Below are 56,543 nucleotides of genomic sequence, written 5' to 3' on the forward strand. Positions count from 1 at the left end.
GCCAATGATCGATGGCGAAGCTGAGCATCGCGAGGGAACGCGAGCCATTGCCCGGCTGAAAACTGTAAATGCCATACAGCAGATCATCCAGATTCGCACCTGGCGCCAGATGCAGCGACGTGTTCTGGACAATATTCGGCCTGTCATCAAAAACGAATCCACCACCAAGCCCCGGCACGAAGATCCATGCCGACAGCACCGCGATGAGCAGCGCAGCAAGAACAAGTCGAGCCCTCGAAACAGATATGTGCATTCTCAATCCGGAAGAGCAGCGGACAGGCAGCCCACCAAAGCAAAGCAGAGCAGTCGCTTGAAAAACGAAGAGCGCCTTTCGGCGCTCTTCGCTAAAACACTTTCAAACCAGCGACTTACGGAGCCTGCAGTGCACAGGTACCGCTGCCGACATCGCACTTGGTGTTCTGCTTGATGGTGGCATTGCCCTTGGTCGGGGCATTGAAGGTCACCGAAGCGCCGGAGTTGTAATCACTGGTGGTCGGGGCGGTCACGGTGCCATCGCAGGCCTTGCCGGTGAGGTTAGCAATGGTACGACCATCGGCCAGATTGGCGACAGCCGCGCCCATGTAAGCCTTGGCTTCAGCCAGGCAGGCGCCGTTGGCCGAACGCTGGGTGTAGTTGCGGTACTGCGGCAGCGCGATGGCGGCCAGGATGGCGATGATCGCCACGACGATCATCAGTTCGATGAGGGTAAAGCCCTGCTGCTTCTTCATAAGTACATCCCCTAGAGGTGTGAATTGTGAACATGGTTGCAGGCGAATGCCCGCCCCGCATGGGGTTACAAAGCAGGTTGCGTGCCAACTAGCCCAGCACCCCCTACTCCCCGCGGCAATGATGGCAGCATCCTGAAATAAGTGAAGCCCCCCGGCATCAATTTCGAGACTGGCACTCCAACATGACGAAAAACGTCACAATGTGACGCAACCCTCCACCCTTTAGCCAGCGCCCTGTCCCGGCCAAGTGTGACCCAACGCGTCAAAGGCCGGATGAGGGCGTGCCGGAAGCCAAGCGAACCGCTACCATGCAGACCATTGTTCCGGGTGGGGATGCCCGGACGGGGAGAAGAAATGGCCGTTACCCGAAGTGCAGCAAGCAAAGAGTCGGCGGGTCGCAACACCAGCCAGATGCAGCCGTTTGTCTGGGAGGGGACCGACAAGCGCGGCACCAAGATGAAGGGCGAGCAGGACGCCAAGAACGCCAACCTGCTCAAGGCCGAGCTTCGCCGCCTGGGGATCACCCCCACCGTGGTGAAGCCCAAGCCCAAACCGCTGTTCGGCGCCACCGGCAAGCCCATCAAGCCCAAGGACATCGCCTTCTTCAGCCGCCAGATGGCGACCATGATGAAGTCCGGCGTGCCCATCGTGACGGCGCTGGAGATCATCGGCAGCGGGCACAAGAACCCCCGCATGGCCAAGATGGTGGGGCAGATCCGCGCTGACCTGGAAGGCGGCTCCTCGCTGTACGAGGCCATCAGTAGGCACCCCGTGCAGTTCGATGAGCTGTACCGCAACCTGGTCCGCGCCGGCGAAGGCGCGGGCGTTCTGGAGACCGTGCTCGAAACCATCGCCAACTATCAGGAGAACCTCGAGTCCCTGAAGGGCAAGATCAAGAAGGCGCTGTTCTATCCCGCCATGACCATCGCGGTCGCGCTGCTGGTGAGCTCGATCCTGCTGATCTGGGTGGTTCCGCAGTTCGAGGAGGTGTTTGCCGGCTTCGGCGCGGACCTGCCTGCCTTCACCAAGATGATCGTTGCAGCCTCCAAGCTAATGGTCAGCTGGTGGTGGCTGATACTGTTCATCATTGCAGGTTCGATCATCGGTTTCATGTTTGCCTACAAGCGATCCATACCAATGCAGCACGCAATGGACAGGCTTGTATTGAAGGTCCCGGTCATCGGCCAGATCCTGCATAACAGCGCCATTGCGCGTTTTGCCCGCACAACGGCGGTCACGTTCAAGGCCGGCGTGCCCCTGGTGGAAGCTCTCAGCATCGTCGCCGGCGCCACCGGCAGCAGTGTCTATGAACAGGCGGTGCTGCGGATGCGCGACGATGTTGCCGTGGGCTATCCGGTCAACATGGCCATGAAGCAGGTCAACCTGTTCCCGCACATGGTGGTGCAGATGACCGCCATCGGCGAGGAAGCAGGCGCCCTGGACTCGATGCTGTTCAAGGTGGCCGAATACTTCGAGCAGGAAGTGAACAACGCCGTCGACGCGCTGAGCAGCCTGATCGAACCCATGATCATGGTGTTCATCGGCGTGGTGGTGGGCGGCATGGTCATCGGCATGTACCTGCCGATCTTCAAGCTGGCCTCGATTGTTGGATAACTGACAGATGGCATTTCTCGACCAGCATCCCGGCCTCGGCTACCCCGCCGCGGTCGGCCTGGGACTGCTGATCGGCAGCTTCCTCAATGTGGTGATCCTGCGCCTGCCCAAGCGGCTGGAGTGGCAGTGGCGGCGCGACGCGCGCGAGATTCTCGAGCAGCCGGACATCTACGAGCCGCCGCCGCCGGGAATCGTGGTCGAGCCATCGCACTGCCCGCATTGCAAGCACAAGCTGAGTTGGTACGAGAACATCCCGCTGTTCAGCTGGCTGGTCCAGCGCGGCAAGTGCCGCCACTGCCAGGCCCCCATTTCGCTGCAGTATCCGCTGGTGGAGCTGGTCACGGCGCTGCTGGTGCTGGCTAGCGTCTGGCAGTTCGGCTTCGGCTGGCAGGGCTTCGGCGCGATCGTGCTGAGCTGCTTCCTGGTAGCACTGTCCGGCATCGACTTGCGCACGCAACTGCTTCCGGACCAGCTCACCCTGCCCCTGATGTGGCTCGGCCTGATCGGCAGCATGGACAACCTGTACATGCCCGCCAAGCCCGCGCTGATCGGTGCCGCGGTGGGTTACCTGTCACTCTGGACGGTGTGGTGGCTGTTCAAGCAGCTCACCGGCAAGGAAGGCATGGGCCACGGCGACTTCAAGCTGTTGGCGGCGCTGGGCGCCTGGTGCGGCGTGAAGGGCATCCTGCCGATCATCCTGCTGTCCTCGCTGGTGGGCGCCATCATCGGTTCGATCTGGCTGTATTCCAAGGGCCGTGACAAGGCCACGCCGATTCCGTTTGGCCCCTACCTGGCCATCGCCGGCTGGCTGGTCTTCATGTGGGGCGACCAGTTGATTGGCGGTTACCTGCGACTGTCCGGCCTGCAGCAGTAAGACCACTGTCCATGCGGATGCGGGGACGAAGCCGCGAGGCCACCCCGCTCAACCGAGCCCGTCTGCAATGAGCAATTTCACCATTGGCCTCACCGGCGGGATTGCCTCAGGCAAGAGCGAGGTCAGCCGGCGCTTCGAAGCACTGGGCATCGTCGTCGCCGATGCCGACGTGGCCGCGCGCGAAGTCGTGGCCCCCGGCAACCCCGCCCTGGCACGGATCGTCGGACGTTTCGGCGTCGATATCGTCCAGGCCGACGGCACCCTGGACCGCGCCCTGCTCCGCCAGCGTGTATTTGCCAACGACGATGAGCGGCGTGCGCTCGAAGCCATCACCCACCCCGCCATCCGCCGGCGCATGATGGACATCTGCACTGCCGCACCGGGGCCCTATGTGATCGCTGCCATCCCGTTGCTGACGGAGGTCGGAGGCCGTGCCGCCTATCCGTGGCTGGACCGCATCCTCGTCGTGGACACCCCCGTCGCGCTCCAGCATGCGCGGCTGTTGCGACGTGACAACATCAACGCCGAACTGGCGGATCGCATGATCCAGGCACAGGCCACGCGCGAACAGCGCCTGGCGCTGGCCGATGACGTCATCGTCAATGATGGGCATCCCGATGCGCTGCAGGCGCAGGTCGAGGCGCTGGACCAGCGCTACCGCGATCTAGCCAGCAAACGGTAACGGCCAACCCGCGCCTGATCAGGCGGCGGAGAAACGCAACGTGGCGATCACGCCGCGTTCGCTACCCGGACGGATATCCACCCGCCAACCGTACAACGCGCACAGGCGACTGACGATCGACAGGCCGATGCCCCCACCCTGCGAATGACCGGCATGGGTGCCACGATAACCGCGCTGGAACAGGCTCGCCGCATCCTCCTCGCTCAACCCCGGCCCCGAGTCGATCACCTCCACCGCATCGGCCGCCACCCGTACCAGCACCTGCCCGTCCTGGGTGTACTTCACTGCGTTGCCGATCAGGTTGCCCAGCGCGACCGACAGCGCCGATTCCGGCGCATCGACCACCAGCTCGCGCTCCCCTTCCAGCGCCAGCACCAGCGGTTTGCCACCCAGCTGCGCGCGATGCGCATCCAGCAACTGCTCGGCCACCTTGGCCACATTGCTGTTGCCATGGCCACGCTCGTTGCGTGACAGCAGCAACAGCGAACCGATCAGGTCGGTGCATTGCTGTTCGGCCCGCTGGATGCGCTGCAGGCGTTGCAGCACCTTTTCATCAAGCCCCGGGCGCGCGAGCAGCAACTCGGTTGCACCGCGGATGACCGCCAAAGGGGTACGCAACTCATGGCTGACGTCGGCGTTGAACTCACGGTCGCGCTGGACCACTTCGGTCAATCGCGCCGAATAATCATCCAGGGCCTCGGCCAACTGGCCGACTTCGTCGTCCGGGAAGCGCGGCGCCAACGGCTCGGGATGCTTGTTGTCCCCCCGGTAGGCACGCAGGCGGGCCGCCAGATCCGACACCGGGCGCATGACGCGCGAGGCGGACCACCACCCAAGGACCCACGAAAGCAGGCTGAAGACGATCACCGAAAGAAACAGCGCGCGCTTGAGCTGCTGCTCACCGCGCATCGCCTGTCCCATGTCATAGGCGATGAAAAACCAGGCATCGGGGGTCTTGCGCACACCCACCTTGTAGTAGAACGGCTTGCCGTCGGCATCCTCACCACTGAAGTTATGGATGCCGTCGCGCAGATGCTCCCATTCGGGATACTCCCGACGCAGGGCTTCGAGCCGGTCGGGCTTGTCGGGGCGGATGAGGATGGCGCGAATCTGCTGCACCGGCGCCATCACGTCCTTGCCACCACTGCGGACGTAGCTTTCCCAGGATGCGTCGAGATTGGTGTTCATCACGTCCTCGACCAACTGGTTTTCCACGCGCATCCGCGCCCAGTTCGTCGCAAACGCGAACAGCGTGGTCAGGCAGAAGCCCAACAACACGAATGAAAGGATGATGCGGCTACGCAGGCGGCGGCGATAACGCCCCCGCTTGCGTGTCGGCCCAGGCGCAACGTCCTCAGACATCGGCAACGGCGATGCGGTATCCAATGCCATGGCGGGTCTGGATCATCGGTGCGGCGAACGGCTTGTCCACCACCGCGCGCAGCCCGTGGATATGCACGCGCAGGGAATCCGAATCCGGCAACTCCTCACCCCATACCCGGGTTTCCAGTTCCTGGCGGGTGACCACGGCAGGCGAGGCTTCCATCAATGCCTGCAGGATCTTCAACGCGGTGGGGTTGAGCTGCAGCAGCTTGCCCTGGCGGCGCACTTCCAGCGTGTCCAGGTTGTATTCCAGGTCGCCCACTTCCAGCACGCGCGTGTGCGCGCCCTTGCCACGCCGCGACAAGGCGTTGAGGCGGACTTCGACTTCCTGCAGCGCGAACGGCTTGATCAGGTAGTCATCGGCACCGGAGTCGAACCCGGCCAGCTTGTTGTCCAACGAGTCGCGTGCGGTCAGCATCAGCACCGGCGTCTGCTTGCGCGCGTCGTTGCGCAGCTTGCGGCAGACCTCGATGCCGTCCATGCCCGGCAGGTTGAGATCGAGCACGATCGCGTCGAAATCATGCACCACGGCCAGATGCAGGCCGGTGACGCCATCGGCCGCGAAATCCACCGTATGACCGCGATCTTCCAGGTAGTCACCCAGATTCGCCGCGATGTCGCTGTTATCTTCGATTACGAGAATGCGCACGTGTGCGGGTACCTTTGTCTTGAAAGCACAGGGAGCTTTCCCCGGCAGGAAATGGATTACATCACAGCAAGTATTAACTTCTCACAATGATGGCTTGCTGCCGGTAACAGCCCCCTCCAGACATGCCGGCTTTAGTTGCCTACCTTGACGTCCTTTCCGCCCTGCAGGGATTCCACCGCGCGCCGTGAATCATTCCTGATGCGCTCGCGCTGCGCGACGGTAACGCACTGGGTGGTCGCCATCGTGGAGCCCAGCGTCTTTTCACGCCGGCAGATCTGACGGCTGTCCTCGCGCGCCTTGGCCAGGACGGTGTTGACGAGCTCGTGGTCGCCCAGCACCTGGGCGCGGGCATCGGAAGGCAGCAGGTCGAGGCTTCCCTCACCCACGACCGCAGCGATGCGATCCAGTGCGGCCAGTACCCGTTCCCGATCCGGGGCTGAAATCTCGCTGTATACCTCCCCCGCCTGCAGCTCCTGCCGCACCTTCGCCTGCTGCACCTGGAAGGGCTGCGCCGATTGCAGGGCGGGCTCCTGCTTGGCCGCGGATGCAACGGCGGGCAACGCAAACAGCACCATCAAGATCACGTTCTTCAGCATGTTCATCCTCTCCTTGGTCGCAACACTCTATCGCCGTAGCAACCCCACAACAACAGGAGAAAATACCCAATAAAAACAAGGCCCTGGCGAAAACCGCCAGGGCCTGAAAAATTCCCGATCACCGGACCCACTGAGGAGGGCTGGGTACAGTGGAAGCAGGCTAGAACCAAGCGGATTAAAGGGTTGTTAAAACCATGCAAACAAATTGCAGGTGCCCGTCAGCGCTTGAGATTTGCGACGTAATCGATCATCCGCCCGGCGACATCACCGCCGGAAACCGACTCGATGCCCTCCAGCCCGGGGGTCGAATTGACCTCCAGCACCAGCGGCCCGCGCCTGGAACGGATCAGGTCCACGCCCGCGATGCCGAGCCCCAGCGCCCTGGCCGAGCGCACCGCCACCTGCTGCTCGGCCTTGCTGGCCTGCACCGGCTCGGCGGTGCCACCGGCGTGCAGGTTGGAGCGGAAGTCGCCCTCCTGGGCCTGGCGGCGCATGGTCGCCACGACCTGGTCGCCGACCACCAGGCAGCGCAGGTCCGCGCCCTGCGCTTCGGCGATGAACTCCTGCATCAGGAAGTTGGCATACAGCCCGCGCAGGGCCTCGACCGTGCCCTTGGAGGCGCTGAGCTTCTCGGTGAGGATCACGCCGCGGCCCTGGGTGCCCTCGCTGAGCTTCACCACGTGCGGCGGCGGCCCCAGCATCGACAGCAGGTCGTCGGTATCGTCCGGGTTGTCGCCGAACACCGTCACCGGCATGTCGATGCCCTTGGCGGCCAGCAGCTGATGCGCGCGCAGCTTGTCACGCGCGCGCAGGATGGCGTCGGACGGGTTCGGGGTGCGTGCCCCCATCATCTCGAACTGGCGCAGCACCGCCGTGCCATAGCGGGTGATGGAGGCACCGATGCGCGGGATCACCGCATCGAAGCCTGACAGCGGCTTGCCCTTGTAATGCATGTCGAAGCCGCCGGCGGTGATGCGCATGTAGCAGCGCAGCGGGTCAAGGATGCGGACGGTGTGCCCACGCGCACGCGCAGCCTCGACCAGTCGACGGGTCGAATAGAGTTTGGTGTTGCGGGAGAGGATGGCCAGTTTCATCGCAGGGCCTGCATGGAAGGCGTGGCACTTCCCACCCGCCCTTGCGTGATGCCTCAGGCCCATTGCGGCGCCTGGAAAATGGAGCGGGTGAAGGGAATCGAACCCTCGTCGTAAGCTTGGGAAGCTTCTGCTCTACCATTGAGCTACACCCGCGCGGCGTGGCAAGTCTATGCGCCCCTGCCCTCGCAGCGCAACGGTCAATGCGACACGGGCAGGCCGGCTGGCAAAACAAAGGCGGTGCCGCCGGGGCGGCACCGCCTTCCATTCACGGCATCCGTGGATCAGAAGCTGCCGCTGAAGCTGGCGAACACGGTCATGTCACGTGCCGACTTCTGCAGCGTGGTGGTGCTCATGCCGATGTTGCTGTTCAGGCCCCACAGGTTGACCCGGGCACCCAGCACGACGGTGGCGTAATCACGATCAAACGCCAGGCCCGGCACCTTGTAGGTGCCCACGTCGGCCATCGTCTGCAGCCACGCGCTGGCCTGCTTGCCCTTCTCGAACTCGTGGTCGTAGGTAGCCTGCACGTACGGGCGGAAGTTGCCGCCGTCGTAGCGCGCCTGCCAGCCGATGCGGCCGACGGTCGAGTCGGCGTCCTGATCGCCATAGCCCAGCGCGGTGGCGCTGGCGTTGCTTTCGGTGTAACCGTCGAGCTTGACCTTCTGCCAGATCACCGCCGCGACCGGGCCATGACGGAAGCCGCCTTCCTGGCCGAAGTCATAGCCGGCGTTGACCGCTGCCGTCAGGTTGCTGCCGTCCGGCGAGCCCTTGTGCTCACGGGTGGCCGGGCCGAGCTGGACCTTGCGGGTCACGTCGTAGCCCAACCAGCTGTAGCTGAGCTGGCCGTTCACCCAGACCTTGTCGCCGTACCAGCCGGCGAACAGGCCCAGCGTGGTGTCGTCCTGGGTGAAGTCGCCCTTGCTGTTGCCGAAATCGGCGTCCATCCGGCCAAAGCCGGCGAAGCCGCCGAGGACGATGCCGTCGCGGGCCCAGTCGACGCCGAACAGGCCGGCCGGTGCCATGCCGTCATACAGGTCGGCGTGTGCATACCGCTGCATGTCGCCACGCAGGTTGCCCCACCAGCTCAGGCCATCGGCCGGGCGACCGGCCAGGTGCGCGCCGACCTGGTCGGCACGGGCACGACCGGTGGTCTGCGCCGAGTGGGTCAGCACCTGCTGCAGGCGCGGGGCTTCGATCACCGAGATGGCGTACTGGCCCATGATCTGGTGGGCGGCGGTGCTCGGATGCACGCCGTCGGCGAACACGTAGGTGTTGGCCGCGTTCGGGGCGACCGTGGTCAGCGGGCTGCAGGTCAGCGACGAGACGGACGTGCAGGCCATGCCCGAGACGTTGGTGAACCCGTAGGTGCCCGGGTCGGCGACGATTTCCTGCAGGATGCTGAAGGTATCCACCGGGATCACCTGCAGGCCGGCCTGCTTGAGCCCACCGAACAGGGCATCGTTGTAGGCCTTGGCCAGCGCGGTGCCCTGTGCCATGCCGACCGGACCGCCCGCGCGGGAGGCCGGGGTGAGTCCGATGTCCGGCAGGTTCATCACCATCACGTACTGTGCGCCGGCGGCCTTGAGCGTGCCGACGATGCCGACTTCGTCAGCGACGGCGGCCCCGATGATGGCCTGCGCCTGGGCCGGGGCATCCTGGACGGCGAACAGGTCATTGGCACCGCCCCACACGCTGTACAGGGCGTTCGGATCGGCCTTGCCACCGTTGGCGGCCAGGTAACGGGTCATCTGGCTCTTGAGCGAGGCCACCGGCAGCGCCGGCGTACCCGGGGCCAGGGTGACGCTGCTGTCCACGCCGACGCGCGCGCCACCGATGGCGTAGTTGTCGCCGGTCTGGCCATTGCCGTTGGGGCTGGCATCGGTGCCGAAGTGGTCTGCCACGTAATCCGACCAGACCCAGCCCGGGTTGGTGGTGAAGCGGCCGACGACCGCCGCACTCGGATCCAGTTGCACCAGCACCGGCCGGAAATTGCCGGTATCGGTCAGGCTGTCACCGAAGAACACCGTCTTGGAGAACGGGGACTGCGCCATGGCCGGTGCAGCGGCCAAGGCAATGGCGACGGCGATGGCCGAGCGCAGCGGGCGGGAGAAGAGGTTCATGGAATGCTCCGTACTGGGGGTAAGCGGCGCATACGCTGCCGCACGTTGTTAGTTTTTCATTCCCTCGTAACAGTCTCACGCTGCGCTGCCGCATGCGGCTGGGCTTTTGCGACGGCTCTGGCGAAAATGGCCGCATGAACATCCAGCTCAATGGCCAGGCCCGCCCCCTTTCCCACCCCCTCACCGTGCTCGAACTGCTGGCCGATGAAGGCCTGGCCGAGCGCCGGGTCGCCGTCGAGGTCAACGGCCAGATCGTGCCGCGCAGCCGGCATGGCGAGCACCTCGTGCAGGACGGCGACCTGGTCGAGATCGTTCACGCACTGGGTGGTGGCTGAGCCAGCCGCCCACGGCCAGGGGCGGCCTCGGCCGCGAAGCCGACGACCGCGGGGCCGCCGCCTTCGGGCGGTTCCGCATGCGGCACTCCGCGAGGCCCGGCCATCAGCGGTTTCGCGGCCAAGGCCGCTCCTGCCGGGGCTGATGGGTGATAATTCGGCAATGAACGCAAATGCTCCCTCCGATTCGCTGGTCATCGCCGGCAAGACGTATTCCTCCCGGCTGCTGACCGGCACCGGCAAGTTCAAGGATCTGGAAGAAACCCGCCTGGCCACCGAAGCCGCTGGCGCCCAGATCGTCACCGTGGCCATCCGCCGCACCAACATCGGCCAGAACCCGGGCGAGCCCAACCTGCTCGACGTGCTGCCGCCGGACCGCTACGCCATCCTGCCCAACACCGCCGGCTGCTACACCGCCGAAGATGCCGTGCGTACCTGCCGCCTGGCGCGTGAGCTGCTCGACGGCCACAACCTGACCAAGCTGGAAGTGCTGGGCGACCAGAAGACCCTGTACCCGGACGTGATGGCCACCCTCAAGGCGGCCGAGCAACTGGTCAAGGACGGCTTCGACGTCATGGTCTACACCTCCGACGACCCGATCCTGGCCAAGCGACTGGAGGAGATCGGCTGCGCCGCGGTGATGCCGCTGGCCGCGCCGATCGGCTCGGGCCTGGGCATCCAGAACAAGTACAACCTGATCGAGATCATCGAGAACGCCAAGGTGCCGATCATCGTCGATGCCGGCGTCGGCACCGCGTCCGATGCGGCCATCGCGATGGAACTGGGCTGCGACGGCGTGCTGATGAACACCGCCATTGCCGGCGCCCGCAACCCGGTGCTGATGGCCAGCGCCATGCGCAAGGCCGTGGAAGCCGGCCGCGAGGCCTTCCTGGCCGGGCGCATCCCGCGCAAGCGCTATGCCAGTGCCTCCTCGCCGGTGGAAGGGTTGATCGCCTGATGACCAATCCCTTTGACAGCGCGGGCTCCAAGGCACCGCCCAAGCCCTTCACCGTGACCGAAGGCCGCCGCGAAGTACGCAGCTTCGTGCTGCGCCAGGGCCGCTTCACCCCGGCCCAGCAGCGCGCGTTCGACGAGCGCTGGCCGCGTTTCGGCATCGACTTCAACGGCGAACCGCGTGATCTGGACGCCACTTTCGGCCGCGTCGCGCCCAAGGTGCTGGAAATCGGCTTCGGCAACGGTGCCGCGCTGCGTTACGCCGCGCAGTTCGACCCGTCCAAGGACTACATAGGCATCGAGGTGCACGCCCCCGGCGTGGGCCGCCTGCTCAACGCACTGGCCGACGACGGCGCCGACCACGTCAAGCTCTACCACCACGACGCGGTGGAAGTGCTGGAGAAGGAAATCGCCGACGGCGCGCTGGACGAAATCCGCATCTACTTCCCGGACCCGTGGCACAAGAAGCGCCACAACAAGCGCCGCCTCGTGCAGCCGGCCTTCGCCGCGCTGCTGGTGCGCAAGCTGCGCCCGGGTGGCCTGCTGCACTGTGCCACCGACTGGGCCGACTACGCCGAGCAGATGTGGGACGTGCTCGACGCCACCGAAGGCCTGGCCAACCGCGCCGGCCCGCGCGGCAGCGTGCCGCGCCCGGACTGGCGCCCGCAGACCCACTTCGAGACCCGTGGCCAGAAGCTCGGCCATGGCGTCTGGGATCTGCTCTACGACCGCGCCTGACCGGGACTGCTGAAGGAACCGCCGCCGCATGGATACCGCGCTGACGCTGACGACCGACATGAAGCTCGTGCTCGGGCTGGTCGGCTTCACGATGGCGATGTTCCTGTTCGAGCGCATCCGCGCCGACGTGGTCGCGCTGGTGGTGATGGTGGTGCTCGGCGTGACCGGGTTGATCGCACCGGAAGAAATCTTCGGCGGTTTCTCCGGTAACGCGGTGATGAGCATCATCGCCACCACCATCCTCGGCGCCGGGCTGGACCGTACCGGCGCGTTGAACCGGCTGGCCGGCTGGCTGCTGCGGCGCTCGCACGGCGTCGAGAAACGCCTGCTGCTGCTGACCACCGCCACCGCCGGCTTGAACTCCTCGTTCATGCAGAACCCCTCGGTGATGGCGTTGTACCTGCCGGTGGCCTCGCGGCTGGCATCGCGCACGACGCTGACCCTCAAGCGCCTGCTGTTGCCGATATCCGCCGCCATCGTGATGGGCGGCGCGCTGACCATGGTCGGCAACTCGCCGCTGATCCTGCTCAACGACCTGTTGATGTCGGCCAACAACAACCTGCCCTCCGGCACCGCGACGATCGAGCCCTTGCGGATGTTCGCGCCGCTGCCGATCGGCGTGGCGCTGGTGATCGCCTCGCTGGCCTATTTCCACTTCTATGGCAGCTGCAAGCTCCGGGAGGAGGAAGGCAGCGAAGGCGACGATGCACAGGCGCCGGCCCGCACCGAGAGCTACTTCGCCAAGGCCTACGGCATCGAGGGCGACGTGTTCGAGTTGCTGGTCACCGCCGAGAGCCCGCTGGTCGGCATGACCGTCAGCGATGCCGAGAACCTGTTCGATGCACCGTTGCTGCTGGCCCTGAAGACCGGTGACGACACCCGCCTGGCACCACCGGCGGACATGCGCATCTGGGTGGGCAGCGTGATCGGCGCGATGGGGCCGCGGCAGCAGGTATCGGATTTCGCGCAGAACCAGTTCCTGCGCATGTCCTCGCGCCTGAAGCAGCTGGGCGACCTGTTCAACCCGGCGCGTGCCGGCATCTCCGAGGCCGTGGTGCCACCGACCTCGCGGGTGATCGGCAAGACCGCCGGCGAGCTGCGCCTGCGCAAGGAGCGTGGCATCAGCCTGCTGGCGATCAACCGCGACAAGCAGGTGATCCGCGAGGACGTGCGCAACACGCCGTTGCGCGCCGGTGACATGCTGGTCTTCCACAGCATCTGGCAGGACCTCGCCACTGCCGCGGGCAGCCGTGACTTCGTGGTGGTCACCGACTACCCCAAGGGCGAGCAGCGTCCGCACAAGTTCAAGATCGCCATGGCGATCTTCGCCATCACCATCATCATCGCGTTGACCTCGCACCTGCCGGTGGCGTTGACCCTGCTCATGGGCGTGGCTGGCATGCTGCTGACCGGCGTGTTGCGCATGGACGAGGCCTACGCGGCGATCAACTGGAAGACCATCTTCATGATGGCCGGGCTGATCCCGCTGGGCTGGGCGATGGACAGCAGCGGCGCGGCGGCCTGGATCGCCGGCCACACCATCGACAAGCTGCCCAGCGGCATCCCGGTCTGGGCGCTGGAACTGGCGCTGGCCCTGCTGACCACCGCGTTCTCGCTGGTGATCAGCCATGTCGGCGCCACCATCGTCATGGTGCCCATCGCGGTGAACCTGGCGCTGGCGGCCGGCGGCAATCCCACCGCGTTCGCGCTGATCGTGGCGTTGTCGGCGTCCAACAACCTGATGACCGCCTCCAACCCGGTGATCTCGATGGCGATGGGCCCGGCCAAGTACACCCCGCGCGAGATGTGGCGCGTCGGCGGGCCGCTGTCGTTGCTCTACACGATCATCGTGGTGGTGATGATCAACCTGATGTTCTGAAGCTGCGCGCGGCCGTCCAGGCGCTCCTGGCGGCGAAGCAACCGAATGGCTCCGTCCGTAGGAGCGCGGCTGGCGCAGCACGTGCCATCGTCAATCACGATGCGGAACGTGCATTCCTGCCTGCAGGCCATCAATTCAATACGTGTGTGACAAGCGCCGACGGACCTGGCGACTTACGCCACTCCTACGCACCGGCCAACAGCACCCGTCCGTCACGCACTTCAACGGGGACCGCGCGCAGCGAATCGCCCTTGCACGGGCCGGCCACGCAGATGCCGCCTTCCAGTTCGAACGAAGCACCGTGCACGGCGCACACCAGGTGTCCCTCGCGGCTCTTGAGGAACTGCCCCGGCGCCCAGTCCAGCGCGCGACCGGCATGCGGACAGACGTTCAACCAGGCACGTACCTGCGCGCCATCGCGGTACAGCACCAGGGTTTCGGCATCCTCTTGCAGGGTGGCGGTCACCGCGTGGAAGCCGCCATCGGGCAGGTCATCGAGTTTTGCCAATTCAGTTTCGGGCGAGGATACGGAAGACATCTGGAACACCGGCGCGATTCGAACCGCGATTGTCGCACGCAGCCATCCGGACCATGACCAAGCTGACCGGAACCATTGTCCTGATGACATATTCAGGCAAGAATTAACGACAACTTCACGCATTGCCCCGCATCGCCGCCGATACTCGCCGGCAGCCAAACGGTCACACCCCTTTCATGCGCATCCGTTACGTCCAGTTCTCCAAGCTCCGCAACCTGTTCGAGCCGCGCAAGCCGCGCAACCCGCTCGTACGGATTGCACTCGGCCTGCTGGGCCTTGCCATCCTGGCGGTGCTGGTCGTGGCCGGCGTGTTTGTCGGTGCCGCGATGATCCTCGGCGGAATCGCCTGGAAGCTGTTGGCAGCACGCAAGCGCCGCAACGCCGGCAAGGCTGACCCATCGGTGGTCGACGCCGAATACCGCGTGGTGCGCAAGGCCGCACTGCCGCACAGCACCGGCGCCTGAGTTCCCGGCCCCCGCTGCAGCGCTTGGCCGGGCACAACTCCGCTAGACTTTCGCGTCGTTTCACCTGGACGCGAACCATGACTGATCTGATCCCCACCCCGACCCTGCCCCGTGTACCGGTGGCCGGCGGCAGTACGTTCCCGGTGCACCGCATCTATTGCGTGGGCCGCAACTTCGCCGACCATGCGCGCGAGATGGGGGCCACGCCCGCCGCACCGAGCGACCGCGGGCAGCCGATGTTCTTCATGAAGCCGGCCGATGCCATCGTCATCGGCGATGCCGAAGTGCCCTATCCGCCCGCCACCGCCGACCTGCACCACGAGGTGGAGCTGGTCGTGGCGCTGGGCAGGGATGCACCGGCCGGCGTGCTGCCGGTCGACGCCGCGCTGGCGCTGGTGGCCGCCTATGGCGTGGGCCTGGACCTGACCCGTCGTGACCTGCAGGCCGCGGCCAAGGCCAAGGGCGGGCCCTGGGACATCGCCAAGGGGTTCGATCATTCGGCGCCGGTCAGCACGCTGGTGCCGGCCGACCAGGTGGGCCCGCTGGAAGCGGTGCGCCTGTCGCTGGAGATCAACGGCCAGGTGCGCCAGCAATCCACCCTGGACCAGATGATCTGGAACGTTCCTGAGATCCTGCACGAGCTGTCCAAGCTGTACGCACTGCGTGCAGGCGACCTGGTGTTCATGGGTACGCCGGCCGGCGTGGCGGCACTGCACAAGGGCGACCGCTTCGATGCACGGCTGGGCGACATCGCCCGCTGCCAGGGCGTGATCGCCTGACGACATCCGATGGAGTAGGCTGCGCCAGCTCCCCCATCCGTACGAACAGGAGAACTTCATGGGAATGATTAGCGAGTTCAAGGAATTCGCCATGCGCGGCAACGTCATCGACCTGGCGGTCGGTGTCGTGATCGGCGGCGCGTTCGGCAAGATCGTCACCTCGCTGGTGGACAAGGTGATCATGCCGCCGATCGGCTGGCTGATCGGCAACGTCGACTTCTCGGCGCTGGCCTGGACCCTGGCCCCCGCCAAGATCGGTGCCGACGGCAAGGAGATCCCGGCGGTGGTGATCGGCTACGGTGATTTCATCAACACCCTGATCCAGTTCATCATCGTCGCCTTCGCCATCTTCATGCTGGTCAAGGTGGTCAACCGGCTCTCGCGCAAGAAGGAAGAGGCCCCGGCGGCACCGGCCGAGCCGTCCGAGGAAGTGCTGTTGCTGCGCGAGATCCGCGACAGCCTCAACAAGCGCTGAGGCGCCCCGGGGCGTTGATGCAACGGCCGGAAGGACTTCCTTCCGGCCGTTTTCGTCTGCGCCGATCAGAAGGTCAGCATCGCCGAGAACTGGGGGCTGACGAACGACGCGCTGTTGCGCCCACCTGGCAGCGACAGCTCGGCTCCGAGCAGGAAGCCCACCCGATCGCTGTGGATGTACTCGATGGCCGGTGCCGCGCTGAAACTGCGGCTGCGCGGGTCGGCGCGACGCTGCCCCTGGACGCAGCGCCCCTGCGCAGGGGCATGGCACCCCTGCAACACCGCGCGCCCGTCGCGCGAGGCGGTGACATCCAATGCCAGTGCCCAATCCGGGCTGAGGCTGTATTCGAACCCCACCGCGGCGCTGGTGTTGCTGCCGTGGTGCATCGCGCCGCGGAAGGCATGCCCGGTACCAAACACGCTGGTTCCCTCCACATCGACGCGGCCAGGCGACGGACTCCAGCCCACCTGCCAGCGCCAACGCAGCGTGTGGCCGCTGGACATCGGCAACCATTGCTGGCCCACCAGGGAAAGGGCGGTGCGCCTTGCGCCGTTGCCACGCCCATTGAGCGCATTGCCGCCAAGCTCGTCGTAACTGCCCGTGGCCAGCGTCTGGCTCACCTGGGTACTGATGACCATGTCACCCGTCGAAGCCGCCCGTGGGCGCAGCACGTAGTTGAGCTTGAGCTTGCTGTCGCCGAAGCGCAGCCCATCGGCGCGCTGCTGGCCGATGCGTGCCCGTCCGGCACTGAGCGAGAGCTGCCCGGTGAGCCGCTCATTGATGCCATAACCGGCCAGCAGGCTCAGCTGCAGGTCGCTGCCGTGCTCGCCCATCCCGAAGCGATTGCCCTGACTGTCGTAGTACCCGCGCTGGCGCGTGTTGATCAGATAGGGCTGCAGATAGAAATGCCCGGGCGTGTAGGCCGCCGGGTTGGAGGTGATCAGTGGCCCGGTGAAACGGGCCGGGTGGACCTCCTGCCGTGACTCCTCGGCCAGCGCCATCGCCGGTATCAGGGCCATCGAGAACAACGGGGCTGCCATCCTGTGCTGCCACTTCATGCTTGCTCCAGCTACGTGCTCATCCACCCCATCGGTGGTCGCGTAGGCTCGCCCGCGGACATGGCGCGGCGCAGCGGGAAAACTCCTGAAGTCTGGCTCATCCGCATCTGCATGCCGAACGTTCTGGGCAGCGGTTCACATCGTGATGCTCCAGGTGCACCAGGCAGCGCGGCCGTCCCCCCCCAACCGGCACATTCGGCGGCCGGATCACGCTGCTAAAGTCAGTGATTCTTTACTTCGGAGCGGAACCCATGCGTCGCACTGCCCTCGCCCTTGCCACCTTGCTGTTGTGCGCCACGGCCGGCGCGACGAACGCCCCCGCCCCGACCCGCATCCCCGATGCGGCGATCAGCACCGCCGCGCAGCTGCGCGAACAGGCGCTGGCCGACACCACCGGCTGGCAGGTAGTAGAGTCGTTGACCACCGAAGTCGGGCCGCGCATGGCCGGCAGCGAAGCCGATGCCCGTGCCGTGGAATGGGCCAAGGCCAAGTTCAAGGCGCTGGGTTTCGACAAGGTCTGGACCGAGCCGGTCACCTTCCCGAAGTGGGAGCGTCGCAGTGAACACGCCTCGGTACTCGGCGCCCATCCGCAACCGTTGACCATCACCGCACTGGGCGGCAGCCCGGCCGGAACGGTCGAAGCCGAAGTAGTGCGCTTCGAGGGCCTGGATGCCCTGAAGGCCGCACCGGAAGGTTCGCTGGCGGGCAAGATCGCCTACGTCGACTTCACCATGAACCGCAGCCGCAGTGGCGAGGACTACGGCATCGGCGGCACCGTGCGCAGCCGCGGCCCGTCCGAGGCCATCCGCAAGGGCGCGATCGGCTACATCATGCGTTCGGCCGGCACCGATTCGCACCGCATGCCGCATACCGGCATCACCCGCTTCGATGAAGGCCTGACGCCGGTACCGTCGGCCGCGCTGTCCGGCCCGGATGCGGACCAGCTCAACCGGCTGGTCGCGCGCGGTGCCACCCGCATCCGCATCGCACTGGATTGCGGCTGGGATGGCAGCTACACCTCGCAGAACGTGATCGGCGAGATCACCGGCCGCAGCCTGCCCAAGGAAGTGGTGGTGATCGGCGGTCACCTGGATTCGTGGGACCTGGGCACCGGCGCGATCGATGACGGCGCAGGCGTCGGCATCACCATGGCGGCGGGCCACCTGATCGGCCAGCTCAAGCAGGCGCCCAAGCGCACCATCCGCGTCATCGCCTTCGCCAACGAGGAACAGGGGCTGCACGGCGGCAAGGCCTACGCTGCCGCGCGCGTGCAGGCCGGCGAGATCGTGCTGCAGCACATCGCGGCCGAAAGCGACTTCGGCGCGGGCCGCATCTATGCGTTCAACACCGGCTCGGGCAATGCCGAGGGCTCGCGCGAGGCGACCCGCCAGATCGCCGAAGCGCTGGCACCGCTGGGCATCGAGTACCAGCCGGGCAAGGGCGGTCCGGGCCCGGATGTCGGCCCGTTGGCGGCCAAGGGCGGCGCCTGGGCCTGGCTGGCCCAGGACGGGACCGATTATTTCGACCTGCACCACACCCCGGACGACACCCTGGACAAGATCGACCCGAAGGCGCTGGCACAGAACGTGGCCGCTTACACCGTGTTCGCCTACCTGGCCGCCGAATCGGAAGGCAGCTTCGGCAGCGAGGCCAAGGACGTGGTGCCGCCGCGCGAGTGATCGCCCGGGCCGTGACCGGAAAGGCGCCGCAAGGCGCCTTTTCGTTGCAGGGGGTGCCGAGCCGCGCCCGGTGGGGCTAATTCCCGCATGGCCTCAGTGGAGCGTGATTCCGCTCTACCGTGAACGACAAAGGCGCCGACGGCGCCTTTGTCGTTCAACACGGATCGCACCGATCACGCCTTGGCGTGACGGCTGCACCAGCTGGACAGGAACACTGCGGTAGCCGAGGCCACGTTGAGGCTTTCCACCGCGCCGGTGCCGGGGATGGACAGGCGCAGGTCACAGCCCTGCGCGAAATCGCGGTCCATGCCTTCGCCTTCGGCGCCCATCACGTAGACCATGCGCGCCGGCAGCGCCGTGGTGAACAGGTTCTCGCCCCCCTCGACCAGCGTGGCAGCCAACCCGAAACCGGCGCCACGCAGTTGCGCCAGCGCCTGCGGCAGGGCCGGCAGGCGGACCAGCTGCACCGCCTCGGCGCCGCCTTCGGCAACGCGTGCCGCCGCACCGGACAACGCCAGCGTGGATTCGGCCGGCAGCAGGATCGCCGACACACCGAAGTGCGCCGCCGAACGCAGGATCGCGCCAAAGTTGTGCGGGTTGCCCACGCCATCCAGCCACAGGGCCAGCGCCGGGCCGTCGGCCAACGTGCCCAGCCACGCCGCCAGCGCAAGCGGCTCCTGCCGCACCACGTCGGCGACGACGCCTTCGTGGTGGGTGGTGGCGGCGAGCTTGTTCAGGTCACCATCGCCCACCACGCGGTAGCCGACGCGGTTGGCCACACACCATTTCAGCACCGGCTGCAGCCGCTGGATCATGTCCTCGGCCAGGTACAGCTTGCGCAACGCCTGCGGACGGCGGGCGAACATGGCCTGCACGGCGTTGAAGCCATACAGGCGCAGCTCGTCGCTGCCACGCACCGGCGGGCCACCGGCCCCTGCGCCATCGCGCGGGCTGGCCGGCAACGGGGTCGCGCGCGGCGGGCGGGAGGACGGGCGTCGGTTGTTCCAGGGGTTGCTCACTGCTTGAGTACTCGCTTACTTGTTGGTGCGCCAGAAGTCGGCGTTCTTGATGCCCAGTGCATCCGGGTTGAAGACCGGGTCCAGGCCCTGCTTCTTCTGCCGCTCGTAGTCGGTCAGCGCCAGCATCGCCGGCTTCTGCAGGATCAGGATCGCGATCACGTTCAACCAAGCCATCAGGCCGACGCCGATGTCGCCCAGCGCCCAGGCCATCTTGGCGTTGTGGAAGGCGCCGAACACCACCATGCCCATGATGCCCAGGCGCAGCACCAGCGTGGCCGCCGGATGGGTGCGGTTGCTGCCGGCCAGGTAGGTCAGGTTGGTTTCGGCCATGTAGTAGTAGGCCATGATGGTGGTGAAGGCGAAGAAGAACAGCGCCAGCGCCACGAAACCCGCGCCCCAGCCCGGCATCACCGACTCCACCGCAGCCTGGGTGAACAAGGCACCTTCGGACGGGGCCACGCCGGGCACGCCGGTGACGATGGCCTCCAGCTTCTGCACCCCGTCGACGGTGACTTCGCGGAACACGTTGTACATGCCGGTGGACAGCACCAGGAACGCGGTCGAGGTGCACACCAGCATGGTGTCGAAATAGATGGCGAAGGCCTGCACGTAACCCTGCTTGGCCGGGTGCGAGACCTCGGCGGCGGCGGCGGCGTGCGGGCCGGTGCCCTGGCCGGCCTCATTGGCGTAGATGCCGCGCTTGACGCCCCAGGCGATGGCCTGGCCGATGATGCCGCCGAACGCCGCGTGCGCACCGAAGGCGCTGGAGAAGATGTCGGCGAACATCGTCGGCACCTTGCTGGCGTTGAGCATCATCACCACGATGGCCATCAGGATGAAGCCCAGCGCCATGAACGGCACCACCACCTCGGCGAAGCTGGCGATGCGCTTGACGCCACCGAAGATGATCACGCCCAGCAGCACCGCCACGGCGATGCCGATCCACAGCTTCATGCTGCTGGCGCCGCCCATCGAGGCACAGGCATCGGCCCCGGAGCACATCACCGCCACCGCGCTGTCGGCGATGGCATTGGCCTGCACGCCCGGCAGCAGGAAGCCCGCGGCGACGACCGTGGCCAGCGCGAAGGCGGCCGCATACCACTTCAGGCCCATGGCCTTCTCGATGTAGTACGCCGGGCCGCCACGGTAGCGGCCTTCGCCGTCCTTGACTTTGTAGATCTGGGCCAGCGTCGACTCGACGTAGGAAGTGGAGGCGCCCAGGAAGCCCATCACCCACATCCAGAAGATCGCGCCGGGACCGCCGTAGGCGATGGCGGTGGCCACGCCGGCGATGTTGCCGATGCCCATGCGCCCGGCCATCGACATGGCCAGCGCCTGGAAGGAGGACACGCCGGCTTCGGACTTCTGGCCGCGTACGGTCAGCCGGCACATTTCCGCGAAGCCACGGATCTGCATGAAACGGGTACGGAGGGTGAACCACAGACCTGCGCCCAGACACATGAAGATCAGGGCGTTGCTCCAGATGATGCCGTTGATGTATTCGACGATGGATTCCACGTATTTCCCCGGAAAGCTGAAAGTGATCACGCCCCGGGCCCCGGGACCGACCGATTCTTCCACGATTGAGCCGTGCTGTGCACGCCTATCGGGCCAATTGCGGCAAACTCCCAAGCCGGGAGCCGCAACGCATGTCATACCGCTGGCCATCCCTGGACACCGATCGACAGTCGGTGCCGTACTCGGCGCATCCCTGCTTGAACATCCCCCAGGCTGCGGCAGCCCCCTTGCCGCCGCGGCCCGGATCATCATCGGGCGGTGCGGACACCGCCCCATTCATGCCTGACGCCGCTCGGCTCAGGCATGCCCGCCCACCGGCGGGGTCTGGCGCTCCTGCCGTTCCAGCTCGTTGGCCACGGTCTCCGGCGACTGCGTGTACGGGGCCAGCAGCGCGTAGAACGCCGGCACCACGAACAGCGACAGGAACGTGGACACGGTGACACCGAAGATGACCACGATGCCGATGGTGGCGCGGCTGGCCGAGCCCGGCCCGCCGGCGAGCACCAGCGGGATGGCACCGACCACGGTGGCGATGGAGGTCATCAGGATCGGGCGCAGGCGCACCACCGACGATTCGACAATGGCCTGGTGCACGTTGCGTCCCTCGTCGCGCAGCTGGTTGGCGAACTCCACGATCAGGATGCCGTTCTTGGCCGCCAGTCCCACCAGCATCACGATGCCGATCTGGCTGAACAGGTTGAGCGTGCCGCCGCTGATGTACAGGCCCAGGAACGCGCCGAGCACGCCCAGCGGCACGGTCAGCATGATCACCAGCGGGTGGATGAAGCTCTCGAACTGCGCGGCCAGCACCAGGTACACCACCAGCAAGGCCATGCCGAAGGTCAGCAGCACCGCACTGCCGGTGCTCTGGTACTCACGCGACTCGCCCTTCCAGTCGATCTGCGCGTACTCCGGCAGTTCCTCGCGCGCCACGTCCTGTACCCAGGCGATGGTCTCGCCCAGCGTGTGGCCCGGGGCGACGTTGGCGCTGATGGTGATCGCGCGCAGGCGGTTGAAGCGGTTGAGGCTGCCGGCCTCGGCCACTTCGCTGAGCGTGACCAGGTTGGACAGCGGCACCAGTTCGCCGGAGCGTGCCCGCACCTGGATGGCCGACAGGTCCGCCGGCGAGGTACGTCCCTCGCGGCCGGCCTGCACCAGCACGTCGTACTCCTCACCGTTGTCCACGAACGTGGTGACGCGGCGCGAGCCCATCATGGTTTCCAGCGCGCGGCCGATGGCGGTGACCGAGATGCCCAGGTCGGCCGCGCGCTGGCGGTCGATGTTCACGCGCATCTGCGGGCGGGTTTCCTTGTAGTCGGAGTCGGCACCGACCAGCCCGGGGTAATCGGCCATGCGCGCCAGCAGGCGGTCACGCCACTGCGCGATCTCCGCGTACTCCGGGCCGCCAAGCACGATCTGGAACGGCTGGCCCATGCTGCGCACCAGGCCGCCGCCGACCATCGTGCGAACGCGCACGCCGCTCAGGCCGTTGAGTTCCTTCTGCAGGTCATTGGCCACGTCGCTGGTGGCCTCGTGGCGGTCGCGCCACGGCTGCAGGAACACGCTGATGCGGCCGGTGTGCATTTCCTCGCTGTTGCCCCAGCCGCCAGGCACGCGCGGGTTGGCGCGCACGATGGGCTCTTCCGGGCCGACAAAGCGCGAGACGATCTGCTCCACCTGCTGCACCTGGCCGACGGTGTAGTCGTAGCCGGCGCCTTCCGGGCCGTCGATCATGATCTGGAACGAGCCGCGGTCCTCGGCCGGCGCCAGCTCCGAGGGCAACAGCTTGAACAGGCCCCAGCTGGCACCCAGCGCGGCCAGCATCACCACGCCGAAGATCCAGGTGCGCTGCACGTGGCGATCCAGCACCCGGCCATACGCGGCCGAGACGCGCTCCAGCTCGCGGTTGACGAAGCGGTTGATGCGGCCGGGCTTCTGTTCGCTGTGCGGCTTGAGCAGTTTGGAGGCCATCATCGGCGTCAGCGTCAGCGCGACGAAGGCCGACAACGCCACCGCCGCGGCCAGCGCCACCGCCAGTTCGCGGAACAGGCGGCCGGTGTTGCCTTCCAGGAAGCCCACCGGCAGGAACACCGCCACCAGCACCGCGGTGGTGGCGATCACCGCGAACGCCACCTGCGCGGTGCCACGCCGTGCGGCCACCAGCGGCGGTTCGCCCAGGTCGATGCGGCGCTGCACGTTCTCCACCACGACGATGGCGTCATCGACCACCAGGCCGATGCACAGCACCAGCGCCAGCAGGGTGAACAGGTTGATCGAGAAGCCGAACGCGAACAACGCGATGAACGCCGCCACCAGGCAGACCGGCACGGTCACCGCGGGAATCAGCGCCGCGCGCAAACTGCCCAGGAACAGCCAGATCACCGCCAGCACCAGCAGCATCGCCTCGACCAGCGTCCAGTACACGCGCTCGACCGCCGCCTCGATAAAGGTGGTGTTGTCGAAGGCGACGAAGATCTGGGTGCCCTTGGGCAGGGTCTGGGCGATGCGCTCGGCCTCGGCGCGGGTGGCGCGGGCCACGTCCAGCGCGTTGGCGGTGGAGGTCTTGACGATGCCCAGGCCGATGCCCGGCTCGCCATTGCTGCGGTAGTACGCGCGGCGCTCGGACGAGGCCAGCTCGACCTTGGCCACGTCGCCCAGGCGCACCACGTAGCCATCGTTGCCCTTGCCCAGCGGGATGCTGGCGAAATCGGCCGGCGCGACATAGCTGCGCTCCACGCGCAGGGTGAAGTCGCGGTCGGCCGACTCGATGCGGCCGGCCGGCAGCTCGACGTTCTCGTTGCGCAGCGCGGTTTCCACCTCGTTGACGGTCAGCCCGCGCGCGGCCAACTGGTCGCGGTCCAGCCAGATCCGCATCGCATAGCGCTGGCGGCCACCGATGCGCACCTGCGCCACGCCGTCGATGCTGGAGAAGCGGTCCACCACGTAGCGCTCGGCGTAGTCGCTGAGCTCCAGCGTATCCATCGCCGAGGAGGCCATGTTGAACCAGATGATGGGGTCGGCATCGCTCTCGACCTTGGCGATCTCCGGCGGTCGCGCTTCCTCCGGCATGCGGTCGGCGACCCGGCTGACCGCGTCGCGCACGTCGTTGGCGGCGGCCTCGATGTCGCGGTTGGCGGTGAACTCGATACTGACCGAGGCACGCCCGTTGGTGCTGCGTGCATTGATCGTATCGATGCCTTCGATGCCGGCCAGCGCGTCTTCCAGCACCTGGGTGACACGGCTTTCGATCACCGCCGCCGAGGCGCCGGTGTAGTCCACCGACACCGACACGATGGGCGGGTCGATGGCCGGCAGCTCGCGCAGGGTCAGGCGGTTGAACGACATCACGCCCAGCACCACCAGCAGCAGGCTCATCACCACGGCCAGCACCGGCCGCTTGATCGAAAGATCGGAAAGCTTCATCCGGCCTTCGCCCCGGTGGCCGCGGCCGGCGCCGCTTTGGCCGGCCTCCGGGCATCCTCCACCCGGATGCCGGGGCGCAGCTTGCCGGTGCCATCGACGACGATGCGCTCGCCGGCCTTCAGGCCCTCGGTGATCTCGACCACGCCGGCGCGGCGGGTGCCGGTCCGCACGTCAACCCGCTCGACGCTGGCATCGTCCTTGACCCGGTACACGAACGAATCCCGCCCGACCTGCACCACCGCGATCTCGGGAATGACCAGCGCCTGCCGCTCGGGGCGGAACACCCGCACGTCCAGCAGCATGCCCGGCCGCAGCGCGTGGTCGGCGTTGACGAAATCGGCACGCACGGTGACCGCGCGGCTGCCCGGATCCACGCGCGCATCGACGGTACTCACCTCGCCATCGAAGCTGCGCCCCGGGTAGGCGACGCTGCTGCCGGTGACCTTGTCGCCCGGCTGGAGCGACGCCAGTTCGGCCTCCGGGACCTGGAAATCGACGTGCACGCGCGAGATGTCATCCAGCGTGGCGATGGCGGTGGTCGGGGTGACCAGCGAGCCCGGGCTGACCTGGCGGATGCCCAGTACCCCGGCGAATGGCGCCCGTACCTGGCGGTCGGTGATGTCCGCGCGCATCTGCCGCACGCGCGCCTCGGCAGCGTCACGGATGGACTTCTGGGTGTCCAGGGTGGAATGCGCGACCAGCTGCTGGGCGGCCAGCTCACGCTGGCGCAGGTACAGCCGGTCGGCTTCGGCGAAGGTCGCCTGGGCCTGGGCCAGCGCTGCCTGCTGGGCATCGCCGCGCAGGGTGACCAGCGGGGTACCGGTCGTCACCTGCTGGCCGCTTTCGAAATGCACCTTGTCGATGATCTCGCTGACCTTGGCGGTGACGATGATCGACTCGCGCGCCTTGGCGGTGCCGATGGCCTGCAGCGTGTCATTCCAGGCCGAAGGCTGCACCACCTGGAGGGTGACCGGCACGGCGTCGCCGGCCTGGCGTGGCGTTTCAGCGCCCTTGCGGTTACAACCGGCCAGGGCCAGTGCCAGGACAGTGGCCCCAGCCACGGTGAAGGCAGAACGCCGCAACATACACAATCCCGTCATTTACACGATCCAGCAGTCTAGCGGCCGCCGGTTACGGTGATATGTGCCGTTAGGGGGGGAACGGGGGCTTTGGCTTTGGCTTTGGCTTTGGCTTTGGCTGTTGCTGTTGCTGTTGCTGTTGCTGTTCCCTTCTCCCGTCCACGGGAGAAGGTGGTGCGCAGTACCGGATGAGGGCTGCCTTTCACCTTCCCCCGAAAGGCCAACGGGCACCCGCCCTCCTCCGCCCTTCGGCCGGTTTCCCCCATGAATGGGAGAAGGCACGGCAGGCAGCCCTACCTGCCTGCCCGCGCCCTGTTGAGCCGCCGCCTCATCCCTGCTCCAGCGCCTTCAACACCTGTTCGACCATGGCCGGCACTCTCTCACGGTCCGCCCGCAGATGCAGCTCCGGCGCCACCGGCGCTTCATAGGGCGAATCGATGCCGGTGAAGTTGGGGATCTGCCCGGCACGCGCCTTGCGGTACAGGCCCTTCACGTCACGTGCTTCGGCCACTTCCAGCGGTACGTCGACGAACACCTCGATGAACTCGCCCGGCTCGAAACGCTCGCGCGCCATCTGCCGCTCGGCCCGGAACGGGGAGATGAAGCTGACCAGCACCACCAGCCCGGCATCGGCCATCAGCCGCGCCACCTCGGCCACCCGGCGGATGTTCTCCACGCGATCCTCATCGGTGAAGCCCAGGTCGCGGTTGAGCCCGTGGCGGACGTTGTCGCCATCGAGCAGGAAGGTGTGCCGGCCCTGCGCGTGCAGGCGCTTCTCCACCTGGTTGGCGACGGTGGACTTGCCGGCCCCGGACAGGCCGGTGAACCACAGCACCCTGGGCTGCTGGCCCTTGATGCGGGCCCGCGCGGCCTTGTCCACGTCCAGGTGCTGCCAGTGCACGTTACCGGCGCGGCGCAGCGCGAAGTCCAGCGTACCGGCGGCAACGGTCGCATTGCTCTGCCGGTCGATCAGGATGAAGCCGCCCAGCGCGCGGTTCTGCGCATAGGCCGCGAAAGCCACCGGCTCATCCAGCGACAGGTTGCAGAAGCCCACCTCGTTGAGCTCCAGCCGCTTGGCAGCCAGGTGCTCCTGCGTGTTCACGTCCACGCGGTGCTTGATCTCGCTGATACTGGCGGCCACGGTGCGGCTGCCGATCTGCAGCCAGTACGGGCGCCCCGGCAGCAACGCGGCATCATCCATCCACAGCACGTGGGCGGCGAACTGGTCGGCCACCTCCGGCGGATCGTCGGCGGCGGCGATCACGTCGCCACGGCTGACATCCACCTCATCGGTCAACGTCAGCGTCACCGCCTGCCCGGCCGTGGCGACGTCGAGCGGACCGTCCGGGCCAAGCACCTGCCGGACCGTGGAGCGGCGTGCCGACGGCAACACCACCACCGCGTCGCCCACACGTACCTGCCCGGCGGCCACGGTGCCGGCAAAGCCGCGGAAATCCTGGTTGGGCCGGTTGACCCACTGCACCGGCAGGCGCAGCCCACTGGCGGCATCACGGTCTTCCAGCACGAGCGTGTCCAGGTGCTCCAGCAGGCTCGGGCCGTCGTACCACGGCGTCAGCGCCGAACGCACGGACAGGTTCTGCCCTTCCAACGCCGACAGCGGGATGGCCTGCACGTGGGCAATGCCCAGCTGCGCGGCCAGTGCCTGGTAGTCCTGGACGATGCGCGCGAACACGTCCGCGTCGTAGTCCACCAGGTCCATCTTGTTGACCGCCAGCACCACATGGGCGATGCCGAGCAGCGAGATGATGTAGCTGTGCCGGCGGGTCTGCGCCAACAGGCCCTTGCGCGCATCCACCAGCACCACCGCCACGTCGGCGGTGGACGCACCGGTGGCCATGTTGCGGGTGTACTGCTCATGCCCCGGGCAGTCGGCGACGATGTACTTCCGGGCGTCGGTATCGAAGTAGCGGTAGGCCACGTCGATGGTGATGCCCTGCTCGCGCTCGGCAGCCAGACCATCGAGCAGCAGCGCGTAGTCGATGCGCTCGCCCTGCGTGCCATGGCGCCGGCTGTCGGCTTCCAGCGCGGCCAGCTGGTCATCGAACAGGCGCTTGCTTTCGTACAGCAGGCGACCGATCAGCGTGCTCTTGCCGTCGTCGACGCTGCCGCAGGTGATGAAGCGCAGCAGCGGCTTGGATTCGTGCTGTTGCAGGTACGTGGAGATATCGGAAGAAGTGGTGACCGCGCTCATCAGAAATAGCCCTCCAGCTTCTTCTTCTCCATCGAGGCAGACTGGTCGTGGTCGATCAGGCGCCCCTGTCGTTCGGAACTGGTGGACACCAGCATCTCGGCGATGATCTTTTCCAGCGTGTCCGCTTCCGACTCGATCGCACCGGTCAGCGGATAGCAGCCCAGCGTGCGGAAACGCACCTTGCGCAGCTGCGGCACTTCACCCGGCTGCAATGGCAGGCGGTCGTCGTCGACCATGATCAGGCTGCCGTCGCGCTCGACCACCGGTCGTTCGGCGGCGAAGTACAACGGCACCACCGGGATGTTCTCGCGGTAGATGTAGAGCCAGATGTCCAGCTCGGTCCAGTTCGACAGCGGGAACACGCGCACGCTCTCGCCCGGGTGGATGCGGGCGTTGTACAGGTTCCACAGCTCCGGGCGCTGGTTCTTCGGGTCCCAGCGGTGGCGGTCGTTGCGGAAGGAGAACACGCGCTCCTTGGCACGCGACTTCTCCTCGTCGCGGCGGGCGCCGCCGATGGCCGCGTCGAACCTCCACTTGTCCAGCGCTTGCTTCAGGCCCTGGGTCTTCATCACATCGGTATGCACACCGGGCCCGTGCGTCACCGGTCCGATGTCCTGGGCGATGCCGTCGGGGTTGATATGCACCCGCAGCTCGGTGCCGGTCTCGGCCACGCGCCGGTCGCGGAAGGCGATCATCTCGCGGAACTTCCAGCGGGTGTCCACGTGCAGCAGCGGGATCGGCGGCACGCCGGGCGCGAACGCCTTCATCAGCAGGTGCAGCAGCACCGAGCTGTCCTTGCCCACCGAATACAGCAGCACCGGGTTGTCGAAGGCCGCGGCGACTTCCCGCAGGATGTGGATGCTCTCGGCTTCCAGCCGATCGAGGTGGGACAGGGATCTGTTGGCGGTCATCACGAGGTGGTCGGCAGAGGCAACGCCCGGTCTGGGCTACACAGTACCCGTACAGGGCCCGGGCTGGATGGCGAGTGTGGGGCCCGACTCACATACGACTGAAATAAACGCAGGGCATGAAGCGATAACCGCTCATCCTTTCTGGCGAACGAAACATTTACCTAGCATCGGTCATCCCATATCAGACCGGACTGGACATGACCGCCGCCGCCATCGTGCCTCCCAGCCCCTTGCCCGAAGACCGCAGGGTCCTGCTGACGCGACTGGTGGAGGGGCTGGATGGCAACAGCCTGTGGTGGCTGTCCGGCTTCGCCGCCGGGCTGGCCCAGGGCCACCCGCCGCCGTCGCTGGCGGTGATCCCCGGCGGACAACCCGCCGCTCAACCGGCAGCAGCACGCCTGACGGTGGTCTATGGCAGCCAGACCGGCAATGCGCGCCGCGCCGCCGAGCAACTGGCGGCCGAGGTCGAGGCCGCCGGCCTGCCGGTGCGCCTGCTGCGCGCCGACGCCTACCCCACCCGCGAACTGGCCAACGAGCGCCTGCTCTACATCGTCATCAGCACGCAGGGCGAAGGCGACCCGCCGGACGATGCGATCGGCCTGGTCGAATTCATCGCCGGCAAGCGCGCACCCAGGCTACCCGAACTCAAGTACGCGGTCCTGGGCCTGGGCGACTCCAGCTACGCCGAGTTCTGCGGCATCGCCCGCAAGCTGGACAACCGCCTGGCCGAACTCGGCGCCCAACGCCTGCAGCCGGCCGGTGAAGCCGACCTGGACATCGACGCGGTGGCCACGCCCTGGCGTGTCCAGGCCCTGGCCGATGCCCGCACCACCCTCGGTGAAGCCGCCAGCCCGGCACCGAGCAACGTTACCCCGCTGCGCCATGCCAGCACCTACAACGCACAACACCCGTTCAGCGCCGAGCTGCTGGCGCGCCAGGTCATCAGCGGTCGTGATTTCAAGGGGCCGGCCTATGCCCGCTACGGCAGCGCCGACAAGCGCGTGCATCACGTCGAACTGTCGCTGGAAGGCAGCGGCCTGCACTACGAGCCCGGCGACGCGCTGGGCATCGTCCACCGCAATCCACAGGCGCTGGTCCAGGACGTGCTGGCCGCCACCGGCCTGGACGGCGACACGGCCGTGGCCCTTGACGGCCAGGCCCGTCCGCTGTCGCAGTGGCTGGCCGAACACCGTGAGCTGACCCGCATCTCGCGTCCGCTGCTGGCCGCCGTGGCCGAGCGCAATGCACACCCGGAGCTGGGGCGGCTGCTCGAACCCGAGCACAAGGCCGAACTGGCACGCGTGTTCGACGACCACCAACTGGTCGACGTGCTGCGTCGCTGGCCGGCGGACTGGAGCGCCGAGGCGTTGGTCGGCACCCTGCGCCCGGCCGCGCATCGCCTGTACTCGATCGCCTCCAGCCGCAAGCGGGTGGGCGAGGAAGTGCATCTCACCGTCGACGAACTGCGCTACGACGCCCATGGCGCGGCGCACGTGGGCGCGGCCAGCAGCTTCCTGGCCGCCCTGGAGGAAGGCGCGCAGGTACCGGTCTTCGTCGAGGCCAATGAACGCTTCCGCGTGCCGGCCGACGGCAGCCGCGACATCATCATGATCGGCCCGGGTACCGGCGTGGCGCCATTCCGTGCCTTCGTGCAGGAGCGCGCCGAGGTCGGCGCCGGCGGCCGCAACTGGCTGTTCTTCGGCGCCCGCCACTTCAACACCGACTTCCTCTACCAGGCCGAGTGGCAGGACGCGCTGCGCCGCAAGGAACTGCATCGCCTGGACTTGGCCTTCTCGCGCGACCAGGCCGACAAGGTCTACGTGCAGCAGCGCCTGCGCACCCGCGGCCGCGACCTGTACGACTGGCTGCAGAACGGCGCGCACCTGTACGTGTGCGGTGCGATCGGCATGGGCAAGGACGTGCACGCCGCGCTGCTGGACGTGGTCCGCGAACACGGCGGGCTGGATGAGGACGGCGCGCGCGAGTACCTCACGCAACTGCACACGGAAGGACGCTATGGCCGGGATGTGTACTGACGGTTGAGCCGCGATGCGCGGCGATGCGGACTTCGCGCCGGAAGGCGCCCCACCCCCTGTTCTGGCATAGCGAAAGAAGATGAGCACCCATTCCGTCGAATCGATCAAGGCCGAAAGCAACCGCCTGCGCGGCTCCCTGCTGGAAAGCCTGGCCGACCCGGTCACCGGCGCCTTGCGCGAGGACGACCAGACCCTGATCAAGTACCACGGCAGCTACCAGCAGGACGACCGTGACGTGCGCGACGAGCGCCGCCGGCAGAAGCTGGAGCCGGCCTACCAGTTCATGATCCGCACCCGCACCCCGGGCGGGGTGATCACCCCGGCGCAATGGCTCAAGCTCGACGCCATCGCCACCCGCTTCGGCAATCACTCGCTGCGCATCACCACCCGCCAGGCGTTCCAGTTCCATGGCGTGATCAAGCGCGAGCTCAAGGCCACCATGCAGGCCATCAACGCGGCGTTGATCGACACCCTGGCCGCCTGCGGTGACGTCAACCGCAACGTGCTGGTCGCCGCCAACCCGCTGCTGTCCAGCGCGCACGCCACCCTGTACGCCGACGCCGCGCGCACCTCCGAACACCTGCTGCCCAACACCCGCGCGTACTACGAGATCTGGCTGGACGAGGAACGCGTGGCGGGCAGCGGCAGCGAGGAGGAGCCGATCTACGGCGAGCGGTACCTGCCGCGCAAGTTCAAGATCGGCTTCGCCCTGCCACCAGTCAACGACGTGGACGTGTTCGCCAACGACTTGGGGTTCATCGGCGTGCTCGACGATGCCGGCACGCTGCTCGGCTACGACGTCAGCATCGGCGGCGGCATGGGGGCGACCCACGGCGATGCCGAGACCTACCCGCGCCTGGCCAACATCGCAGGCTTCATCCCGCGCGACGCCCTGCTCGATGTCGCCACTGCGGTGGTCACCACCCAGCGCGACCTCGGCAACCGCGACCTGCGCAAGCGCGCCCGCTTCAAGTACACCATCGACGACCACGGCCTGGACACCGTGATCGCCGAGATCCAGCGCCGCGCCGGCATCACCTTCCAGCCGCGCCGCTCGCTGCCGTTCGCGCACAACGGCGACCGCTATGGCTGGAACGAGGGCGAGGATGGCCGCTGGCACCTGACCCTGTCGCTGCCGGCCGGCCGCATCGCCGACCTGCCCGGCGCGCCGCACCTGACCGCGCTGCGTGAGATCGCGCGCCTCCACGCCGGCGAGTTCCGCATGACCGGCAACCAGAACCTGGTCATCGCCGGCGTCCCCGCCGCACAGCGCGCGCAGATCGATGCGCTGGTGCGCAGCGCCGGGCTGGATGCCGGCAACCAGGCCCCCACCGCGCTGGCACGCGCCGCCATGGCCTGCGTCGCCCTGCCCACCTGCGGGCTGGCCATGGCCGAGGCCGAGCGCTACCTGCCCGACTTCAGCGCCAAGCTGCAGCCGCTGCTGGAACAGCACGGCCTGGCCGAAGCGCCGATCCTGCTGCGCATCTCCGGCTGCCCGAATGGCTGCTCGCGCCCGTACCTGGGCGAGATCGCCCTGGTCGGCAAGGCACCGGGCCGCTACAACCTGATGCTCGGCGCCGACCATCGCGGCCAACGGCTGAACACCCTGTACCGCGAGAACATCACCGAGCCGGACATCCTGTCCGCGCTGGAGCCGTTGTTCGCCCGCTACGCCGGCGAGCGCACGGCGGACGAGGGCTTCGGCGACTTCCTGCACCGCGCCGGCATCGTCGACCTGCCGACCTACCCCACCCACCGCCAGATTCCCGTGGAACTGCACGCATGAGCGCCCTGCCCCGATCCTCGAACGATGCCATCGTCACCCCGCCGTTGCCGGATGACCTGGGCCCGCTCAACGCCGAACTGGAGGCCCTGGACGCCGTCTCGCGCGTGCGCTGGGCGCTGCTGCATGCCCCTGGCACGCACGTGCTGTCGTCCAGCTTCGGCGCGCAGTCGGCGGTGACGCTGCACCTGCTCAGCAGCCAGCAACCGGACGTGCCGGTGATCCTGATCGACACCGGCTACCTGTTCCCGGAAACCTACCGCTTTGCCGACGAGCTGACCGACCGGCTCAAGCTCAACCTCAAGGTCTACCGCCCGCTGGTCAGCCGCGCCTGGATGGAAGCCCGCCATGGCCGCCTGTGGGAACAGGGCGTGGTCGGCATCGAGCAGTACAACAACCTGCGCAAGGTCGAGCCGATGAAGCGCGCGCTCGACGACCTGCAGGTCGGCACCTGGTTCACCGGCCTGCGCCGCAGCCAGTCGGCCAGCCGCGCCGGCACCCCGGTGCTGCAGCGGCGGGGCGAGCGCTACAAGGTCAACCCGATCGCCGACTGGAGCGACCGCGACGTGTGGAAGTACCTCAAGCAGCACGACCTGCCCTACCACCCGCTGTGGGAACAGGGGTACGTGTCGATCGGCGACTTCCACACCACCCGCCGCTGGGAGCCGGGCATGCGCGAGGAGGACACCCGCTTCTTCGGCTTGAAGCGTGAGTGCGGATTGCACGAGGAAATCTGATCCGCGTCGCGATGCGCCCTGCGTGGCGTGGCACCCGTCAAGGCGGGGTGGTCAACGCGGCACGGGCTTGGCGGCCGAGGCCGCTGCTGCCTGCGTTGCCCCCCTTCCTTCCGCGCGGCAGAGGGAAAGGCCAGGGCGGGGGCTTCAGCCCTCGGCCTGCACCTGCTCCCAGAACGAGAGCAGCTCACGCAACGCGGGAGTGCCCTGCCCGGCTTCGGCGACGTCCTCCTGCAGCAGCTCCGCTTCACGCAGCCACTGCTGGTTGCTCAATTTCTGCAGCACGCTGCCCTCGGCATGGCTGCTGCCCATGTGCCACTGGCTGAAGTACAGCTGGTCGACGTGCCCATCGTGCAGCACGCGCACGTTCACGTGCATGGTCGAGGCCATGATGCGCTCGTAGACCCGGGCCACGCCCTCCTGGCTGCCTTCGAAGTACTGGAAGAACTGCTGCCCGTCGTACAGCAGCACGCCGGTCACACCGGCCAGTTGGTTGTGCGCCCGCGCATCCACCAGCAGATGGTCGATGTCGGCCGGCGTCAGCCCGGCAACAGCGGTACTTGCATATGCCACCGCGCGATACGTCATGTCCGTGGAAAGCTCCGAGCCAATGCCTGCCGAGCATGCCATAGCGCCCCCACCACCGCGAGCGGTGGCGGGGGCGCCGTCCTCAGTACCGGTAGTCCAGCTTCAGCCACGCGGTACGGCCCGGCTCGTTGATCCGCACCGGGTCGGCCGGGAAGCCGAAATCGGCACTGCCGGCCAGGTTCAGGTGCTCGGCGTAGGCGCGGTCGAACACGTTGTCCACGCCGACGCTGGCGCGCAGGTGGTCGCTGATGCGGTACGCAGCGTTGAGCGAAAGCGTGGCAAACCCGGCCGTCGGCCCAAGGTCGCGCGCGATCACATTGCCTTCGTCGGTGGCCACCCGGTTCTGCCGGTGCACGCCCCGCAACAGGCCACCGACCGACCAGCGGTCATGCTCGTAGGAGGCGTTCAGGCGTGCCTCCAGCGGCGGGATCTGCGGCAACGGCCGGTCTTCGCTGCGGTTCTCGCCCCAGGCGTAGGCCAGCGTGCCGCCCAGTTTCCAGCCCGGCGCGAGTCGCCACGCCAACCCCGCTTCACCGCCGGCGATCCGCGCCTCGACATTGGAGGCCTGCGTGGTGCTGCCCATCATGCCGCCGCTGCGGTAGGCGAACAGGATGTAGTCCTGCAGGCGCCCGGCATAGGCCGACACCCAGGCATCCAGGCGTTCGCTGCGGAACTGCAGGCCCAGATCCAGCTGGGTGGTCTTCTCCGGCCGCACGCCGCTGAAGGCATTGGGGCTGTCCGTCGGCCCGCTGTTGGCGGAGAACAGCTCCCAGTAGTCGGGCATGCGTTCGCTGCGGCCCACGCCGGCATACCAGGTCCAGGCCTGGCCATGGTCGCGCTCGTAGCGCAGGAAGCCGCTGCCCAGGGTTTCGTCACGGCGTTGGCCGGCGGTCGGGTTGGGCATGTTCATCATGCCGGTCGTGGCCCGGCGGTCCTTGACCTGCGCCGTGTCCACGCGCAGCCCGCTGACCCAGCGCTGCGCGGTACCTTCGCCAAAGGTCAGCTCGGTGAACACGCCCTGGTTGCCGAAGTCCGCATCGCGCGTCCACGCCGCCTGCCGCCAGGTGCCGCGGCCCATGCCGTTGCGGCTGCGATGGCGGCTGTCCTGCGCGTCCACGCCGGCAACGATGGCCACGTCCTGCCAACGCCACTCGCTGCTGACCCGGCCACCGGTAGTGCGCCGTTCGACGTTGGAGGCCATCGGCATCGGCATGCTGCTGTGCGGGTTCGGCGTGCGCAGCGTGTAGTTGTCCATCAGGTGGTCGGCGTTGTTGTAGTACAAGTTGGCCTGCAGCTTGTCCCAGGCGCCGGGCAGGTTGTCCTTCTCGAAGCGTAGCCCGTAACTGTCGCGCTTGAAGCTGGCGCCATCCATGCCGCGGCCGGCATAGCGGGCGACCGCATCGCCGGTGCCGGCACTGAGTTCGACCACGGTGTCGGCATCGGGCGTCCAGCCGATGGCGGCATCGGCATTCCACTTGCGCCAGCGCGACGGCACCACCGCGCCGTTGCCGTCGCGGTAGTCGTCCGATTCGGAGCGGTTGCCGTTGACGCGCACATAGCCCGGCGTGCTGCCAAAGGTGGCGTCGAGCATCTGGTCATTGCGGTTGTTGGAGCCGCCCAGTGCGCTGGCCTTCAACTCCATGCCCGGCGCATCGAAGCGCGGGGTTTCACGCTCGAAGCGCACCGTGCCGGCCGAAGCCCCGGCCCCCCAGCGCACGCTCTGCGGACCCTTGATCACGGTCAGCCGGTCGTAGGTTTCCGGGGCGATGTAGGACAGCGGGTTGTCCATGCGCGAGGGACACGCGCCGATCAGGTTGCCGTCGTTGCTGAGGATGTTCAGCCGCGAGCCGCCCATGCCGCGCAGCACCGGGTCGCCATTGGTGCCGCCATTGCGGATCGCCGAAAAGCCCGGAACGGTCTTGAGGTAGTCGGCACCGTCACTGGCCGGCACCGGTTGCCGCGGCAGGCGCGGGTCGGTCACCCATTGCAGCGGCGAGGACGGCGCGGCGGCGGTGACCACCAGCGTATCCAGGGTCTTGGCCGGGTCACGCGCCTGGGCGTATCCCGGCGGTGAAAACAGCGCCATGCAGATGCAGGCAGACAGGCACGCCGGTGCACCCGGCATACGGGAAAGGGAAATCATGCAGTTCTCCAATACGACACAGCCGCGCCCTGCCCGATGGCAGCGCGCGACGAAGGAAAGAGGGGATGTCGTTCAGGAGAACAGCGGCGGGCCACGCACCGGGTGCGCGGGCCAGCGCAGGCTGGGCGGCAGTTGGATGCTGCGTGGTGAGGCCGGCGCAAGCCGGTACAACAACGGGGCCAGTACCAGCAGCACCGCCAACCATGGCAGCAACCGCGAGGCCATGGTGCAGTAGTCGCAGGCCTCGCCGTGCGCGGCATGCGGATCGGGCGGTGCCTTGGCCGGCGCTGCGGCCGGCGCATGCCCGGCCAGGTGATGCGCATGCGCTGCATCGGTCATCGCCGCATGGCCAGCGTGCGCCCCCGGCAGGGCCATCGCACGGGTGTGCTGGACGTGCCCGGCCTGCACCCAGCGACTGACCACCGGCGCCAACGCCATCAACAGCGTGGCGGCCAGGGCCAGATACAGCAGCAGGGTTTGAAAACGGGCCGTGCGCATGACCCGGGCATTCTATCGGCGCAGGCCAGGATTACCGGTTCAGCGCAGGTGCGACCGTTTGCCGCACGAGCGCCACCTGCGCCGGCCTCACCGCACCCAGCCCAGCCGCACGGCCTGTGCTTTCACCGCCGCCGCACAGGCCGGTGCCGCCGCCTGCAACAGCAGGTGCGGCCCTTGCATGTCCAGGCAGATGCAATCCGCCACGTTGCGTGTGATCAACCGCCCTGCGCCCGCGGCGAGCAAGCGGTCACCGCTCGCCCGCAGGTAGACCACCGGCACCGGGATGCGATGCAGCAGCCCGACCACATCCACCCGCATCGCCAGCCCGGCACGATGGCGCAGGACCCGCGGGCTGACCTGCCGCAATGCCCGCCGCAACGCATGGTCCAGCGCAGGCGAACTCCAGCGTCCCAGCAACCACCAGCGCAGTACCGCCAATGGCACGCCGTGCACCGGCGCAACACGGGTGATCGGCGCCAACAGCCGCGACAACGGCACCGGCGCACGCGCGAAAGTGGTCGACAGGACCAGCCCGCGCAGGTTGGCGGGCGGATCGGCGGCGATGGCGATCGCCAACGGGCCGGAGAAGGATTCCCCCAGCAACACGAAGGGTGCTTGGTCGGGCAGAGCCGCACGGACCCGCCGTTCCAGTGATGGGTAATCCAACACGGCGTCGGCGGGATAGGCCATCACCTGCACCGTGGCAAAGGTGGTGCCCAGCGCTGCGATGAAGTCCTCGTGCAGGGTTCCCGTACCGTCCAGGCCGGGAAGGATCACAAGCCGGGTCACGCGCACCTCGACGGGAGTTTCGAGGAGGATACGCTGCATGCAGGTGCCGGGAACGCCGATCAGTTCACCGCGATCGCATGCCGCACCTTGAGGGCGCCGTAGCAGAGGTCGCAGACGATGGCCATGTCGTTGAATGCGGCGAAGGCCTCGGTCAGGCCGCGTTCCTGCTGGAACTTTTCCTCGCAGCGATGGCACCAGGCCTGCAGGTTGTTGGGGTCGCTGCTGTTCTCGATGAAGCCGGTGGGTGCCCCTTCGGCCCGCAGCATGTGCTGGCAGACCACCGCCGACACCCGCTGCCCATGCGGGCCGCAGTTCACCATGAGGGGTTCGTTCTCGTCCATGTGGGTTCGGCTCCTTGCTGAAAGGGGAAGCACTGCAGCACTTCTCCGGCAATGGTTCCAGATAGGCCAACGGCAGGGACCGGAAGGATGCCCTTCAGGGAGGTAGGCCAACGGCGTGGACGAGCCGCAGCCCGGAAGCACCCCTTGCTTTGGCGTAAACGGGGAAGATCCGGAACAGGCACCGTCCCGCCTTCGCGGCGGAAGCCGCGCCTGCCGCCAGCTCAGCTGGTGATCGTCTGGGTCAATGATTCCCAGGTCGGCGGCGTGGGCCAGTTGGCCTCCTGGTTGCCGTCCAGCACGCGACGCAGGTCGCGCTTGTCGATCTGCGGGGCGAGCACGTGCACCAGTTCCAGTGCGTAGTCGCGCAGCACGCGGTCGCGCGGCAACACCGCCCAGGCAATGCACTCGGGGATCGCGGCCGGTGCCGGCCAGGCGCGCAGGTCGGTGTCGTTGCCGCTGACCGCCATTTCCGCCAGCAGGCCGACGCCCAGGCCTGCACGTACGTAAGTCTTGATCAGGTCCGCGTCCAGCGCGGTCAGCGCCAGGTCCGGCTCCAGCTCGCGCGAGGCAAAGGCGCGTCGCAACGACGAACTCGGCCGTTTGGAGGATTCGTAGCTGATCAACGGGTAGTCGGCCAATGCCGCCAGGTCCGGCGCCGTGCCGGCCCGGTCCAGCGGATGGCCCTTGGGCACCAGCACCAGGCGACGCCAGCGGTACAGCGGCACCGCGATGCCCGTGGTGGGCTCGCTGCCGGCGGTGCTGATCACCGCGATGTCGGCATCGCCCTGGCTGAGCAGGTCCAGCGCATCGCTTTCGGCCGCCTGCTGCAGGTGCACGCTGACCTGCGGGTAGGCCTGCTTGATGCGCGCCACCGCCGGCGGCAGCACGAAGCGCGCCTGCGTGTGGGTGGTGGTCAGGATCAACTGGCCATGGCTCTCGCGACGCTGGTTGGCCGCGTAGGTGCGGATGTTGTTGGCCTCGGCCAGCACCGCACGCGAACGGCTGATCACTTCCTCGCCGGCCGGGGTCACCGATTCCAGGCTGCGCCCCTTGCGCACGAACAACAGGAAACCCAGCTCGTCCTCCAGCTGCTTGAGCTGCTTGGACAAGCCCGGCTGCGTGGCATGCACGCGCGTGGCCGCGAGCGTGATGTTGAGCTCGGCGTCGGCAATGGCGACGAGGTAGCGCAGTTGGGTCAGGGTCATCGCAGCAGGACAGGGAGAGGCGAAGGTGAGGCAACCGACTGTAGGTTAAATCCCACGAACAGCTTTATAACCAAAAGAGATAAGCAAGGCGACGCAAGTCATTTCCGGCCCATCGAGGGCAACGCTACGGTCAGCGGCCTCTCCCTACGATACCGCGCCACTGCCTTGGACGCCCCCCTGTTCCCGCTGTTTGCCGACCTCTCCGGTCGCGCCGTGTTGGTGGTGGGCGGCGGCGCGGTGGCCGAACGCAAGGTGTTGGCGCTGCTGCATGCCGGTGCCCGCCCGCGGGTGGGTGCTCCGGAACTGACGCCGCGCCTGCGGGAGCTGGCCGATGCCGGCCGCCTGCAGTGGCTGCAGGGCAGCTTCGAGGACGCCTGGCTGGGCAAGGACATCTGGCTGGTCGTGGCGGCCACCGACGATGTCCCGACCAACCGCGCCGTCGCCGCCGCCGCAGGGGCACAGCGACTGTTCGTGAACGTGGTCGACGATGCCCGCCTGTCCAGTTTCCACGTGCCGGCGGTGGTCGAGCGCGGGCCACTGCAGATCGCCATTTCCAGCGGCGGTGCCGCACCGATGGTGGCCCGCCACGTGCGCCGCCAGCTGGAGCAGTTGTTCGACGGTGCCTGGGGCCAGCTGGTGGAGCTGGTTGGCCGCCACCGGCGCAGCATCCGCAGCCGTTTCCCGGAGCTGGGCGCACGCCGCCAGTTCTTCGACCGGCTGATCGAGAGCCCCCTGCTCGGCCTGCTGCGGCGTCGCCAGGACGGCGCGGCCGATGCCCTGCTGTCCGAGGCCATCGCCGGCGCGGTCGCTCCGGCCCAGGGCTCGGTAGTGCTGGTCGGCGCGGGCTCGGGTGACCCCGGGCTGCTCACGCTGGGGGCACTGCGCGCGCTCAACCAGGCCGACGTGATCCTCTACGACCGCCTGGTCAGCATCGAAGTACTGCAGCTGGCACGTCGCGATGCCGAGTACATCGAGGTCGGCAAGTCGGCCAAGGGCCACAGCACCGCGCAGCAGGACATCCATGCGCTGATGCTGGAGCACGCCCGCGCCGGCCGCCGCGTGGTGCGCCTCAAGGGCGGGGACGCCTTCGTGTTCGGCCGCGGCGGCGAGGAACTGCAGTTCCTGCGTGCGCATGGCGTGCCTTATGAGGTCGTGCCCGGCATCACCGCCGCCCTGGCCTGCGCCGCGTACGCCGGCATTCCGTTGACCCACCGCGACCACGCCCAGCAGCTGCGCCTGGTCACCGCGCACTGCAAGGACTCGATGGACACGCTGGACTGGCCGGAACTGGCCAAGGCCCGGCAGACCCTGGTGTTCTACATGGGCGTCGGGGCGCTGGAACAGATCCAGGCACGCCTGCTCGCTGCCGGACTGGTCGCCGACACGCCGTTCGCGCTGATCGAGAACGGCTCGCGCCGCGAGCAGCGGGTGATCACCGGCCCGCTGCATGCCCTGCCCGAAACCGCCCGGCAACACCAGGTGCAATCGCCCGCACTGCTGGTGCTCGGCGAGGTGGCGGCGTTGGCCGACGAGCTGCACTGGTTCGGGGCCGCGCCGTTGCACGGCAGGACCACCCCGCCCTCACCTTCCACAAAGACGCCGCCGACGACACTGGCCGACGCCGCCTGACCCCTCTTCCCTGGAGAACCCCATGGCCATCTACAACAGCATTCTGGACACCATCGGCAATACCCCGGTAGTCAAACTCAACCGCCTGGCGCCGGCCGGTGTGGATGTGTACGTCAAGGTCGAGTCGTTCAACCCGGGCGGCTCGGTCAAGGACCGCCTGGCCCTGGCCATCATCCTGGACGCCGAGAAGAAGGGCCTGATCAAGCCCGGCGACACCATCGTCGAGGCAACCTCGGGCAACACCGGCGTGGCACTGGCCATGGTCGCCGCCACACGCGGCTACAAGTTCGTCGCCACGATGGTGGAAACCTTCTCGGTCGAGCGCCGCAAGCTGATGCGCGCCTATGGCGCCAAGGTCATCCTGACCCCGGCCGCCGAGCGTGGCAGCGGCATGGTGCGCAAGGCCAGGGAACTGGCCGAGCAGCACGGCTGGTTCCTGGCCAGCCAGTTCGCCAATCCGGCCAACCCGGCCTTCCACCGCCAGACCACCGCCGCCGAGATCCTGCGTGACTTCGCCGGCAAGCGGCTGGACTACTTCGTCAGCGGTTGGGGCACCGGCGGCACCCTGACCGGCGTTGGCGAAGTGCTGAAACTGGCCCGCCCGGAGACCCGCATCATCGCCACCGAGCCGGCCGGCGCCGCGCTGCTGGCCGGCAAGGACTTCACCCCGCACAAGATCCAGGGCTGGACCCCGGACTTCGTGCCGGAGGTGCTCAACCGCGAGGTCTACGACGCGCTCTACTCGGTGCAGGACGAGCGCGCCATCGAGATCGCGCGCCGCCTGGCCGCCGAGGAAGGCATCTTCGTCGGCATCTCCTCCGGCGCCACGGTGGCCACCGCGCTGGAAGTGGCGGCCAAGGCCGAAGCCGGCTCGGTGGTGCTGGCGGTGGCCCCGGATACCGGCGAGCGTTACTTCTCCACCCCGCTGTTCGCCGACGTCAACGATGGCTCGGACGACGACTGGCTGGCCGGTCTGCCGTAACCGTCATTACTGGATGCATCCGTCGAAGGCCGCCTCCGGGCGGCCTTCGTGTTTGCCGCCCGCGACGTGAAGACGAATCGCGCCCGATGAGACGGGACCGGTGCAGACTGGCCGCGGGCAGGTCGCCCGGGTGTGCCGTCACACTTTTCTCATACAGGGAGCGGGAAGATCACAGCCATGAGCATCGAAGTCTGGCAGGGCGACATCACCGAACTGGCTGTTGACGCCATCGTCAACGCGGCCAACGAAACCCTGCTTGGCGGCGGCGGTGTGGACGGGGCCATCCATCGCACGGCAGGCCCGGGCCTGCTGGCCGAGTGCGAGCGCCTGCCGGAACTGCGGCTGGGCGTGCGCTGCCCGACCGGCGAGGTCCGCGCCACCGACGGCTACAACCTGCCGGCCCGCCATGTGTTCCACGCGGTCGGCCCGGTGTGGCGCGACGGCCGTTATGACGAGGCCGCGCTGCTGGCCAACTGCTATTGGCAGTCGCTGCGCCTGGCCGAACAGATGGGGCTGGAATCGATCGCCTTCCCGGCCATCAGCTGCGGGGTGTACGGCTACCCGCTGCACCAGGCCGCGACCATCGCCGTCACCGAAACCATGACCTGGCAGAAGAGCCACCCGCACCCGCTGCGCATCATCCTGGTGGCGTACAACGCGGCGGCCTTCAAGATCTACCAGCAGGCGCTGGCCAGGGAAGGCCTGAGCAACGAGCCGGCGGCACCGCCGCTGGTGCCACTGGTCGGGCTGGCGGCCGGCTGAGGCCGTCCCTTCGGTTCAGGAACGGCCCTTCCCCTGCCTGCGGCACAGGAAGGCAACGGTCATGCGCCGTCGAGGATTCCGGGCAGGCCGGGACTGCATCCCGGCCTGCCGATCAGATCTGGCCGCCGGTGCCGTAGACCCACGCATCGAAGAACGGCTGCAGCGATCGCCCTGCCGCCGCTTCCATCGCCTGCTGGAAATCCCGGGTCACCACCGAGCGCCCGTCATTGGCCTGGGTATAGGCACGCAGCCCCTGCCAGAACACCGCCTCGCCCAGTTCGCCGCGCAGGCGATGCAGCACGTAGGCACCCTTCTGGTAGACCACGGCGCGGTCATCGGCGCTGGGCCTGTTCCAGTCCGGATACACCAGCGCGCGGTCCGCCCCGCTCTCGCGCAGCTTGCCGATGCGTGCTTCCCAACGCGCCACCATCTGCTGGTACGCCGCCTCGCCCTGCGCATGCTGCAGCCACGCGGCGGTCATGAAGTTGGCCATGCCTTCGTTGAGCCAGAAGTGCTCCCAGCCCGCGCAGGTCACCCGGTTGCCCCACCACTGGTGGGCCGCCTCATGGGCCAGCAGGCCCTGCCGGCCCGGGTCGTCCAGCAGCTCCTTGCCATAGGCTTCGGACAGCAGCGACAGCCCCGCCATTTCCTGGCCGATCGTGCGCGCCACCAAGGCCTGATGATAGTCGCCGTTGTAGGCCAGCCCGGCGCGTGCGGCGAAGAAGTCGAGCATGTCACCGGTGGCGGCGAACACCTGCGCCAGCTCGGCATCGGTGCGGTCCACCGAATAGAAGTGCAGGTCGATGCTCCCGTGGCGCTGCTGCACGTGCCGGTACGGGCCGGCGGCGAAACCATAGACATAACCCGGCATCGGCGTGCGCAGCCGCCAGCGGCGCTCGATGCGGCCGTCGTCGAGCAGGCGGGACGGCATCACCTCGCCTACCGCGGTGGCCTGCACGGTGCCTGGCAGGCGCAGGGCAAGGTCCAGCGTGGCCCGTGCATCCGGCGCATCCAGCGAGGGCATCCATTGGCTGGTGGAGAAGACCGTGTAGGCCTCGTTGCGGGCGGGTGCGAACTCCAGCCCGAACGGTGGCTTGCCGTGGTAGCGCAAGGCCACGCTGGACGTTTCACCCGGTGCCAGTGGCGCGGGCAAGGTGATGCGCAGCTTGCCTTCGCCCTGCATGAAGTCCAGCGAAGCCTCGCCCTGGCGTACCACCGCAATCTGCAAGGCGCCGCTGTCCAGCTCCAGCTGCTGCAGCGGGGTGTCACCGGCGCGGAAGCGCACGACCTGTTCGCCCTGGATTTCACCGGCGGCGATGTCCAGGTCCAGCATGGTCTGGTAATGCAGCACCTGGAAGTTCCGCTCCGCCGCGATGCCGGACAGCGGCAACCACAGGGCCAGTGCCAACCACCACCGGTGCTGTTTTCCTTCGCGCATGTGCTGCTGCCTTGTTCGGGAAGCCGCGATTGTAGGGGCAGGTTGCTTCTGGGGCTTCTCCCTCCCCGGCTCTCCCCTTGGCTGCGCCAAAGGGAGGGGGCCCAAAGCGAGTGCTGCGATGACCTGACAGATCGTACTAGACCGCCCCCTCCCTTTGGCGCAGCCAAGGGGAGGGCTGGGGAGGGGTAAGCCCTTCCTTCCAAAGAGCAGAAACGAAAACGCCGGCACAAGGCCGGCGTTCCCGATCAACATGGAGCGGCGATCAGCCGTTCCACTTGCCCAGCGCCGCCTGGCCGTTTTCCTTGGCGCGCTCGAACACGGTCTTCTGTGCCGCGGCGTAGTTGCCCTTCATGTCCTTGGCCCACAGCTTCAGCGCGGCCTGCTGCATGGCGCGGCCGTAGGAGAAGCTCAGCGGCCACGGCAGGTTGCCCAGCTGGTTCATGGCGTTGAGGTGCGCGGTGGACTGCTCGTCGCTCTGACCACCGGACAGGAACACGATGCCCGGCATGATGGCCGGCACGGTCGACTTCAGGCACATCACGGTCGACTCGGCCACTTCCTCCACGTCCACCTGCTCGTCGCAGGTCTTGCCCGGGATGACCATCGAGGCCTTCAGGATGGTGCCTTCCAGCACCACGTTCTGCTGGTACAGCGCATCGAACAGCGAGCGCAGGGTGGCTTCGGTGACTTCGTAGCAGGTCTCGATGTCGTGGTCGCCGTCCATGATCACTTCCGGCTCGACCATCGGCACCAGGCCGCATTCCTGGCACAGGGCGGCATAACGGGCCAGCGCGTGGGCGTTGGACTCGATGCAGGTGCCCGACGGCATGCTTTCGCCGATGTTGATGACCGCACGCCACTTGGCGAAGCGGGCGCCGAGCTTGTAGTACTCCTGCAGGCGCTCGCGCAGGCCGTCCAGGCCTTCGGTGACCAGCTCGCCCGGGCAGCCGGCCAGCGGGTGCGCACCCTTGTCGACCTTGATGCCCGGGATCATGCCGTTGTCGGCCATGTACTTGGCGAACGGCACGCCGTCCTTGGTCGACTGGCGGATGGTTTCGTCGTACAGGATCGCGCCGGAGATGTGCTCGTTGAGCTTGGGCGTGGTCAGCAGCAGCTCGCGATAGGCACGGCGGTTCTCTTCCGTGTTCTCGATGCCGACGCTGGCAAAGCGCTTGGCAATCGTGCCGGTGGATTCGTCGATGGCGATGATGCCCTTGCCCGGTGCGACCATTGCCTGGGCGGTTTCAGCCAGCAGTTCGATGCTCATTGAGTTTCCTGTAACAGGGGTGCGGGAAAACCCGGATTATAGCCCGGCCCGCTCGCGAGCTGTCCGCCCGCAAGGTCTGGAACCGGTTTCAATCCGCCCTGTCAGGACAAATCTTGTCCGCCCCGATCAGCTTCCTGACCGGGGCGTTGTCTCACGCCCGCGCGATCAGAGTTCGCCCAGGCCGCTGGCGCGACCGTCCGCGCCCACTTCGAGCAGGCGCAGCGTGTTGGTGGCGCCATGGGTTTCCATGTGCTCACCACTGGTGAACACCACGCGGTCACCGGCTTCCAGCTGTTCGGCCTCGACCAGCAGACGGATGCTGCCACGCGCGGCTTCGCGCGGGGTCAGGCCACGGCTGTCGAAGTTGATCGGGAACACATCGCGCATCAGCGCCATCTGGCGGCGTGCACCGTCATGGCGGGTGACCGCGTAGATCGGCGCCTTGGCACGGAAGCGCGACAGGTAACGCGCGGTGCCACCGGATTCGGTCATCGCCACGATGGCACGCACGCCCACGTGCTGGGACAAGAACATGGTGGCCATGGCGATGGCCTGGTCGGCGCGCTCCAGGTTGCGCGGCGAGGCGTTGAAGTCGGTTTCGGTCTGGAACTGGCGTTCGGCGCCCAGGCAGATGCGGGCCATCGCCTCGACCGCCTTGACCGGGTAGGCGCCGGCCGCGGTTTCGGCCGACAGCATCACCGCATCGGTGCCGTCGATGACCGAGTTGGCCACGTCCAGCACTTCGGCGCGGGTCGGGATCGGGCTTTCCACCATCGACTGCAGCATCTGCGTGGCGGTGATCACCACCTTGTTCTGCGCCAGCGAGGCCTTGATGATCTTCTTCTGCAGGCCCGGCAGCTCGGCATCGCCGATTTCCACGCCCAGGTCGCCGCGGGCCACCATCACCACGTCGCTGGCCTCGACGATCTCCTCCAGGTTCTCGATGGCTTCGGTGCGCTCGATCTTGGACACCAGCGCCGCGTCGCAGCCATGCTGCTGGGCGATCGCGCGTGCGTCGTTCATGTCCTGCGCATTGCGGCAGAACGAGACGGCGATGAAGTCCACGCCGATCTTGGCGACGATGCCGATCAGTTCCTTGTCACGCTCGGTCAGCGCGCCCAGCGACAGGCCGCCGCCCTGCTTGTTCAGGCCCTTGCGGTCGGACAACACGCCATCGTTGAGCACGGTGTTGATGATGCGCTCGCCCTGCACTTCGACCACCTGCAGCTGCATCAGGCCGTCATCAAGCAGCAGCACGTCACCCGGGCCCACGTCCTGCGGCAGCCCCAGGTAGCTCACGCCCACCTGGCTGGCATCGCCGGACGGCGCGCTGCTGCTGGCGATCAGGTCGAAGCGGTCGCCCGCCTTGAGCGTGACCTTGCCTTCGGCAAAGCGTTCGATGCGGATCTTCGGGCCCGGCAGGTCGGCCAGGATGCCCACTTCCACGCCCACGCGCTGCGCGGCGGCGCGGACCTCGGCGGCGCGCTTGGCCTGGCCGGACGGATCGCCGTGGGAGAAGTTCAGGCGGACCACGTTGACGCCAGCGCGGAACAGCTCATCCAGTACCCCTGGCGCATCGGTCGCAGGGCCGAGGGTGGCAAGAATCTTGGTGCGGCGCTGACGTTCAAGCATTGTGCGAAGTCTCCCTATCGAAGCCGCCGAAAGTAGCACATCCATTGCATGACAACGATGTCGCATACGATTTCATAAGACACTTTCTGCACTGTCCCAAAGACAGCTGGGACAGCCTGTCTGGACATACCGTACGGCATGACAACGCGGGTCCCATCGCTGTCCCGAGCTGCATGCACCGGGAACATGATGGCGCAATGATGCGGCGATGTCCGGGCCGCTGCGTGGCGGAGAAGGGACATCCCCACCGGACAGACGGGACAGGCTGCGCCGTGCCCGCGGGCGGAACGCAACGCCCCGGGGGAACCCTGCCCTGAAATGCACAGGCCCCGCGAAGCGGGGCCTGTGCGTTCGTTCAACCGTGCAGTACCGCAGCCAGTTCGTCCGGCGTCTCCGCCAACCGCCCTGCCCCGGCGGCGAGCAGTTCCTCACGGCCGCCGAAACCCCACAGCACACCGACATTGCGCATGCCGTGGTGACGCGCGCCTTCGATGTCCATGCGGCGGTCACCGATCATCCAGCATTGCGCCGGCGCCAATGACAGCCGCTGCAGGGCCTCGGCAATCAACTGCGGCTTGTCGCTGCGCGAGCCGTCCGGCGTGGCACCGATGACGTCCTCGAAGCAACCGCCAAACGGCAGGTGCTCGATGATGCGCTGGGCATGCGGTTCGTTCTTGGCGGTGACCACGGCCAGGCGATGCCCGGCCGCGTGCAGGCCCTGCACGACCTCACCGATACCGGCGTAGATATCGTGCTCCTGCCAGCCAAGCACTTCGAAGCGCTCGCGGTACAGCTCCACTGCCTGCTCCACGCGCTGCGCATCATTGAACAGCGGGCCGAAGCTGGTGCGCAGCGACGGGCCGATCCACTTGCGCAGCGCGGCCTCCGGCGGAACCGGTTGCTGCATCTTCTCCAGTGCGTAGGCCACGCAGCGGGTGATCCCGACGGCCGAATCAATCAGCGTGCCGTCCAGATCGAAGAAGAACACATCCCGGCTCACTGACCGCGGGCCTCCAGCGCGGCCACCGCCGGCAGGGTCTTGCCTTCCAGGAACTCCAGGAACGCGCCGCCGCCGGTGGAGATGTAGCTCACTTCCTTGGCGATGCCGTACTTGTCCACGGCGGCCAGGGTGTCACCACCGCCGGCGATGGAGAACGCCTGCGAGCTGGCGATGGCGCGGGCCAGTGCCTCGGTGCCCTTGCCGAACGCGTCGAACTCGAACACGCCAACCGGGCCGTTCCAGACCACGGTACCGGCCTTGGCGATCAGTGCGGCGTACTGCTCGGCGGTCTTCGGGCCGATGTCCAGGATCATGTCGTCGGCACCCACCGCATCGACCGCCTTGACCGTGGCCGGCGCGTCGGCGGCGAACGCCGGTGCGACCACCACGTCGACCGGCAGCGGGATTTCGGCGCCGCGCGCCTTGGCCGCGGCGTCGATGTTGCGCGCGGTGTCGAGCAGGTCGTTCTCGACCAGCGACTTGCCCACGCCATGGCCTTCGGCCGCGATGAAGGTGTTGGCGATGCCACCACCAACGATCAGCTGGTCCACCTTGCTCACCAGGCTGGACAGCAGCTCCAGCTTGGTCGACACCTTGGAACCGGCGACGATGGCCAGCAGCGGACGGGCCGGGTTGGCCAACGCCTTGTCCAGCGCATCCAGCTCGGCCATCAACAGCGGGCCACCGGCGGCAACCGGTGCGAAGCGGATCACGCCATGCGTGGACGCCTGCGCACGGTGCGCGGTGCCGAAGGCATCCATCACGAACACGTCGCAGAGCGCGGCGTACTTCTTCGACAGCGCTTCGTCGTCCTTGCCCTCGCCCACGTTCATGCGGCAGTTTTCCAGCAGCACGATCTTGCCCGGGGCCACATCCACGCCGTCCACCCAGTCCTTGACCAGCGGCACGTCCACGCCCAGCAGTTCGGATAGCCGCGTGGCGACCGGTGCCAGCGAATCGGCCTGGCTCCACACGCCTTCCTTCGGGCGGCCCAGGTGCGAGGTGACCAGCACCGCGGCGCCCTTTTCCAGCGCCAGCTTCAGCGTCGGCAGCGAGGCAGTGATGCGCTGCTCGGAGGTGATCCTGCCGTTCTCGTCGATCGGCACGTTCAGATCCTGGCGGATCAGGACACGCTTGCCGGAAAGATCGAGGTCGGTCATGCGAACGATGGACATGGCAGTATCTGCTCCGCAGGGGTTAGGAAACCCCCATTTTCGCCCGCCCCGGCAACCGGGGCAAACCCGGGATTCGTTCCGATGCAGATACCGCTGCCCCAACCTGAACTGCACAGCAGCCGCCTGCGCCTGCGCGAGGTCCGCCAGGACGACGCCGCGGCCCTGTACGACATCCATTCCGACCCGGTGGTGATGCGCTACTGGAGCTACCCGGCCTGGACCGAACTGGCACAGGCCGAGCAGAAAGTGGCCGACATCCTGAGCCAACGGCGCGAGCAGGAAATACTGATCTGGGCGATCGCGGACAAGGCGAGCGACCAGTTGATCGGCACCGCCGTTGCCTTCGCGCTGAACCGCGACCAGGGCCGCGCCGAGATCGGCTACAGCCTGCGCCGTGACCGGCAGGGGCAAGGGCTGGCAGTGGAAGCGATGCGGCTGATCGTGCCCTACCTGTTCGATGTGCTTGAACTGCGGCGGCTGGAAGCGGACATCGACCCACGCAACGCAGCCTCGTGCCGGCTGGTGGAAACGCTTGGCTTCGTGCGCGAAGGCGTGTTGCGTGAGCGCTGGCGCGTCAACGGCGAGATCACCGATACGGCGCTGTATGGGCTGCTGGAACGGGACTTCAGGCGCGGGGAATGACCCGCAACGCGCCGATGCGATGCTTCATGGCGCTGCGGTTGCTGCAGGAGTGGAGCCTACCCCTCCCCAGCCCTCCCCTTGGCGGCGCCAAAGGGAGGGGGCGGTTCCGCGTGAGCTGTCGGGTCGCAGCACTGTCCGGCCACAGCAGAAGCCGCTCCTGGCCCCCTCCCTTTGGCGCAGCCAAGGGGAGGGCTGGGGAGGGGTAGCCTTCAAAAGCAAAAGCCCTGCGATCCAGCAAACCGGCAAGCGCCACCTCTCACTGCTTTCCGGCCTGACCACTGCGGATCAGGCTGAGCGCAAACCCGGCCACCACCAACGCCCCCAACACCAGCACGGCCCATAGCACGAGGTTCTTCCAGTCGCGCGGCGTCTGAGCCGGCTGGTACGCCGCGTCACCTGCACGCTGCGCCTGCGCCCCCAGGCTTGCCGCAGCCGGTTGCCACTGCTGGCCGTTGCGTGCGCGCAGCGCATCCAGCATCGGGTCGAGCGCGGCCTGCGCCTGGCCCACGTTCGCGCTGCCCGCCACCAGCAGGTACGGCGCCCTGCCCTGCGCCAGGAACATCACGCTGCCCGGGCGGTAGCCCAATCGCAGCTCCGGGGCCTGCGCCGGCTCCGAACCGGGCTCTGCCTGCAGGCGCCATTCGCGGTCCGTAACCGTCCCGGAGGTCTCCAGCGGGGCCGAGCGCTGCTGCTGGCCGCCTTCGCTCAGGTTCCACGCATTCCAACCCTGGGTCAGGGTCTGCCAGTGCGGGGTCTGGCCGTCCGCGCCGGTGCGGTCCAGGTCGCGACTGGAAACCGTCCAGCTCACCGCACTGTTGGCCGGCATCACCACATCCAGCCGCTGCACCGGCAGGCGTCCCTTGAGCGTGTACAGATAGCCGTCACGGGCGTTGCCACCGGATTGCGCCTGCAGGACCTGCCATTGCCAGTCGCCGGCGTCGACCATGTCGGCCATCTCACCGCGCAGGCCGCGCAGGGCCGGCGCACCGTGCCGCTGCAGTGGCACCAGCCGCAGGTAGCGCAGGCCGCTCTCGACCTTGATGGTGGTGTTGCGCAGGGCACGGCCCTGGTTGTTCAACTGCACCAGCCGCACCTGCGGATCCAGCACCTGCCAGCCGCGCAGGTCATCGCTGCCTTCCAGGCGGTAGCCCAGGTCGAGCGTTGCCGAGGGGTCCGCCCAATCAACCTGCAATGCACGCAGCTTGCCGGCATCCTTGTCCAGGTCCACCAGCCACACCGGATCGGCACTACCCGCTTCTCCGGCCCGTGCCACCGAGTTGCGGATGGACAACACCTTGCCGCCGCCGTCCCGCTCGACCACCACGCTCAGGTCATCATCCGCCGTCGCTGCGGACACCGGCAGCGCGAACCAGGACAACTCCACCGTGCGCAGCGGTGCGGACAGCGGCATGGCCGCTGCGTACACCGCGCTGGCCACCGGCTTGCCATCGGCATCGAGCACGCGTACATCGCGCAGGTCGCGCCAGTGCGCGGCGGCATACACGGAGGCATCCAGCGACACCCGGTACGCGCCCGCGTCCGGCTGGGACAACTGCAACGGCCATTGCCGGGCGAAATCGTCGGCAGCCTGCGCGCCCATCGGCAATAGGGCCAGCCACAGCAGACGCTTGATCATGCGGATACTTCCTCGTTGTTGTTCGTCGCTGCCGCGCGTCGCGGCGGTGCCGGGGCCAGCCAGCCCACCAGGGTGCACAGCAGGCCATAGGCGATGAACGCGCCAATGCCCAGCAGGTCGCCGAGGTTGCCACGATCGACCAGCAGCAGCTTGGCCAGCACTACGCCCATCAGGATCGCGCCGGCCAGCCACAGCCCCCATTGCCCACGCCGCGAGCCGGATACCCAGCCCACCACGCCCAGCAGGCTCCACACCACGGTCAGGCTGGTCTGCGCCAGCTGGGTGCCAAGCAGACGATCACTCCACGGCTCACCGCCCCACTGATGCACGGCGCGCAGGGTCATCACCGTCACCAGCACCAACGCGGCGACGGCCATCCCCACCAGCTGCGCCGGCGGCGCATGTCCGTCACGGCCCTGCCACACGCGCATGGCGACCAGCACCAGCACTGCGACCTCGGCCAGCTCCAACGGATTGAACAGCACGATCCAGGGTAGCGGCGCGGCGTTGCCGGCGCTGGCCAGCGAGCCCAGCCACCACAGGCCAAGCACGCCGAACACCGCCGCCTGCAATGCCAGGCGGTAGCGACCGAAAGCCTCGCCCAACGGTTGCGCCAGCCAGTTCCAGCGACGCAGCGACACCAGGCCGAGCAGCAACCAGGGCGATGCCAGCAGCAGCCCGACCCAGCCTTCGGCCAGCGTGAAACGCTCGCCGATGTGCCAGGCCAGCAGCGACAGCACGGTCGGCCACAACAGCCACCACGCCAACTGCGCCAGGCCCGCGATCACGCCGCTGCCGGCACGCAGGCACAACAGGCTGCGGATGCCGAGCACCGCGAACACCAGCCAGGCCCAGAGCCCGTATCCGGCAAACGGCTGGCCGTAGTTGTCGACCTGCAGGAATGCCAACGGGAACGCGACCACCAGGCATCCCAGCGTGGTCAACGACAACAGCAGGGCCGGCGCACGCCGCTGTACTTCGGCGGCCAGCCAACCGGTCACGCCGAACACCAGCAAGGCCACGTGCAGACGGCTGCTCCACGCCACATGCTGGTCGTTCTCGTGGAGCAGATTGCCCAGCCACCAGAGCAGGCCCCAGCCGTAGGCAGCGATGGCCACCGGCAGGCGACCTGCACCGCGGTACAACCAGGCGGTGGCCAAGCCAGCCAGCGCGATCAGCAACGCCCCCATGAAGGTCGCGTTAGCGATGGCCAGAGTGCCATAGCCATAGGCATTACCCGCACCGATGAGCAGCGCGCCGCCGGCCAGCACCTGCAGGCCGATACCGGTCCAGCGCGCGAGCCTGCGGTCCTGCATGAGCCCCAGCCACACCAGGCCGGCCCCCTCCAGCGCGAACACCGAAGCGGTGACGCGCGCGGACAAGGCCAGCGGCACCGCCAACGTCGCAAAGCCCACCGCCAGGATCGCGTAACCGCGCGCCAGCACGTCCAGGCGCTCCTTGTGGATCAGCGCCTTGGCCAGCAGCGCATACACCACCGCCACGCCCAGCGCGCACAACGCCAGCGGCATGCGCTCGCCCTGCAGCAACCCTGCCTGCAGCGAGAACGCGATCAACGGCGTGCCGAACAACAGGCAACCATCGATGCGGGCGCTGCCCGGCGTGCTTGCCTTGCGTGCATACAGCAAGGGCAGCAGCAGGTAGAACACGAAGAACAGCACCAGGAACGGCTGGGTGCTGTTGAACTTGGCCGGTGCGTACTGCAGCACGCCCCACAGCGTGCCGATGCCCCAGGTGAAGGCGAAGCCCAGCAGGTTGAGGATGCGCCACGGGCGTACCCAGGCGATGGCGAAGATGCCGGCGTTAAGCAGCGCGTAGTACGAGAACAGGCCCACGTGGTTGCCACTGTTGCTGGACAGCCAGATCGGCGCCATGAACCCGGCCAGCACCCCCAGGATGGCCAACGTACGTGACTCCTGCAGCACCGCCATCACCGACAGCCCGGCGATCAACACCACGCTGATCAGGAACGCGGGCACCGCATCGATGAAGCCGTAGATCTTGAACGCCGCAAACACGGTCAACAGCAATATGCCGATGCTGCCCCCCTGCAGCGCCAGGGCGAATGTCCGGTGGATTTCACGCTTGCGCCAGGCGAAGACCAGCCCGACCAGGGCCGCCACACTGACCGCCACCAGGCGCATCTGCGCGGAGATGCTCACCCAGCCCTGGTCACTGGCGTACTTGAGCAACGCCGCGACACCGGCCAGCAACACCAGCATGCCCACCTTGACCGGCACATTGCCGCTGGTGAACCACTGGCGGACACGTTCGATGCCACGTTCGATGAAATTGGGCCCGGAGGGCGCGGCCGGCGCGCGTCTCGGCTCCGGGGTTGGTTCCGGGATCGGCTCTACCGGTGCCGCAGACACGCGGACCGGCTCCGGCAAGGGCGGTGGTGCGGGAGCCGCCGACGTCACGTCGAGCGGCGGCGCTGCCACGGCCGGCGCCGTTTCGGGGATGGCCTCCGGCAGCTGCGTGGCTAGCTCCTCGAATGCGTCGGGTTGCATCCAGCCGTAGGGCCGCTCTGCCTCGGTGGCGGACGCCGGCCCCTGCGCTGCCAATACCGCCTCCAGCGCCGCGACCCTGCGCTTGAGCGAGGACACCGACACCAGCGCGATCAACAGCAGCACCGGCATCGCCAGCACCACGATCAGCAGCAGGATCCCGAACAACCACAGTATCTCTTCCATTACCGTCCTTGTACCCCGTCAGGTGCCGCACCACCTTAATCACGCGCTTGGGAAACGCAAGCCGTCACGCGACTACTTCACGCGTAGATAACATCCCTCAAGTCGCCGCAGCCACCGCCTCCCGGGCATCGAAGTCGCGGCGCGCCGCATCCATCACCTCCCGGTGTTCATCGGCCCAGTGCAGCAGCGCATCCACCGGCTGCAACAGTGAACGCCCCAGGGCGGTCAAGGCGTAGTCCACCTGCGGCGGCACGGTGGGATGCACCGTGCGGCTGACCAGGCCATCGCGTTCCAGCGCCTTCAAGGTACGCGCCAGCATCCGCGGCGAGATGCCCTGCAGCTCGCGGCGCAATGCGTTGAAACGCAGCGCCTGCGCCCGCAGGGCGATCACCGCCAGCAGGCTCCAGCGCTCACCGACCCGTTCCAGCAGCAGGCGCATCTGTTGGCAGTACGCCGCCCCCTGCTCGCGGCCGCGCACGGTATCACCGGTGTGAGTAGCTGCCATCAACGTGCCTCCTTGTGCCGCCGAACCGTGCGCCCCATCAATAGACCATGCCGATGGCTCGGCCGCCAAGTACGCCGGGCCCCGCGTCCCGCATCCGCGCAAAGGAGTTCCCATGTCCGACCTAATCCTCCGCAACGAGCCGCTCGGCCGCCCCTGGCCCGGCACCGACCCGTTCCTGTTCTGCATGCACCACCTGGACCACTACCCTGCGGCCACCGCCGAGCAGGGCGTGGACATGCGCCAGCTCGGCGGGCGTGAACTGGGCCAGGACTTCAGTGGCAAGGACGGCTGGAGCATGTACCACGGCGTCACCGTGCCCGGTTTCCCGGCCCACCCGCATCGCGGCTTCGAGACCGTCACCATGGTGCCGCAGGGGCTGGTCGACCATGCCGACTCGCTCGGTGCCACCGCGCGCTATGGCGACGGCGACGTGCAGTGGCTCACCACCGGCCGCGGCGTGCAGCACTCGGAGATGTTCCCGCTGCGCGAGCGCGGGCAACCCAACCCGCTGGACCTCTACCAGATCTGGTTGAACCTGCCGCCGCGCAACAAGATGACCGACCCGGAGTTCGTGATGCTGTGGGGCGAACAGGTCCCGTGGTACCGCCATGAAGGTGCGGCGGTCAAGGTCGTGGCTGGCCGCTACCAGCCGCAGGAGTCGGCACAGGCCGCCATCGTGCCGCTGGCGCCGGCGCGCAACTCCTGGGCTGCCAACCCGGACGCCGACGTCGCCATCTGGCAGATCCTGCTGCAGCCGGGAGCGACCTTGACCCTGCCAGCCGCGACCGGCACCGGCACCCGGCGCACGCTGTATGTGCACGGCGGCCAGCAGCTGGAGGTGGATGGCAGCCCCGTGGCCAGCCCCCGCCTGCTGGAAGTCGCCGCCGATGCCACGCTGCCCCTGCACAACACCGGTACCGAACAGGTCCGGATCCTGCTGCTGCAGGGCGTGCCGATCGGCGAACCGGTAGCGGCTTATGGCCCGTTCGTGATGAACACCGCCGGGGAGATCGAACAGGCCCGCCGCGACTATGGGCGCACCCAGTTCGGCGGCTGGCCGTGGCCCAGCTACGGCCCGGTACATCCGGCTGGACAGGGACGCTTTGCCAGGTACCCCGGCAGCGACACCATCGATACACCACCGACCGCCTGATCCCGGCAGCAAGGCACCCTCGCCCGGGCCGGCACGGTGCATTCCCCGCGACGGCGACCATTGATCGACGGCAAAAAGAAAGGGCGCCCTCAAGGCGCCCTTTCCCCATCCACGCAGCGTGCCGGTCAGGCAGCAACCACGCGCACCATTTCCAGGCACTTGTTGGAGTAGCCCCACTCGTTGTCGTACCAGCTGACCAGCTTGACGAAGGTGGAATCCAGCGCGATGCCGGCGTCGGCGTCGAACACCGAGGTGTGGGTCTCGCCACGGAAATCGGTGGCGACCACCTTGTCTTCGGTGTAGCCCAGGATGCCCTTCAGCGCGCCTTCGCTCTGTGCCTTCACTTCGGCGCAGATTTCGGCGTAGGTGGCTTCCTTTTCCAGCTCGACGGTCAGATCGACCACCGACACGTCCGAGGTCGGCACGCGGAAGCTCATGCCGGTAAGCTTCTTGTTCAGTTCCGGAATCACCACGCCGACAGCCTTGGCTGCACCGGTGGAGGACGGAATGATGTTTTCCAGGATGCCGCGGCCGCCGCGCCAGTCCTTGTTGGACGGGCCGTCAACGGTCTTCTGGGTGGCGGTAGCCGCATGCACGGTGGTCATCAGGCCGCGCTTGATGCCCCACTTGTCGTTGATGACCTTGGCCAGCGGGGCCAGGCAGTTGGTGGTGCACGAGGCGTTGGAGATGATGGCCTGGCCGGCGTAGGTCTTGTCGTTGACGCCGAACACGAACATCGGCGTATCGTCCTTGGACGGGGCCGACAGGATCACCTTCTTGGCGCCCGCATCAATGTGCTTCTGCGCGCTGACCTTGTCCAGGAACAGGCCGGTGGATTCGATGACGACATCGACGCCGACTTCGTCCCACTTCAGGTTGGACGGATCGCGTTCCTGGGTCAGGCGGATCTTCTTGCCGTTGACCAGCAGATCCTTGCCGTCGACCGCAACGTCAGCCTTGAAACGGCCATGCACCGAGTCGTACTTGAGCATGTAGGCCAGGTAATCCGGCTCGAGCAGATCGTTGATGGCCACGATCTCGATGTCGTTGCCGAAGTTCAGCACTGCCGAACGCAGCACGTTGCGCCCGATGCGAC

General features: G+C 67.4%; 48 protein-coding genes, 1 tRNA gene and 1 pseudogene (1 of these 50 running past the window's edge). 19 read left to right on the forward strand and 31 right to left on the reverse strand.

Going from position 1 to position 56,543, the window contains the following annotated elements:
* Both AC06FE_RS07325 and AC06FE_RS07330 read right to left on the reverse strand, forming a co-directional pair.
* Positions 1-253 (reverse strand): annotated as a pseudogene (locus AC06FE_RS07325) (hypothetical protein); the annotation flags it as partial.
* Positions 254-368: 115 nt separating this feature from the next.
* The gene (locus tag AC06FE_RS07330; RefSeq protein WP_478072677.1) at positions 369-728 is read right to left on the reverse strand and encodes a prepilin-type N-terminal cleavage/methylation domain-containing protein; all 360 of its coding nucleotides are present in this window, start codon (positions 726-728) and stop codon (positions 369-371) included.
* Between the two features lie 354 nt (positions 729-1,082).
* On the opposite strand from AC06FE_RS07330, the gene AC06FE_RS07335 reads away from it, so the two are divergent.
* The 3 genes from AC06FE_RS07335 (at position 1,083) to coaE (ending at position 3,898) form a co-directional block, all read left to right on the forward strand.
* Positions 1,083-2,342, forward strand: coding sequence for a type II secretion system F family protein (locus AC06FE_RS07335; RefSeq protein WP_478072881.1), 1,260 nt, complete (start codon positions 1,083-1,085; stop codon positions 2,340-2,342).
* Positions 2,343-2,349: 7 nt separating this feature from the next.
* Positions 2,350-3,216, forward strand: coding sequence for a prepilin peptidase (locus tag AC06FE_RS07340; RefSeq protein ID WP_132865390.1), 867 nt, complete (start codon positions 2,350-2,352; stop codon positions 3,214-3,216).
* A gap of 67 nt (positions 3,217-3,283) precedes the next feature.
* Entirely contained in the window at positions 3,284-3,898 is a 615-nt protein-coding gene (gene coaE / locus AC06FE_RS07345; RefSeq protein ID WP_192287467.1) for a dephospho-CoA kinase, read from the forward strand.
* 18 nt (positions 3,899-3,916) lie between these two features.
* On the opposite strand, the gene AC06FE_RS07350 is transcribed toward coaE, so the two are convergent.
* The 6 genes from AC06FE_RS07350 to AC06FE_RS07375 all read right to left on the reverse strand — a co-directional run bounded on the left by AC06FE_RS07350 (position 3,917) and on the right by AC06FE_RS07375 (position 9,707).
* Positions 3,917-5,260 (reverse strand): sensor histidine kinase, encoded by a 1,344-nt coding sequence (locus AC06FE_RS07350; RefSeq protein ID WP_225591796.1) that lies wholly within the window; start codon positions 5,258-5,260, stop codon positions 3,917-3,919.
* Positions 5,253-5,930, reverse strand: a complete 678-nt coding sequence (locus AC06FE_RS07355; protein WP_132865393.1) for a response regulator transcription factor — start codon at positions 5,928-5,930, stop codon at positions 5,253-5,255. Before AC06FE_RS07355 ends, AC06FE_RS07350 begins: the two co-directional genes overlap by 8 nt.
* A 131-nt stretch (positions 5,931-6,061) precedes the next feature.
* The gene (locus AC06FE_RS07360) at positions 6,062-6,526 is read right to left on the reverse strand and encodes a hypothetical protein (RefSeq protein WP_192287469.1); all 465 of its coding nucleotides are present in this window, start codon (positions 6,524-6,526) and stop codon (positions 6,062-6,064) included.
* A gap of 218 nt (positions 6,527-6,744) precedes the next feature.
* Complete coding sequence (rimK, locus tag AC06FE_RS07365; protein WP_132865395.1) at positions 6,745-7,620, reverse strand: 30S ribosomal protein S6--L-glutamate ligase; 876 nt, start codon at positions 7,618-7,620, stop codon at positions 6,745-6,747.
* Between the two features lie 79 nt (positions 7,621-7,699).
* A tRNA-Gly gene (locus AC06FE_RS07370) sits at positions 7,700-7,773 on the reverse strand.
* A gap of 128 nt (positions 7,774-7,901) precedes the next feature.
* Complete coding sequence (locus tag AC06FE_RS07375) at positions 7,902-9,707, reverse strand: autotransporter outer membrane beta-barrel domain-containing protein (protein WP_478072882.1); 1,806 nt, start codon at positions 9,705-9,707, stop codon at positions 7,902-7,904.
* 167 nt (positions 9,708-9,874) lie between these two features.
* On the opposite strand from AC06FE_RS07375, the gene thiS reads away from it, so the two are divergent.
* The 4 genes from thiS to AC06FE_RS07395 all read left to right on the forward strand — a co-directional run bounded on the left by thiS (position 9,875) and on the right by AC06FE_RS07395 (position 13,643).
* Positions 9,875-10,075, forward strand: a complete 201-nt coding sequence (thiS, locus tag AC06FE_RS07380; protein ID WP_192287470.1) for a sulfur carrier protein ThiS — start codon at positions 9,875-9,877, stop codon at positions 10,073-10,075.
* 160 nt (positions 10,076-10,235) lie between these two features.
* Positions 10,236-11,030, forward strand: a complete 795-nt coding sequence (locus AC06FE_RS07385; RefSeq protein WP_132865398.1) for a thiazole synthase — start codon at positions 10,236-10,238, stop codon at positions 11,028-11,030.
* Positions 11,030-11,764 (forward strand): tRNA (guanosine(46)-N7)-methyltransferase TrmB, encoded by a 735-nt coding sequence (trmB, locus tag AC06FE_RS07390; RefSeq protein WP_132865399.1) that lies wholly within the window; start codon positions 11,030-11,032, stop codon positions 11,762-11,764. Before AC06FE_RS07385 ends, trmB begins: the two co-directional genes overlap by 1 nt.
* A 28-nt stretch (positions 11,765-11,792) precedes the next feature.
* A complete protein-coding gene (locus AC06FE_RS07395) occupies positions 11,793-13,643 on the forward strand; it encodes an SLC13 family permease (RefSeq protein WP_478072678.1) in 1,851 nt (616 codons plus the stop codon).
* 184 nt (positions 13,644-13,827) lie between these two features.
* Here the strand turns inward: AC06FE_RS07395 and AC06FE_RS07400 are convergent, their stop codons facing one another.
* A complete protein-coding gene (locus AC06FE_RS07400; RefSeq protein ID WP_478072679.1) occupies positions 13,828-14,181 on the reverse strand; it encodes a Rieske (2Fe-2S) protein in 354 nt (117 codons plus the stop codon).
* A 176-nt stretch (positions 14,182-14,357) separates the two neighbouring features.
* Between AC06FE_RS07400 and AC06FE_RS07405 the strand changes: the two genes are divergently transcribed.
* The 3 genes from AC06FE_RS07405 to mscL all read left to right on the forward strand — a co-directional run bounded on the left by AC06FE_RS07405 (position 14,358) and on the right by mscL (position 15,899).
* Positions 14,358-14,645: a hypothetical protein gene (locus tag AC06FE_RS07405; protein WP_132865402.1), complete on the forward strand. Its 288-nt coding sequence runs from the start codon at positions 14,358-14,360 to the stop codon at positions 14,643-14,645.
* Between the two features lie 77 nt (positions 14,646-14,722).
* Entirely contained in the window at positions 14,723-15,424 is a 702-nt protein-coding gene (locus AC06FE_RS07410) for a fumarylacetoacetate hydrolase family protein (RefSeq protein WP_478072680.1), read from the forward strand.
* A 58-nt stretch (positions 15,425-15,482) separates the two neighbouring features.
* The gene (gene mscL / locus AC06FE_RS07415) at positions 15,483-15,899 is read left to right on the forward strand and encodes a large-conductance mechanosensitive channel protein MscL (RefSeq protein ID WP_132865404.1); all 417 of its coding nucleotides are present in this window, start codon (positions 15,483-15,485) and stop codon (positions 15,897-15,899) included.
* A gap of 65 nt (positions 15,900-15,964) precedes the next feature.
* Here mscL and AC06FE_RS07420 read toward each other — a convergent pair whose 3' ends face one another.
* Positions 15,965-16,957, reverse strand: a complete 993-nt coding sequence (locus tag AC06FE_RS07420) for a hypothetical protein (RefSeq protein WP_478072681.1) — start codon at positions 16,955-16,957, stop codon at positions 15,965-15,967.
* 251 nt (positions 16,958-17,208) lie between these two features.
* Here AC06FE_RS07420 and AC06FE_RS07425 point away from each other — a divergent pair, with 251 nt between their 5' ends.
* A complete protein-coding gene (locus AC06FE_RS07425) occupies positions 17,209-18,636 on the forward strand; it encodes a M28 family peptidase (protein WP_478072682.1) in 1,428 nt (475 codons plus the stop codon).
* Positions 18,637-18,809: 173 nt separating this feature from the next.
* Here AC06FE_RS07425 and AC06FE_RS07430 read toward each other — a convergent pair whose 3' ends face one another.
* From AC06FE_RS07430 to cysD, 6 genes are all read right to left on the reverse strand, one after another.
* Positions 18,810-19,655: a TrmH family RNA methyltransferase gene (locus AC06FE_RS07430; protein ID WP_478072683.1), complete on the reverse strand. Its 846-nt coding sequence runs from the start codon at positions 19,653-19,655 to the stop codon at positions 18,810-18,812.
* A gap of 15 nt (positions 19,656-19,670) precedes the next feature.
* A complete protein-coding gene (locus AC06FE_RS07435; protein ID WP_425603738.1) occupies positions 19,671-21,116 on the reverse strand; it encodes an alanine/glycine:cation symporter family protein in 1,446 nt (481 codons plus the stop codon).
* 354 nt (positions 21,117-21,470) lie between these two features.
* Complete coding sequence (locus AC06FE_RS07440) at positions 21,471-24,596, reverse strand: efflux RND transporter permease subunit (RefSeq protein ID WP_132865409.1); 3,126 nt, start codon at positions 24,594-24,596, stop codon at positions 21,471-21,473.
* On the reverse strand, positions 24,593-25,681 hold the full coding sequence (locus AC06FE_RS07445; protein ID WP_192287478.1) for an efflux RND transporter periplasmic adaptor subunit: 1,089 nt from the start codon (positions 25,679-25,681) through the stop codon (positions 24,593-24,595). Before AC06FE_RS07445 ends, AC06FE_RS07440 begins: the two co-directional genes overlap by 4 nt.
* 322 nt (positions 25,682-26,003) lie before the next feature.
* Positions 26,004-27,887, reverse strand: a complete 1,884-nt coding sequence (cysN, locus tag AC06FE_RS07450; RefSeq protein WP_478072684.1) for a sulfate adenylyltransferase subunit CysN — start codon at positions 27,885-27,887, stop codon at positions 26,004-26,006.
* Positions 27,887-28,798, reverse strand: a complete 912-nt coding sequence (gene cysD, locus AC06FE_RS07455) for a sulfate adenylyltransferase subunit CysD (protein WP_478072686.1) — start codon at positions 28,796-28,798, stop codon at positions 27,887-27,889. The genes cysN and cysD overlap by 1 nt, the downstream gene beginning before the upstream one ends.
* Positions 28,799-28,995: 197 nt before the next feature.
* Here cysD and AC06FE_RS07460 point away from each other — a divergent pair, with 197 nt between their 5' ends.
* From AC06FE_RS07460 to AC06FE_RS07470, 3 genes are all read left to right on the forward strand, one after another.
* Entirely contained in the window at positions 28,996-30,834 is a 1,839-nt protein-coding gene (locus AC06FE_RS07460; protein ID WP_478072687.1) for an assimilatory sulfite reductase (NADPH) flavoprotein subunit, read from the forward strand.
* Between the two features lie 79 nt (positions 30,835-30,913).
* The gene (gene cysI / locus AC06FE_RS07465) at positions 30,914-32,620 is read left to right on the forward strand and encodes an assimilatory sulfite reductase (NADPH) hemoprotein subunit (protein WP_478072688.1); all 1,707 of its coding nucleotides are present in this window, start codon (positions 30,914-30,916) and stop codon (positions 32,618-32,620) included.
* The gene (locus AC06FE_RS07470; RefSeq protein ID WP_478072689.1) at positions 32,617-33,354 is read left to right on the forward strand and encodes a phosphoadenylyl-sulfate reductase; all 738 of its coding nucleotides are present in this window, start codon (positions 32,617-32,619) and stop codon (positions 33,352-33,354) included. The genes cysI and AC06FE_RS07470 overlap by 4 nt, the downstream gene beginning before the upstream one ends.
* Before the next feature lie 144 nt (positions 33,355-33,498).
* Here AC06FE_RS07470 and AC06FE_RS07475 read toward each other — a convergent pair whose 3' ends face one another.
* From AC06FE_RS07475 to AC06FE_RS07500, 6 genes are all read right to left on the reverse strand, one after another.
* Positions 33,499-33,939, reverse strand: coding sequence for a BLUF domain-containing protein (locus tag AC06FE_RS07475; protein ID WP_165931199.1), 441 nt, complete (start codon positions 33,937-33,939; stop codon positions 33,499-33,501).
* Between the two features lie 82 nt (positions 33,940-34,021).
* Positions 34,022-36,082: a TonB-dependent copper receptor gene (locus AC06FE_RS07480; protein WP_478072690.1), complete on the reverse strand. Its 2,061-nt coding sequence runs from the start codon at positions 36,080-36,082 to the stop codon at positions 34,022-34,024.
* Positions 36,083-36,154: 72 nt separating this feature from the next.
* A complete protein-coding gene (locus AC06FE_RS07485) occupies positions 36,155-36,580 on the reverse strand; it encodes a DUF2946 family protein (protein ID WP_192287484.1) in 426 nt (141 codons plus the stop codon).
* A gap of 87 nt (positions 36,581-36,667) precedes the next feature.
* The gene (locus AC06FE_RS07490) at positions 36,668-37,408 is read right to left on the reverse strand and encodes an alpha/beta fold hydrolase (protein ID WP_478072691.1); all 741 of its coding nucleotides are present in this window, start codon (positions 37,406-37,408) and stop codon (positions 36,668-36,670) included.
* Positions 37,409-37,428: 20 nt separating this feature from the next.
* Positions 37,429-37,710, reverse strand: coding sequence for a hypothetical protein (locus AC06FE_RS07495; protein WP_132865421.1), 282 nt, complete (start codon positions 37,708-37,710; stop codon positions 37,429-37,431).
* A gap of 221 nt (positions 37,711-37,931) precedes the next feature.
* A complete protein-coding gene (locus AC06FE_RS07500) occupies positions 37,932-38,915 on the reverse strand; it encodes a LysR family transcriptional regulator (RefSeq protein ID WP_478072692.1) in 984 nt (327 codons plus the stop codon).
* A 165-nt stretch (positions 38,916-39,080) separates the two neighbouring features.
* On the opposite strand from AC06FE_RS07500, the gene cysG reads away from it, so the two are divergent.
* The 3 genes from cysG (at position 39,081) to AC06FE_RS07515 (ending at position 42,288) form a co-directional block, all read left to right on the forward strand.
* Positions 39,081-40,544 carry a siroheme synthase CysG gene (cysG, locus tag AC06FE_RS07505; RefSeq protein WP_478072693.1) on the forward strand — a complete coding sequence of 488 codons (1,464 nt, stop codon included), beginning with the start codon at positions 39,081-39,083 and terminating at the stop codon, positions 40,542-40,544.
* 22 nt (positions 40,545-40,566) lie between these two features.
* Positions 40,567-41,526: a cysteine synthase A gene (gene cysK / locus AC06FE_RS07510; RefSeq protein WP_478072694.1), complete on the forward strand. Its 960-nt coding sequence runs from the start codon at positions 40,567-40,569 to the stop codon at positions 41,524-41,526.
* 177 nt (positions 41,527-41,703) lie between these two features.
* Positions 41,704-42,288: an O-acetyl-ADP-ribose deacetylase gene (locus tag AC06FE_RS07515; protein ID WP_478072696.1), complete on the forward strand. Its 585-nt coding sequence runs from the start codon at positions 41,704-41,706 to the stop codon at positions 42,286-42,288.
* 112 nt (positions 42,289-42,400) lie between these two features.
* Here the strand turns inward: AC06FE_RS07515 and AC06FE_RS07520 are convergent, their stop codons facing one another.
* The 5 genes from AC06FE_RS07520 to AC06FE_RS07540 all read right to left on the reverse strand — a co-directional run bounded on the left by AC06FE_RS07520 (position 42,401) and on the right by AC06FE_RS07540 (position 48,800).
* On the reverse strand, positions 42,401-43,726 hold the full coding sequence (locus AC06FE_RS07520; RefSeq protein ID WP_478072697.1) for a M1 family metallopeptidase: 1,326 nt from the start codon (positions 43,724-43,726) through the stop codon (positions 42,401-42,403).
* Between the two features lie 262 nt (positions 43,727-43,988).
* Positions 43,989-44,993 carry a class I fructose-bisphosphate aldolase gene (locus AC06FE_RS07525; protein WP_132865427.1) on the reverse strand — a complete coding sequence of 335 codons (1,005 nt, stop codon included), beginning with the start codon at positions 44,991-44,993 and terminating at the stop codon, positions 43,989-43,991.
* A 165-nt stretch (positions 44,994-45,158) separates the two neighbouring features.
* The gene (gene pyk / locus AC06FE_RS07530) at positions 45,159-46,625 is read right to left on the reverse strand and encodes a pyruvate kinase (protein WP_192287489.1); all 1,467 of its coding nucleotides are present in this window, start codon (positions 46,623-46,625) and stop codon (positions 45,159-45,161) included.
* Positions 46,626-46,980: 355 nt separating this feature from the next.
* Positions 46,981-47,625 (reverse strand): HAD hydrolase-like protein, encoded by a 645-nt coding sequence (locus AC06FE_RS07535; protein WP_323439190.1) that lies wholly within the window; start codon positions 47,623-47,625, stop codon positions 46,981-46,983.
* Positions 47,622-48,800, reverse strand: coding sequence for a phosphoglycerate kinase (locus tag AC06FE_RS07540; RefSeq protein ID WP_446540102.1), 1,179 nt, complete (start codon positions 48,798-48,800; stop codon positions 47,622-47,624). The genes AC06FE_RS07535 and AC06FE_RS07540 overlap by 4 nt, the downstream gene beginning before the upstream one ends.
* A gap of 81 nt (positions 48,801-48,881) precedes the next feature.
* On the opposite strand from AC06FE_RS07540, the gene AC06FE_RS07545 reads away from it, so the two are divergent.
* Positions 48,882-49,442 (forward strand): GNAT family N-acetyltransferase, encoded by a 561-nt coding sequence (locus AC06FE_RS07545; RefSeq protein ID WP_478072698.1) that lies wholly within the window; start codon positions 48,882-48,884, stop codon positions 49,440-49,442.
* A gap of 256 nt (positions 49,443-49,698) precedes the next feature.
* Here the strand turns inward: AC06FE_RS07545 and AC06FE_RS07550 are convergent, their stop codons facing one another.
* From AC06FE_RS07550 to AC06FE_RS07560, 3 genes are all read right to left on the reverse strand, one after another.
* Entirely contained in the window at positions 49,699-51,078 is a 1,380-nt protein-coding gene (locus AC06FE_RS07550) for a DUF3999 domain-containing protein (protein WP_478072699.1), read from the reverse strand.
* Positions 51,075-53,789 (reverse strand): DUF2339 domain-containing protein, encoded by a 2,715-nt coding sequence (locus AC06FE_RS07555; protein ID WP_478072700.1) that lies wholly within the window; start codon positions 53,787-53,789, stop codon positions 51,075-51,077. The genes AC06FE_RS07550 and AC06FE_RS07555 overlap by 4 nt, the downstream gene beginning before the upstream one ends.
* A 97-nt stretch (positions 53,790-53,886) precedes the next feature.
* Positions 53,887-54,294: a winged helix-turn-helix transcriptional regulator gene (locus AC06FE_RS07560; protein ID WP_478072701.1), complete on the reverse strand. Its 408-nt coding sequence runs from the start codon at positions 54,292-54,294 to the stop codon at positions 53,887-53,889.
* 112 nt (positions 54,295-54,406) lie between these two features.
* Between AC06FE_RS07560 and AC06FE_RS07565 the strand changes: the two genes are divergently transcribed.
* Positions 54,407-55,447: a pirin family protein gene (locus AC06FE_RS07565; protein ID WP_478072702.1), complete on the forward strand. Its 1,041-nt coding sequence runs from the start codon at positions 54,407-54,409 to the stop codon at positions 55,445-55,447.
* A gap of 125 nt (positions 55,448-55,572) precedes the next feature.
* On the opposite strand, the gene gap is transcribed toward AC06FE_RS07565, so the two are convergent.
* A protein-coding gene (gene gap, locus AC06FE_RS07570) for a type I glyceraldehyde-3-phosphate dehydrogenase (RefSeq protein WP_192287497.1) crosses the window boundary here: on the reverse strand, positions 55,573-56,543 show its 3' portion. It continues 31 nt past the right edge of the window; the window shows 971 of its 1,002 coding nt (coding positions 32-1,002); the start codon falls outside the window, past its right edge; the stop codon is at positions 55,573-55,575.

The sequence above is a fragment of the Stenotrophomonas sp. Steno-C18 genome (genome assembly GCF_056393195.1).

What these genes read in the sequence shown, in the direction of transcription:
- cysI (WP_478072688.1), top strand. Translation starts at nt 30,914, where the DNA reads ATGAGCACCCATTCCGTCGAATCGATCAAGGCCGAAAGCAACCGCCTG.
- AC06FE_RS07520 (WP_478072697.1), bottom strand. Translation starts at nt 43,726, where the DNA reads ATGCGCGAAGGAAAACAGCACCGGTGGTGGTTGGCACTGGCCCTGTGG.
- AC06FE_RS07565 (WP_478072702.1), top strand. Translation starts at nt 54,407, where the DNA reads ATGTCCGACCTAATCCTCCGCAACGAGCCGCTCGGCCGCCCCTGGCCC.
- AC06FE_RS07400 (WP_478072679.1), bottom strand. Translation starts at nt 14,181, where the DNA reads ATGTCTTCCGTATCCTCGCCCGAAACTGAATTGGCAAAACTCGATGAC.
- AC06FE_RS07540 (WP_446540102.1), bottom strand. Translation starts at nt 48,800, where the DNA reads ATGTCCATCGTTCGCATGACCGACCTCGATCTTTCCGGCAAGCGTGTC.
- cysD (WP_478072686.1), bottom strand. Translation starts at nt 28,798, where the DNA reads ATGACCGCCAACAGATCCCTGTCCCACCTCGATCGGCTGGAAGCCGAG.
- trmB (WP_132865399.1), top strand. Translation starts at nt 11,030, where the DNA reads ATGACCAATCCCTTTGACAGCGCGGGCTCCAAGGCACCGCCCAAGCCC.
- cysK (WP_478072694.1), top strand. Translation starts at nt 40,567, where the DNA reads ATGGCCATCTACAACAGCATTCTGGACACCATCGGCAATACCCCGGTA.
- AC06FE_RS07445 (WP_192287478.1), bottom strand. Translation starts at nt 25,681, where the DNA reads ATGTTGCGGCGTTCTGCCTTCACCGTGGCTGGGGCCACTGTCCTGGCA.
- AC06FE_RS07425 (WP_478072682.1), top strand. Translation starts at nt 17,209, where the DNA reads ATGCGTCGCACTGCCCTCGCCCTTGCCACCTTGCTGTTGTGCGCCACG.
- AC06FE_RS07460 (WP_478072687.1), top strand. Translation starts at nt 28,996, where the DNA reads ATGACCGCCGCCGCCATCGTGCCTCCCAGCCCCTTGCCCGAAGACCGC.
- AC06FE_RS07335 (WP_478072881.1), top strand. Translation starts at nt 1,083, where the DNA reads ATGGCCGTTACCCGAAGTGCAGCAAGCAAAGAGTCGGCGGGTCGCAAC.
- AC06FE_RS07515 (WP_478072696.1), top strand. Translation starts at nt 41,704, where the DNA reads ATGAGCATCGAAGTCTGGCAGGGCGACATCACCGAACTGGCTGTTGAC.
- thiS (WP_192287470.1), top strand. Translation starts at nt 9,875, where the DNA reads ATGAACATCCAGCTCAATGGCCAGGCCCGCCCCCTTTCCCACCCCCTC.
- AC06FE_RS07340 (WP_132865390.1), top strand. Translation starts at nt 2,350, where the DNA reads ATGGCATTTCTCGACCAGCATCCCGGCCTCGGCTACCCCGCCGCGGTC.
- cysN (WP_478072684.1), bottom strand. Translation starts at nt 27,887, where the DNA reads ATGAGCGCGGTCACCACTTCTTCCGATATCTCCACGTACCTGCAACAG.
- AC06FE_RS07555 (WP_478072700.1), bottom strand. Translation starts at nt 53,789, where the DNA reads ATGGAAGAGATACTGTGGTTGTTCGGGATCCTGCTGCTGATCGTGGTG.
- AC06FE_RS07475 (WP_165931199.1), bottom strand. Translation starts at nt 33,939, where the DNA reads ATGACGTATCGCGCGGTGGCATATGCAAGTACCGCTGTTGCCGGGCTG.
- AC06FE_RS07330 (WP_478072677.1), bottom strand. Translation starts at nt 728, where the DNA reads ATGAAGAAGCAGCAGGGCTTTACCCTCATCGAACTGATGATCGTCGTG.
- AC06FE_RS07435 (WP_425603738.1), bottom strand. Translation starts at nt 21,116, where the DNA reads ATGTGTCTGGGCGCAGGTCTGTGGTTCACCCTCCGTACCCGTTTCATG.
- AC06FE_RS07395 (WP_478072678.1), top strand. Translation starts at nt 11,793, where the DNA reads ATGGATACCGCGCTGACGCTGACGACCGACATGAAGCTCGTGCTCGGG.
- AC06FE_RS07405 (WP_132865402.1), top strand. Translation starts at nt 14,358, where the DNA reads ATGCGCATCCGTTACGTCCAGTTCTCCAAGCTCCGCAACCTGTTCGAG.
- AC06FE_RS07350 (WP_225591796.1), bottom strand. Translation starts at nt 5,260, where the DNA reads ATGTCTGAGGACGTTGCGCCTGGGCCGACACGCAAGCGGGGGCGTTAT.
- AC06FE_RS07490 (WP_478072691.1), bottom strand. Translation starts at nt 37,408, where the DNA reads ATGCAGCGTATCCTCCTCGAAACTCCCGTCGAGGTGCGCGTGACCCGG.
- AC06FE_RS07410 (WP_478072680.1), top strand. Translation starts at nt 14,723, where the DNA reads ATGACTGATCTGATCCCCACCCCGACCCTGCCCCGTGTACCGGTGGCC.
- AC06FE_RS07420 (WP_478072681.1), bottom strand. Translation starts at nt 16,957, where the DNA reads ATGAAGTGGCAGCACAGGATGGCAGCCCCGTTGTTCTCGATGGCCCTG.
- AC06FE_RS07385 (WP_132865398.1), top strand. Translation starts at nt 10,236, where the DNA reads ATGAACGCAAATGCTCCCTCCGATTCGCTGGTCATCGCCGGCAAGACG.
- pyk (WP_192287489.1), bottom strand. Translation starts at nt 46,625, where the DNA reads ATGCTTGAACGTCAGCGCCGCACCAAGATTCTTGCCACCCTCGGCCCT.
- AC06FE_RS07560 (WP_478072701.1), bottom strand. Translation starts at nt 54,294, where the DNA reads ATGGCAGCTACTCACACCGGTGATACCGTGCGCGGCCGCGAGCAGGGG.
- AC06FE_RS07525 (WP_132865427.1), bottom strand. Translation starts at nt 44,993, where the DNA reads ATGAGCATCGAACTGCTGGCTGAAACCGCCCAGGCAATGGTCGCACCG.
- rimK (WP_132865395.1), bottom strand. Translation starts at nt 7,620, where the DNA reads ATGAAACTGGCCATCCTCTCCCGCAACACCAAACTCTATTCGACCCGT.
- mscL (WP_132865404.1), top strand. Translation starts at nt 15,483, where the DNA reads ATGGGAATGATTAGCGAGTTCAAGGAATTCGCCATGCGCGGCAACGTC.
- AC06FE_RS07550 (WP_478072699.1), bottom strand. Translation starts at nt 51,078, where the DNA reads ATGATCAAGCGTCTGCTGTGGCTGGCCCTATTGCCGATGGGCGCGCAG.
- AC06FE_RS07360 (WP_192287469.1), bottom strand. Translation starts at nt 6,526, where the DNA reads ATGCTGAAGAACGTGATCTTGATGGTGCTGTTTGCGTTGCCCGCCGTT.
- AC06FE_RS07470 (WP_478072689.1), top strand. Translation starts at nt 32,617, where the DNA reads ATGAGCGCCCTGCCCCGATCCTCGAACGATGCCATCGTCACCCCGCCG.
- AC06FE_RS07500 (WP_478072692.1), bottom strand. Translation starts at nt 38,915, where the DNA reads ATGACCCTGACCCAACTGCGCTACCTCGTCGCCATTGCCGACGCCGAG.
- coaE (WP_192287467.1), top strand. Translation starts at nt 3,284, where the DNA reads ATGAGCAATTTCACCATTGGCCTCACCGGCGGGATTGCCTCAGGCAAG.
- AC06FE_RS07440 (WP_132865409.1), bottom strand. Translation starts at nt 24,596, where the DNA reads ATGAAGCTTTCCGATCTTTCGATCAAGCGGCCGGTGCTGGCCGTGGTG.
- AC06FE_RS07480 (WP_478072690.1), bottom strand. Translation starts at nt 36,082, where the DNA reads ATGATTTCCCTTTCCCGTATGCCGGGTGCACCGGCGTGCCTGTCTGCC.
- AC06FE_RS07545 (WP_478072698.1), top strand. Translation starts at nt 48,882, where the DNA reads ATGCAGATACCGCTGCCCCAACCTGAACTGCACAGCAGCCGCCTGCGC.
- AC06FE_RS07485 (WP_192287484.1), bottom strand. Translation starts at nt 36,580, where the DNA reads ATGCGCACGGCCCGTTTTCAAACCCTGCTGCTGTATCTGGCCCTGGCC.
- AC06FE_RS07495 (WP_132865421.1), bottom strand. Translation starts at nt 37,710, where the DNA reads ATGGACGAGAACGAACCCCTCATGGTGAACTGCGGCCCGCATGGGCAG.